This is a genomic window from Providencia sp. PROV174, assembly GCF_028480685.1.
Taxonomy (GTDB): Bacteria; Pseudomonadota; Gammaproteobacteria; order Enterobacterales; family Enterobacteriaceae; genus Providencia; species Providencia rettgeri.
The window spans coordinates 1-57,671 of sequence record NZ_JAMPOT010000011.1 but is presented as its reverse complement, the minus strand read 5'-3'; the positions used below and the strand labels follow the sequence as shown (position 1 = coordinate 57,671).

57 protein-coding genes and 4 tRNA genes (1 of these 61 running past the window's edge) are annotated in these 57,671 nt (G+C 40.4%); 40 read left to right on the top strand and 21 right to left on the bottom strand.

The annotated features are described in order from the left end of the window. The 9 genes from hemW to rsmE form a co-directional block, all read right to left on the bottom strand. A protein-coding gene (gene hemW, locus PSE60_RS11200; protein ID WP_210836980.1) for a radical SAM family heme chaperone HemW crosses the window boundary here: on the bottom strand, window positions 1-482 show its 5' end (the start). Its footprint begins 658 nt before the window's first position; only the first 482 of its 1,140 coding nucleotides appear in the window; it begins with the start codon at window positions 480-482; the stop codon falls past the left edge of the window. Then, on the bottom strand, window positions 475-1,068 hold the full coding sequence (gene rdgB, locus PSE60_RS11195) for an RdgB/HAM1 family non-canonical purine NTP pyrophosphatase (protein WP_109911961.1): 594 nt from the start codon (window positions 1,066-1,068) through the stop codon (window positions 475-477). Before rdgB ends, hemW begins: the two co-directional genes overlap by 8 nt. Window positions 1,069-1,084: 16 nt before the next feature. Further along, window positions 1,085-1,669: a YggT family protein gene (locus tag PSE60_RS11190; RefSeq protein WP_210836982.1), complete on the bottom strand. Its 585-nt coding sequence runs from the start codon at window positions 1,667-1,669 to the stop codon at window positions 1,085-1,087. 19 nt (window positions 1,670-1,688) lie between these two features. Continuing rightward, window positions 1,689-2,510 carry a pyrroline-5-carboxylate reductase gene (gene proC, locus PSE60_RS11185; protein ID WP_272665465.1) on the bottom strand — a complete coding sequence of 274 codons (822 nt, stop codon included), beginning with the start codon at window positions 2,508-2,510 and terminating at the stop codon, window positions 1,689-1,691. Window positions 2,511-2,524: 14 nt separating this feature from the next. Beyond that, a complete protein-coding gene (locus PSE60_RS11180) occupies window positions 2,525-3,217 on the bottom strand; it encodes a YggS family pyridoxal phosphate-dependent enzyme (protein ID WP_247605313.1) in 693 nt (230 codons plus the stop codon). A gap of 146 nt (window positions 3,218-3,363) precedes the next feature. Next, window positions 3,364-3,783 (bottom strand): Holliday junction resolvase RuvX, encoded by a 420-nt coding sequence (ruvX, locus tag PSE60_RS11175; RefSeq protein ID WP_004914142.1) that lies wholly within the window; start codon window positions 3,781-3,783, stop codon window positions 3,364-3,366. Then, window positions 3,783-4,346 (bottom strand): YqgE/AlgH family protein, encoded by a 564-nt coding sequence (locus PSE60_RS11170; protein ID WP_272665464.1) that lies wholly within the window; start codon window positions 4,344-4,346, stop codon window positions 3,783-3,785. The genes ruvX and PSE60_RS11170 overlap by 1 nt, the downstream gene beginning before the upstream one ends. Before the next feature lie 132 nt (window positions 4,347-4,478). Then, window positions 4,479-5,426, bottom strand: a complete 948-nt coding sequence (gene gshB, locus PSE60_RS11165) for a glutathione synthase (RefSeq protein ID WP_272665463.1) — start codon at window positions 5,424-5,426, stop codon at window positions 4,479-4,481. A 9-nt stretch (window positions 5,427-5,435) separates the two neighbouring features. After that, window positions 5,436-6,167 (bottom strand): 16S rRNA (uracil(1498)-N(3))-methyltransferase, encoded by a 732-nt coding sequence (rsmE, locus tag PSE60_RS11160; RefSeq protein ID WP_272665460.1) that lies wholly within the window; start codon window positions 6,165-6,167, stop codon window positions 5,436-5,438. A gap of 279 nt (window positions 6,168-6,446) precedes the next feature. Here rsmE and PSE60_RS11155 point away from each other — a divergent pair, with 279 nt between their 5' ends. Continuing rightward, the gene (locus tag PSE60_RS11155; protein WP_336298611.1) at window positions 6,447-7,256 is read left to right on the top strand and encodes an A24 family peptidase; all 810 of its coding nucleotides are present in this window, start codon (window positions 6,447-6,449) and stop codon (window positions 7,254-7,256) included. A gap of 57 nt (window positions 7,257-7,313) precedes the next feature. Here the strand turns inward: PSE60_RS11155 and PSE60_RS11150 are convergent, their stop codons facing one another. Both PSE60_RS11150 and PSE60_RS11145 read right to left on the bottom strand, forming a co-directional pair. Then, window positions 7,314-7,958 (bottom strand): DsbA family protein, encoded by a 645-nt coding sequence (locus tag PSE60_RS11150; protein WP_210840313.1) that lies wholly within the window; start codon window positions 7,956-7,958, stop codon window positions 7,314-7,316. A gap of 172 nt (window positions 7,959-8,130) precedes the next feature. Continuing rightward, the gene (locus PSE60_RS11145; protein ID WP_272665459.1) at window positions 8,131-9,003 is read right to left on the bottom strand and encodes an MBL fold metallo-hydrolase; all 873 of its coding nucleotides are present in this window, start codon (window positions 9,001-9,003) and stop codon (window positions 8,131-8,133) included. A gap of 132 nt (window positions 9,004-9,135) precedes the next feature. Here PSE60_RS11145 and PSE60_RS11140 point away from each other — a divergent pair, with 132 nt between their 5' ends. Next, window positions 9,136-10,056 (top strand): LysR family transcriptional regulator, encoded by a 921-nt coding sequence (locus PSE60_RS11140; protein WP_272665458.1) that lies wholly within the window; start codon window positions 9,136-9,138, stop codon window positions 10,054-10,056. Here the strand turns inward: PSE60_RS11140 and PSE60_RS11135 are convergent. After that, window positions 10,030-10,965, bottom strand: a complete 936-nt coding sequence (locus PSE60_RS11135) for a LysR family transcriptional regulator (RefSeq protein ID WP_272665456.1) — start codon at window positions 10,963-10,965, stop codon at window positions 10,030-10,032. The two genes, PSE60_RS11140 and PSE60_RS11135, sit on opposite strands and share 27 nt — an antisense overlap. 126 nt (window positions 10,966-11,091) lie before the next feature. Here PSE60_RS11135 and lysA point away from each other — a divergent pair, with 126 nt between their 5' ends. The 4 genes from lysA (at window position 11,092) to PSE60_RS11115 (ending at window position 15,078) form a co-directional block, all read left to right on the top strand. After that, window positions 11,092-12,351: a diaminopimelate decarboxylase gene (lysA, locus tag PSE60_RS11130; protein ID WP_272665454.1), complete on the top strand. Its 1,260-nt coding sequence runs from the start codon at window positions 11,092-11,094 to the stop codon at window positions 12,349-12,351. A 164-nt stretch (window positions 12,352-12,515) separates the two neighbouring features. Continuing rightward, window positions 12,516-13,154, top strand: coding sequence for a sel1 repeat family protein (locus PSE60_RS11125; RefSeq protein WP_272665453.1), 639 nt, complete (start codon window positions 12,516-12,518; stop codon window positions 13,152-13,154). A gap of 10 nt (window positions 13,155-13,164) precedes the next feature. Continuing rightward, on the top strand, window positions 13,165-14,397 hold the full coding sequence (locus PSE60_RS11120) for a hypothetical protein (RefSeq protein WP_272665451.1): 1,233 nt from the start codon (window positions 13,165-13,167) through the stop codon (window positions 14,395-14,397). Between the two features lie 6 nt (window positions 14,398-14,403). Next, window positions 14,404-15,078, top strand: a complete 675-nt coding sequence (locus PSE60_RS11115) for an SEL1-like repeat protein (RefSeq protein WP_272665449.1) — start codon at window positions 14,404-14,406, stop codon at window positions 15,076-15,078. A gap of 101 nt (window positions 15,079-15,179) precedes the next feature. On the opposite strand, the gene fadE is transcribed toward PSE60_RS11115, so the two are convergent. Continuing rightward, window positions 15,180-17,645, bottom strand: a complete 2,466-nt coding sequence (gene fadE / locus PSE60_RS11110) for an acyl-CoA dehydrogenase FadE (RefSeq protein WP_272665448.1) — start codon at window positions 17,643-17,645, stop codon at window positions 15,180-15,182. A gap of 390 nt (window positions 17,646-18,035) precedes the next feature. Between fadE and lpcA the strand changes: the two genes are divergently transcribed. Continuing rightward, window positions 18,036-18,614, top strand: coding sequence for a D-sedoheptulose 7-phosphate isomerase (gene lpcA / locus PSE60_RS11105; RefSeq protein WP_004914109.1), 579 nt, complete (start codon window positions 18,036-18,038; stop codon window positions 18,612-18,614). Window positions 18,615-18,642: 28 nt separating this feature from the next. Beyond that, window positions 18,643-19,410 (top strand): class II glutamine amidotransferase, encoded by a 768-nt coding sequence (locus tag PSE60_RS11100; protein ID WP_004914108.1) that lies wholly within the window; start codon window positions 18,643-18,645, stop codon window positions 19,408-19,410. Here the strand turns inward: PSE60_RS11100 and PSE60_RS11095 are convergent. Further along, window positions 19,381-20,118: a L,D-transpeptidase family protein gene (locus tag PSE60_RS11095; protein ID WP_272665447.1), complete on the bottom strand. Its 738-nt coding sequence runs from the start codon at window positions 20,116-20,118 to the stop codon at window positions 19,381-19,383. The two genes, PSE60_RS11100 and PSE60_RS11095, sit on opposite strands and share 30 nt — an antisense overlap. A gap of 416 nt (window positions 20,119-20,534) precedes the next feature. Here PSE60_RS11095 and PSE60_RS11090 point away from each other — a divergent pair, with 416 nt between their 5' ends. The 8 genes from PSE60_RS11090 (at window position 20,535) to nqrM (ending at window position 27,890) form a co-directional block, all read left to right on the top strand. Further along, window positions 20,535-21,878, top strand: coding sequence for a Na(+)-translocating NADH-quinone reductase subunit A (locus tag PSE60_RS11090; RefSeq protein ID WP_272665446.1), 1,344 nt, complete (start codon window positions 20,535-20,537; stop codon window positions 21,876-21,878). A 4-nt stretch (window positions 21,879-21,882) separates the two neighbouring features. After that, a complete protein-coding gene (locus PSE60_RS11085; RefSeq protein ID WP_004914105.1) occupies window positions 21,883-23,121 on the top strand; it encodes an NADH:ubiquinone reductase (Na(+)-transporting) subunit B in 1,239 nt (412 codons plus the stop codon). Beyond that, window positions 23,114-23,908 (top strand): Na(+)-translocating NADH-quinone reductase subunit C, encoded by a 795-nt coding sequence (locus tag PSE60_RS11080; RefSeq protein ID WP_004914104.1) that lies wholly within the window; start codon window positions 23,114-23,116, stop codon window positions 23,906-23,908. Before PSE60_RS11085 ends, PSE60_RS11080 begins: the two co-directional genes overlap by 8 nt. Further along, entirely contained in the window at window positions 23,901-24,530 is a 630-nt protein-coding gene (locus tag PSE60_RS11075) for an NADH:ubiquinone reductase (Na(+)-transporting) subunit D (RefSeq protein WP_004914102.1), read from the top strand. Before PSE60_RS11080 ends, PSE60_RS11075 begins: the two co-directional genes overlap by 8 nt. Window positions 24,531-24,534: 4 nt before the next feature. Next, entirely contained in the window at window positions 24,535-25,131 is a 597-nt protein-coding gene (gene nqrE, locus PSE60_RS11070) for an NADH:ubiquinone reductase (Na(+)-transporting) subunit E (RefSeq protein ID WP_004914100.1), read from the top strand. Between the two features lie 15 nt (window positions 25,132-25,146). Beyond that, window positions 25,147-26,373 (top strand): NADH:ubiquinone reductase (Na(+)-transporting) subunit F, encoded by a 1,227-nt coding sequence (gene nqrF, locus PSE60_RS11065; protein ID WP_004914098.1) that lies wholly within the window; start codon window positions 25,147-25,149, stop codon window positions 26,371-26,373. A gap of 240 nt (window positions 26,374-26,613) precedes the next feature. Next, the gene (locus PSE60_RS11060; RefSeq protein WP_042851653.1) at window positions 26,614-27,645 is read left to right on the top strand and encodes an FAD:protein FMN transferase; all 1,032 of its coding nucleotides are present in this window, start codon (window positions 26,614-26,616) and stop codon (window positions 27,643-27,645) included. A gap of 17 nt (window positions 27,646-27,662) precedes the next feature. Then, complete coding sequence (gene nqrM, locus PSE60_RS11055; protein ID WP_198641892.1) at window positions 27,663-27,890, top strand: (Na+)-NQR maturation NqrM; 228 nt, start codon at window positions 27,663-27,665, stop codon at window positions 27,888-27,890. A 139-nt stretch (window positions 27,891-28,029) separates the two neighbouring features. Here the strand turns inward: nqrM and PSE60_RS11050 are convergent, their stop codons facing one another. The 4 genes from PSE60_RS11050 to PSE60_RS11035 all read right to left on the bottom strand — a co-directional run bounded on the left by PSE60_RS11050 (window position 28,030) and on the right by PSE60_RS11035 (window position 30,550). Further along, entirely contained in the window at window positions 28,030-28,395 is a 366-nt protein-coding gene (locus PSE60_RS11050) for a hypothetical protein (protein ID WP_272665445.1), read from the bottom strand. A gap of 47 nt (window positions 28,396-28,442) precedes the next feature. Beyond that, entirely contained in the window at window positions 28,443-28,805 is a 363-nt protein-coding gene (locus PSE60_RS11045; protein ID WP_272665444.1) for a hypothetical protein, read from the bottom strand. 267 nt (window positions 28,806-29,072) lie between these two features. Then, entirely contained in the window at window positions 29,073-29,450 is a 378-nt protein-coding gene (locus PSE60_RS11040; protein WP_272665443.1) for a hypothetical protein, read from the bottom strand. Window positions 29,451-29,635: 185 nt separating this feature from the next. Continuing rightward, window positions 29,636-30,550, bottom strand: a complete 915-nt coding sequence (locus PSE60_RS11035; RefSeq protein ID WP_272665442.1) for a glycerophosphodiester phosphodiesterase family protein — start codon at window positions 30,548-30,550, stop codon at window positions 29,636-29,638. Window positions 30,551-30,834: 284 nt separating this feature from the next. On the opposite strand from PSE60_RS11035, the gene dinB reads away from it, so the two are divergent. Then, on the top strand, window positions 30,835-31,890 hold the full coding sequence (gene dinB / locus PSE60_RS11030; RefSeq protein WP_272665441.1) for a DNA polymerase IV: 1,056 nt from the start codon (window positions 30,835-30,837) through the stop codon (window positions 31,888-31,890). Between the two features lie 208 nt (window positions 31,891-32,098). Here dinB and pepD read toward each other — a convergent pair whose 3' ends face one another. Continuing rightward, window positions 32,099-33,559 (bottom strand): beta-Ala-His dipeptidase, encoded by a 1,461-nt coding sequence (pepD, locus tag PSE60_RS11025; RefSeq protein ID WP_272665440.1) that lies wholly within the window; start codon window positions 33,557-33,559, stop codon window positions 32,099-32,101. A 435-nt stretch (window positions 33,560-33,994) separates the two neighbouring features. Here pepD and gpt point away from each other — a divergent pair, with 435 nt between their 5' ends. The 18 genes from gpt (at window position 33,995) to luxS (ending at window position 51,446) form a co-directional block, all read left to right on the top strand. After that, the gene (gene gpt / locus PSE60_RS11020) at window positions 33,995-34,459 is read left to right on the top strand and encodes a xanthine phosphoribosyltransferase (RefSeq protein ID WP_036958965.1); all 465 of its coding nucleotides are present in this window, start codon (window positions 33,995-33,997) and stop codon (window positions 34,457-34,459) included. A gap of 184 nt (window positions 34,460-34,643) precedes the next feature. Beyond that, entirely contained in the window at window positions 34,644-35,894 is a 1,251-nt protein-coding gene (gene frsA / locus PSE60_RS11015; protein WP_210837498.1) for an esterase FrsA, read from the top strand. A 71-nt stretch (window positions 35,895-35,965) separates the two neighbouring features. After that, on the top strand, window positions 35,966-36,367 hold the full coding sequence (gene crl, locus PSE60_RS11010; RefSeq protein WP_272665439.1) for a sigma factor-binding protein Crl: 402 nt from the start codon (window positions 35,966-35,968) through the stop codon (window positions 36,365-36,367). 116 nt (window positions 36,368-36,483) lie between these two features. Beyond that, window positions 36,484-37,587 carry a glutamate 5-kinase gene (gene proB / locus PSE60_RS11005; protein ID WP_272665590.1) on the top strand — a complete coding sequence of 368 codons (1,104 nt, stop codon included), beginning with the start codon at window positions 36,484-36,486 and terminating at the stop codon, window positions 37,585-37,587. A 2-nt stretch (window positions 37,588-37,589) separates the two neighbouring features. After that, the gene (gene proA, locus PSE60_RS11000) at window positions 37,590-38,843 is read left to right on the top strand and encodes a glutamate-5-semialdehyde dehydrogenase (protein WP_272665438.1); all 1,254 of its coding nucleotides are present in this window, start codon (window positions 37,590-37,592) and stop codon (window positions 38,841-38,843) included. Between the two features lie 127 nt (window positions 38,844-38,970). Continuing rightward, complete coding sequence (aroL, locus tag PSE60_RS10995) at window positions 38,971-39,468, top strand: shikimate kinase AroL (RefSeq protein ID WP_196719821.1); 498 nt, start codon at window positions 38,971-38,973, stop codon at window positions 39,466-39,468. 140 nt (window positions 39,469-39,608) lie between these two features. After that, entirely contained in the window at window positions 39,609-41,756 is a 2,148-nt protein-coding gene (gene aas / locus PSE60_RS10990) for a bifunctional acyl-ACP--phospholipid O-acyltransferase/long-chain-fatty-acid--ACP ligase (protein WP_272665437.1), read from the top strand. Between the two features lies 1 nt (window position 41,757). Next, on the top strand, window positions 41,758-42,960 hold the full coding sequence (lplT, locus tag PSE60_RS10985; RefSeq protein ID WP_272665436.1) for a lysophospholipid transporter LplT: 1,203 nt from the start codon (window positions 41,758-41,760) through the stop codon (window positions 42,958-42,960). A gap of 14 nt (window positions 42,961-42,974) precedes the next feature. After that, window positions 42,975-43,478: a nicotinamide-nucleotide amidase gene (gene pncC, locus PSE60_RS10980; RefSeq protein ID WP_272665435.1), complete on the top strand. Its 504-nt coding sequence runs from the start codon at window positions 42,975-42,977 to the stop codon at window positions 43,476-43,478. Window positions 43,479-43,582: 104 nt separating this feature from the next. Further along, window positions 43,583-44,650: a recombinase RecA gene (gene recA / locus PSE60_RS10975; protein WP_004914068.1), complete on the top strand. Its 1,068-nt coding sequence runs from the start codon at window positions 43,583-43,585 to the stop codon at window positions 44,648-44,650. Between the two features lie 326 nt (window positions 44,651-44,976). Further along, complete coding sequence (gene alaS / locus PSE60_RS10970) at window positions 44,977-47,604, top strand: alanine--tRNA ligase (RefSeq protein ID WP_210837512.1); 2,628 nt, start codon at window positions 44,977-44,979, stop codon at window positions 47,602-47,604. Between the two features lie 228 nt (window positions 47,605-47,832). Continuing rightward, complete coding sequence (gene csrA / locus PSE60_RS10965) at window positions 47,833-48,018, top strand: carbon storage regulator CsrA (protein ID WP_004264815.1); 186 nt, start codon at window positions 47,833-47,835, stop codon at window positions 48,016-48,018. 436 nt (window positions 48,019-48,454) lie between these two features. Then, a tRNA-Ser gene (locus PSE60_RS10960) sits at window positions 48,455-48,547 on the top strand. An 11-nt stretch (window positions 48,548-48,558) separates the two neighbouring features. Next, window positions 48,559-48,635 (top strand) — tRNA-Arg (locus tag PSE60_RS10955). Window positions 48,636-48,773: 138 nt separating this feature from the next. Then, window positions 48,774-48,850, top strand: a tRNA-Arg gene (locus PSE60_RS10950). A gap of 94 nt (window positions 48,851-48,944) precedes the next feature. Next, window positions 48,945-49,021, top strand: a tRNA-Arg gene (locus PSE60_RS10945). A 196-nt stretch (window positions 49,022-49,217) separates the two neighbouring features. Then, window positions 49,218-50,777, top strand: coding sequence for a glutamate--cysteine ligase (gene gshA / locus PSE60_RS10940; RefSeq protein WP_210837514.1), 1,560 nt, complete (start codon window positions 49,218-49,220; stop codon window positions 50,775-50,777). 153 nt (window positions 50,778-50,930) lie between these two features. Continuing rightward, window positions 50,931-51,446 (top strand): S-ribosylhomocysteine lyase, encoded by a 516-nt coding sequence (gene luxS / locus PSE60_RS10935; RefSeq protein ID WP_004914042.1) that lies wholly within the window; start codon window positions 50,931-50,933, stop codon window positions 51,444-51,446. Window positions 51,447-51,532: 86 nt separating this feature from the next. Here the strand turns inward: luxS and PSE60_RS10930 are convergent, their stop codons facing one another. Both PSE60_RS10930 and PSE60_RS10925 read right to left on the bottom strand, forming a co-directional pair. Further along, the gene (locus PSE60_RS10930; RefSeq protein WP_109911980.1) at window positions 51,533-52,819 is read right to left on the bottom strand and encodes a CNNM domain-containing protein; all 1,287 of its coding nucleotides are present in this window, start codon (window positions 52,817-52,819) and stop codon (window positions 51,533-51,535) included. A 42-nt stretch (window positions 52,820-52,861) separates the two neighbouring features. Further along, a complete protein-coding gene (locus PSE60_RS10925) occupies window positions 52,862-53,653 on the bottom strand; it encodes a cytochrome C assembly family protein (RefSeq protein ID WP_004264820.1) in 792 nt (263 codons plus the stop codon). 386 nt (window positions 53,654-54,039) lie between these two features. Here PSE60_RS10925 and ffh point away from each other — a divergent pair, with 386 nt between their 5' ends. From ffh to rplS, 5 genes are all read left to right on the top strand, one after another. Beyond that, window positions 54,040-55,401 carry a signal recognition particle protein gene (gene ffh, locus PSE60_RS10920; RefSeq protein ID WP_210837520.1) on the top strand — a complete coding sequence of 454 codons (1,362 nt, stop codon included), beginning with the start codon at window positions 54,040-54,042 and terminating at the stop codon, window positions 55,399-55,401. 136 nt (window positions 55,402-55,537) lie between these two features. Further along, window positions 55,538-55,786: a 30S ribosomal protein S16 gene (gene rpsP, locus PSE60_RS10915; RefSeq protein WP_004914031.1), complete on the top strand. Its 249-nt coding sequence runs from the start codon at window positions 55,538-55,540 to the stop codon at window positions 55,784-55,786. Between the two features lie 18 nt (window positions 55,787-55,804). Next, window positions 55,805-56,350: a ribosome maturation factor RimM gene (rimM, locus tag PSE60_RS10910; protein ID WP_047757188.1), complete on the top strand. Its 546-nt coding sequence runs from the start codon at window positions 55,805-55,807 to the stop codon at window positions 56,348-56,350. Window positions 56,351-56,388: 38 nt separating this feature from the next. Next, window positions 56,389-57,153: a tRNA (guanosine(37)-N1)-methyltransferase TrmD gene (gene trmD / locus PSE60_RS10905; RefSeq protein WP_198641904.1), complete on the top strand. Its 765-nt coding sequence runs from the start codon at window positions 56,389-56,391 to the stop codon at window positions 57,151-57,153. A 41-nt stretch (window positions 57,154-57,194) separates the two neighbouring features. Then, window positions 57,195-57,548, top strand: a complete 354-nt coding sequence (gene rplS / locus PSE60_RS10900; protein WP_004914006.1) for a 50S ribosomal protein L19 — start codon at window positions 57,195-57,197, stop codon at window positions 57,546-57,548. The last annotated feature ends 123 nt before the right edge of the window (window positions 57,549-57,671 follow it).

Below are 57,671 nucleotides of genomic sequence, written 5' to 3'. Positions count from 1 at the left end.
TTAAAGCTTCTTAAATTAAGATTACTAGCCAACTGAGCAGCGCGCTTCGCTTCATCAGCACCATGAATACGCCCTAAAGTGATTAATTTATCGTTACCGAAGCTTTGTACGCCAATAGAAATACGATTAATTCCTGCGGCTTGGTAACCTGCAAAACGGCCAGCTTCAACAGTACCAGGGTTTGCTTCCATGGTAACTTCTGCATGTGGGTCTAAATCAATTCGCTGACGTACGCCATCCATTAAAGCTTGCATTGACTCAGCACTTAATAAACTGGGGGTTCCGCCCCCAATAAAAATAGTTTTCACCGAACGTCCTGCAACTAATTTTGCATCGGTGTCTAAATCGGCTAATAAGTGCGCCACATATTCTTGCTGAGGGATCTCACCTTTAAGCGTATGTGAATTGAAGTCACAATAAGGGCACTTTTGTACACACCAAGGGATATGGATATACAGGCTCAGCGGGGGTAATTTAAGCATTCTTTAGCGCATCCAACATCATTGTGAGTGCTTTTCCACGATGTGAAACGGCTTGCTTTTCCGCTTTAGTTAACTCTGCTGAGGTACAACCTAATTCAGGAACATAGAATATGGGGTCATAACCAAAGCCGCCTTGGCCTTTGCGTTCACGGGTGATGATACCGTGCCAACGGCCATGGAATACTAATGGCGTAGGGTCTTCGGCATGTCGCAAATAAACTAACACACAGTTAAACTGAGCCTGACGTTGGTCGTCAGGCACATTTTTCATTGCTTCTAATAGCTTAACTAGGTTTTGCTCGTCTGTTGCTTCTTCACCTGCGTAGCGGGCAGAGTAAATCCCCGGTGCGCCACCAAGGGCATCAACGGAAATTCCTGAATCATCAGCAATTGCGGGTAACCCGGTTTGTGCCGCTGCATGACGCGCTTTTAGGATCGCATTTTCAATAAAAGTTAAGCCCGTTTCTTCTGCGGACTCAACACCTAATGAGGTTTGTGCGACGATATCCATCCCAAAATCACGTAGTAGGCCAGCTAACTCATTCACTTTTCCGGGGTTACCGGTGGCTAAAACAACTTTTTGCATTATTTAAAACTCGTTTTTACATAATACCAATGGAATACATCATTGCAGTCAATGATGGGTCAATCATCAGTGAGATATCTACACGCAGGTAATTCAATGCGATTAAAATAAACATCACAATCATTGCAGAGAAATCTAACCCGCCCATAGCAGGAATGATACGACGGATTGGCGCCATTAAAGGTTCGGTTAATTGGTATAATAAATAATCGACAGGGTTACGGCCTTGGCTAACCCAACTTAGAATTGCACGGATTAAAATCATCCAAAAAATTAATTTACCGGTATAGGTTAATAATAAAATCAGTCCCATAGGTAAAATGCTTATCCCTAAAATAGGGAGTAAGTTAGTTGCCCACATACCAAAGATAATGGCTGCAATGGCTAAAACAAACGCAACAACCACTGAAGCGGTATCTATCGCGCCAAAAGAAGGAATGACTCGGCGCAATGGTGCAACGATAGGTTGTGTTGCTTTAACAACAAATTTTGAAAAGGGATTATAAAAATCTGCACGCACCCACTGCATCCATACGCGCAGCAGTAATACAAAAATATACAGTTGGATCAGGGTAGTAACGACGAATACTAAGGTCTGCATGGCGAATTCCGCGATTAATTTAAAAAAGTTTTTCCATTTCTTCTGCTCTGTTTATTGCGCTTTGCATTGCATCGGCAACAATTTGCGGAAGATTTCCATTATAAAATTGCTCTAAAGCCATCGCGGTGGTACCGCCTTTAGAGGTGACTTGTTCACGTAAAGCTGAAAAGTCCGTGTCACTTTGTGACTTAGCCAGTTCTACAGCCCCTTCAATTGCATTAAGAACGAGCTCTCGAGCTTGTTGCTTATCATAACCGAGTTGTTCTGTTTTTTGCTGCATTGATTCCATAAATAGAAAGAAATAGGCAGGGGAGCTACCGGTAATAGCAATAATCTTATTGATGTCTTGCTCTTGTTGGCACCAAATCGTGGAGCCAACACTTTGCATCAGTTCTTGAGCAAACTGTTTGTCCGGTTCAGAAACCTTCCCTTGAGCGAATAACCCGCTAACGCCTTTACCCACCAACGATGGTGTATTTGGCATGATGCGTACTAAATTCAGTTGGTGTGCAAAGTAATCATTATACCGCTCAGCGGGGATCCCCGCGGCGATAGTCAGTACTAATTTTTGGTTAAAGTTTGTGGCATTTTGCAGCGGTTCACACACTTCTTTCATCATTTGTGGTTTAACCGCTAGGATAATGACTTCAGCGGCTTTGACTGCAGCCAAGTTATCATTACTGCTGATAATGCCATAATGTTCGGCCAGTTTGTCTCGACGTACAGGTGTAGGAGAGCACACCGTGATCATCGATGCAGGGTAACCATGGTTAACCAGCCCAGCAATGATGGCGTGAGCCATATTTCCGGCGCCGATGAAGGCAATTTTACGATGTTGCATTCTGTTCTCCTATCTTATTGGTGATATTGGCGAGCGCCAAAAATAGCGGTTCCTATGCGAACAAGTGTTGAGCCGCAATGGATTGCTGCACGCATATCGTCAGTCATCCCCATTGAAAGCGTGTCAATAGTGGGATAAGTGGTTTTCAATTGCTTAAATGCCTCATTCATTTGATGAAACACAGCACATTGGCGTTCATAATCCGTTTCAGGTGCAGGGATCGTCATCAGGCCGCGTAACACAAGGTTTGGCATCGTAGCGATTTGTGCCGCAAGGTCTGCAACTTCTGCTAGCGTTATACCTGATTTACTGTTTTCATCGCTGATATTGATTTGAATTAGCACATTGAGGGGCGCTTTTCCATTTGGACGTTGGTCATTTAAGCGCTGAGCGATTTTTGCTCTGTCTAAGGTATGGAACCAATCAAAGTGCTCAGCGACAAGGCGACTTTTATTTGATTGTAATGGGCCGATAAAATGCCAAACTAAGTCATTTCTATCAGAGAAATATTGAATTTTCTCAACGCCCTCTTGCACATAGTTCTCACCAAACTGGCGTTGACCTGCCTCTATAGCTTCTAAAATAGCCTCACAAGGTTTGGTTTTACTGACAGCCAACAGGGTAATGTCTTGTGGTGAGCGCTGACATTCTACTGCGGCATGATGAATACGCGCTGTAACATCAGAGATATTATTTTGAATGGTCATTATTTTATTCAATATGGTTTATTCAATACTATTTTATTCATGTCATACATGAATAGCGACTGTAGACCATAGTGTAAAGCAAATTACGTTAGAACGGCACCTTTGCATGAGGTTAAGACGAAAAATAACCTCAAATTCACGCAAATTTAAATATGTTGCTCAAACCAGCTTTCAAGGATCACAACAGCAGATGCAGAATCTACTTTTCCTTTACTCAAAGCTCGATAACCACCTTGTTCAAAAAGGCCTGCCTTTGCTTCAACAGTGGAAAGACGTTCATCATGTAATTCGACTTTAACACCAAAACGGCCATGAATTCGATTTGCAAAATTACGGGCTTGGCTTGTGACCAGTTGCTCGGTACCATCCATATTAAGGGGAAGGCCAACAATAACCAACTGAGGTTGCCATTCTTTAAGTAACTTTTCGATTTGTTGCCAATCAGGGCGGCCGTCACTAGCTTTTAGTGAGGTTAATGGTCGTGCGGTACCTGTAATTTCTTGTCCAACGGCCACACCGATACTTTTGGTCCCAAAATCAAAGGCTAACAAAGTTCTTCCAGACATTAAGCATGCCCCGCTTGCATTGAAATAGTATGAATATCAATACCAATTAATTTCGCTGCAGCAGTCCAGCGCTCATGAATTGGTGTGTCAAAAATAAGCTCAGGAGACGCTTCAACGGTTAACCAGCTATTTTCCATGATTTCACGTTCAAGTTGACCAGGTTCCCAGCTTGCATAACCTAGCGCAACTAAGGAGTTTGCGGGGGATAGCTCACCTCCTAAAGTCTCTAAGATATCTTTTGACGTCGTTACCATCACTTCATCATTTAAGTGCAGACTCGATAAAAAGCCTTTTATCGGTGTATGTAAGATAAACCCATGCTCTTCAGCCACGGGACCACCCGCAATGACAGGTTTCTTTAAATTACGATTATCAATTTTATCTGAAATCGTAATTTCGAGTTTTTTAAGCATCGTATCGACAGAAAAATCATCAATAGGCTTGTTAATCACAATCCCCATCGCCCCTTTTTCATTGTGCTCACACACATAAACGACCGACTGCTCAAAATAAGGGTCTGTTAAGGATGGCATGGCGATAAGAAAATGGTTTTGCAGATTCAAACTTAGACTCCAGCAAATTTAAAACAATTGAGAGAACACAATAAAAGGCAAACTTATAGGTGGTAAATAAAACGGATGGCTTTTATTGTGTGAAAATAATAAAAGCCATCAGTGAAGATAAACCACTATAAATTATTTATTGAGACGGCGTTCAATGGCATCCATTAACATACCTGTAATGGAGATATCAAATGCGGCTTCAATTTCCCGCGCACATGTTGGGCTGGTCACGTTAATTTCGGTTAAACGGTCACCAATGATATCAAGGCCAACAAAAATTAAGCCTTTTTCTTTTAATGTTGGCGCTACGGCACGTGCAATGGCCCAGTCACTTTCACTTAATGGACGAGCTTCCCCACGGCCACCCGCTGCAAGGTTACCTCGGGTTTCACCTTGAGCTGGAATTCGTGCTAAGCAATAAGGAACAGGTTCACCATCCACTACCAAGACACGTTTATCACCATCTTTAATTGCGGGTAGGAAGTTTTGTGCCATGCAGTAACGGGAACTATGCTCCGTTAACGTTTCGATGATTACGCCCACATTTGGGTCATCTTGTTTAAGACGGAAAATCGAAGCACCACCCATACCATCTAGTGGTTTGAATATAACATCCCCATGTTTTTGGTGAAATTCTCTCAACTTTTGTGGGCTGCGTGTGACCAATGTGTCCGGTGTTAACTCAGCAAACCAAGCTGTAAAGAGTTTTTCATTGCAGTCACGTAGGCTTTGCGGTTTATTCACAACTAAGGTGCCAGCTTGTTCTGCTCTTTCTAGAATATAAGTCGCATAGATAAATTCAGTATCAAATGGGGGGTCTTTCCGCATTAAAATGGCATCAAGTGAACTTAGGGGGATGTCTTGTTCCCCATGAAATTCATACCATTTTTCTGGGTTTTCTTCGACTGTCACGATTTTTGTTTGTGCGCGAGCTTCACCTTGGTGTAAATACAGGTCATTCATTTCCATATAATGGATTTCATAACCTCGACGCTGAGCTTCCAGCATCATTGCAAAACTGGTGTCTTTCTTGATTTTGATGGATGAAATAGGATCCATCACTATACCGAGCTTGATCATTTTTTCTCCTTACCCCAGATCACCTAAGCGCACTTGTAGTGCTGTGATAGCGGTTAGCGCAGTCGTTTCTGTTCGTAATACTCGAGGCCCTAACAGTATATCGGTAAATTGATAATTTGCTGTCATGGCAATTTCGTCTGCTGACAAGCCACCTTCAGGGCCAATCAACAATCGTACTTTCTTCAGTTCAGTGGGTAACGTATTAATACTTTCTGTTGCCCTTGGGTGCAAATTGACTTTAAAAGCACCATCATTTTCCGCACACCAGGCTTCAAGGGTTTGGACTGGGCGAATTTCTGGAATTCGGTTGCGGCCACATTGTTCACAGGCGGCAATCGCAATTTTTTGCCATTGCAGTAATTTTTTCTCGAGCCGTTCGCCATCTAAGCGAACACCGCAACGTTCTGATAACAAAGGTGTTATTGTATTAACTCCGAGTTCGACAGATTTTTGGATGGTAAATTCCATTTTTTCCCCACGAGACATGACCTGCCCGAGGTGTAAATCGAGAGGGGATTCTCTATCGTCAATCTGGCTATTTTCAATGTGTACGAATACATTTTTTTTAGTAGCTTCAGTAATTTCAGCACTAAAGGTTTGATTGCTGCCATCAAAAAGTTCGAGTTTTTGGCCCGCAGTCATGCGTAGTACCCGACCTACATGGTTTGCAGCATCATCACCAAGAGAAATTGTTGTGTTTATTTGAAGAGGCTCTGGGTGATAAATGCGTGGAACGCGCATAGCTTTTCCTTAGTACCGACTGGGTTAATAAATAATATAACTTTGATGAATATGGGGGTTGAATTGTTAAACTCAAGCGCTGCTACCTAGTTTATAACGAAATAGTGACCTTTTATAGTATGTCTGTGCCATAAGTGACATCTTAAACAGTGATGAAAGTAAACGAGAAGATCATGATATTCGAATAAACCGACTCTACTCAACGGAATTAAAGTGTTGGGGATAGCAGAAATTCACAGTATATTTATTTTTATCTCCATAAAGGAATAAGGAGTTAATATGAGGGAGTTACTCTGTACTTTAATATCATCGGTTATATCTATTATTTCGCCGTCTGAGCAATTTACATTATCATGTCAAAATGATAAATCTATCAATATTATTGATTTTGTTTGTATTTTATTTTCTTTATTTATGCTGTTAATATCCTTTTTTACGACTAAAAAACTACTTATTTATTTACCGGTTGTCCATTTTGATAAATCCAAAATTATTATTAAAAATACCGTTTTACTTCTAATATATAGTGCGCTAATTTTTGTAATTTATTATTCATCTAATAATTTACGTATTATTTTGTTTTTAACATTATATATTAATCTAATAACACCATTATTTATCATTGATAATAAAATAGGTTATCTCCCTGATATTCTTACGTACCCATTATTATGGTTAGGGGTGCTATATCAAATTCACTTACCAAGTGGGAATGTAGTCTCAGCTATTTATGCAGTACTGATCAGTTACTTAGTGATGTTAATGGTGGTTACATTGGTTGAGAAACAAACTTATCAACCACAAATGGGGAGAGGGGATTTTAAACTCGTTGCAGCTTGTTCGGCCTGGCTTGGAGTTTGGGAGTTACCTTACTTTTTGGGCACTGCCGCAGGGCTGGGGCTATTACAATATTGGGTAACGTATGGGCTATTGCCTAAAATATCCCCAAAGAAGCAACTGGCAAATCTAGCCCACACAGAGGCATTATCTGGGGTGCAAATAGCTAAAACAGCGAAGACGATTCCATTTGGCCCCGCATTAATTATTAGTGCTAGCACATGGTTGTATTTATCAATAATTGAATATTAAATTAAATGACAACCTTATGCGTATATTTGAAAAGCGGCTTATTAAAAAGGGTGATTATTAAGGCGCTGCGGTTACCAAAGAATCTAAAAACTGCTGCCATTTACTTGGCTCACCGAGGTAATTCTGTAATGGAACACGTAACCATTTACCCTGTTGTTGTATTAACAGAGTTGGAAAACCAGATGCCCCTGACTGCGCTAATAGTGCCTTACTGCTTGTGATATGATTGGCGGTTTCATGTTGTTCGCACTCGCTGTAGTCAGACACATACTGTGTTACATCAAGGTCGATATCTTTAGCGAGGTCAAGAAGCACTGCAGTATCTTTAATGTGGCGTCCTGAAATATAGTGCGCTTTTTGGATGGCTTTAAGCATCTCAAAGCCTTTGCTTTGCTTGGTTGCAGCCAATATAGCGGTTTGTGGTGGTGTTGAGTCCATAACCAAATTAGGTTCGTGTAGCATCTTTATATAGTCATCACCAAATACTTGCCCTGTCATGGATGCAATACGCTTATCAGATTGCAGAATATATTGGCGAAAATTATCATCTAAATGTAGGCGAGCATTGCCAGCTAACATACCACCACCATGCATTTCAATGTTGATACTTGGGTGTTGGTTGGCAATTTCGATTAAAGGCGCAGCGGCGTAGCACCAGCCGCAATAAGGGTCATAAATATAGTGTAGGGTGATGTTGCTCATAATCGTTCTCTCTATTTGATCTTTTTAAGTAATTTGAGTTAAGTTGTATCATTATCATCAAAAAATTAATACCACTATCATTAGGTTAAATCAGCCAAATTGCTTTTAGTCATTCAGTGAGTTGCTACGGAACATACCGCGCAAAATGGCTGTAATAGTGAGTATTACTTGGTTATTGAGGCCACTGCATTTCGCCTTTAACAACTTTTGCACTAAGCTCTAAACTTGATTTGTCATCTAATTGTGGATATTTTACCGCAACTTTTTGGATGAGTTCATCTGAGTTTTTACTTGTTTTTGCTGCATTTTCAAAATCTTGTAAGTATTTTTGAGTAAAAGAAACCGTACTTTTATCTAATTTAGATGCTCCCGTAAAGTGACCGGGAACAACCATTGTTGGGTTCAGTGCTTTGATGTCTTTTAATGTTTGCTGCCAATTTTTACGTGACTCTTCTGTTTGTGTATCTGCTACCCAAACATGAATATTGTCAGAAACAATAACGCCCCCCACAACGGCTTTTAATGATGGAACCCAGACATAAGTTCTATCTGGCGAAGCGCCATCAAGGCCTTTAATTTCAAGCCGTTCACCATCAACTGTGAAGCTATTTCCTTTAATAACCTCAGGGACAATAATATGGGTAGGCGCTTCATCTTTTAATACACCGCCCCAGTAAGCCAGTTTGCCATCTTTAGTTGCTTTAATGGCTTCAACTGTGTTTGCTGTCGCGACCACTTTAGCTTCAGGGAAGGCGTTTGTTAGGGTATCGAGCCCAAAATAGTAATCAGGATCTGAGTGGCTAATATAAATCGTGGTTAATTTCTTGTTGAGCTTTTTAATTTTATCAACCAATTGTTGTGCATCATTTTTTTGAAATTGTGCGTCAATTAACACCACTTCACTTGAGCCGCTAATAATTTCAGAGGAAACCGGAAATACACTGTTATTTCCAGGATTATAAACATCTAATGTTAGTGTTTCAGCTTGAGCCAAATTCATCGTTGTAGCGAATAACACGGTTGCAGCTAATAAGGTAAATTTCATTTTGTATCCTAAAATAAAGTTATACAGGAAAGCTTGTTTTTTGCATGTCGTGTATATTAAATTGCAATGATGAGATGAAAAACCCCATAATTAGGTGTTGTTTGTTGCATAATTCAGTCAAATGAGAGTGGTATGGATAGATTAAAGGCAGCAGAAGTATTTATTACTATCGTTGGACAAGGCAGTCTGAGTGGGGCAGCAGAAAAATTAGAGATGTCGAGAGCGATGGTGACTCGCTATTTGTCGGAAATGGAACAATGGGCGGGAGTGCGTTTATTAAATCGTACCACGCGGAAATTAAGTTTAACTTCAGCGGGGGAAGGGGTATATCAACAATCTTTGCAACTTAATGCTATTTCCCAAATGGTCCCTGTGCAGCAAGAGCTTGATGCAAAAGCATTATCTGGTTTAGTGCGCATTAGTTGCTCACAATCTATTGCCCAAAGTGCGCTTTCTGTGGCTATTGCTGAGTTTATGAAACTCTATCCGAATATGGCTATAGATATGCAAATATCGAATAAATCAGTTAATTTAATAGAGGAACGAATTGACTTGGCTATCCGTATTACTAATCAACTGGAGCCGAGTTTAATCGCAAAACCATTATCAACTTGCCATTCTGTCATTTGTGCTTCACCTGATTTTTTAAAAGGGAAAAAACATCCCGAAAAACCAGAAGATTTAGTTTTACTCGATTGCTTAACCTACAATTTTTTTGGTCGTAGCTTATGGGTATTTGAAAAAGCAGGTATGCAGCATAGTGTATTGGTTGATGGGCGATTAAGTGCGAATGAATCTGTATTTCTCGCTGAGGCAACATTGCAGGGTGCAGGTATCTCTATGCAACCATATTATTCTGTTGCTGATCATTTGGCCTCTGGGGCGTTAGTTCAACTATTACCTGAATATACGCCAATGCCTCTAGGCATTTACGCTGTGTATACGAGTCGGCAAAAAATGCCAACTGCATTGAGGGTGGTGATTGATTATCTCGCTAATTGGTTTGCAACTTCACCTCACTGGCAGTTATTGATGCAACAGCGCGGAAATTAGCTGGGTTTTTATTTGATTAAAGTTATCCTTTAAATGTTGAGTAAAAATATTGGTCAATTGTGATGAAGGGCGGTGAATAGGTTTTATCAAGCTAACGGTAAAAGGAATGGAAAAGCTGAGTGGGCGCAGAGCTAACTTCCCAGCAGATTGTTGATGAAAATCTAATGCAGTTAAAGGGTTAACAATAGAAATACCAATCCCTTTTAGTGCCATAGCGCAAATAGATGATGCTGAATGCGTTTCCATTACCATTTTGCGCTCGACATGGTGCTCCGCAAAAGTTGAGTCAATTAACTGACGATAGCTGTCAGTTAATGATAGGCTAATAAAACGTTGGCCTTGAAAATCGTTGGGGGTTAGGACTTTTTTTTGAGCTAAAGGGTGACTTGCGGGTAAGACACACACTTCATTTAAACTTCCCAGTGTTTGTTGTTCAGTTCCAGGTGGCATTTGCAAATGTTCTGTTAAACCGAAATCGTAACGCTGAGCGGACAACCATTCTTCTAAAACAGGAGACTCTTGCGGGATCACTGTGATGCTGACATCAGGGTAATTTTCCATAAACGATTGGCAAACATGGGGCAATAAAGATTGCGCGAAAGCAGGTAAACAGGTTATCGAGATTTGGGCATGTTCGAAGCGTCGAATAGTTTCCGCTGAGTTTTTAATGCGCTCCAAACCATAATAAGAGCGTTCGACTTCTTCAAGAAACCGTAACCCTTGTACTGTTGGCTGTAGACGTCCTTTGACCCTATCGAATAATTTAAACTGTAAAAGGTATTCTAAGCGAGCAAGTTCACGGCTGATAGTTGGTTGTGAGGTGTTTAGCAGCGCAGCGGCTTCCGTCAGGTTGGGGGCAGTCATTACAGCACGGAATATTTCAATGTGCCGCCATGAAATAGCTTGCATAGGAAGTCCTTAAATAAAGTCTATATCAAATATGAATAGACTTTAGCAAAATAGATATTTTTTTTCCCGTATTATTCTTTGAATAATAGCTTTTAATATAATAAAAACTTGCAAACGAGAAAGACAATGACTTCATTCGCAACGACAACAAGCCAATATTTAACACCTGAATATCTACGTGTATTACCTGAGCAGTACGGTAGCCCTGTTTGGGTTTATGATAGCGCGGTGATTATTGAACGTATCAAGCAATTACAAGTTTTTGATACCGTCCGCTTTGCACAAAAAGCATGTTCGAATATTCATATCCTGCGCTTAATGAAACAACAGGGCGTTAAAGTCGATTCAGTTTCCTTAGGGGAGATTGAACGTGCGCTGGTGGCAGGGTTCCAGCCTGGGCGTGAGAACTCAGAAATCGTCTTTACAGCGGATGTGCTCGATAGAGCCACATTAGCGAAAGTGACTGAGCTAGATATCCCTGTGAATGCAGGCTCGGTTGATATGCTTGAGCAAATTGGCGAGCAAAAAGCTGGCCATCCTGTTTGGTTACGCATCAACCCTGGTTTTGGTCACGGCCATAGCCAAAAAACCAATACTGGTGGTGAAAATAGTAAGCACGGTATTTGGCATGAAGATTTACCTGCAGCGTTAGAGAAAATTCACCATTACAATTTATCGCTAGTTGGTATTCATATGCATATTGGCTCAGGGGTTGATTATCAACATCTTGCAGATGTGTGTGATTCTATGGTGGCGTTAGTCACAACTGCAGGGGTTGACCTTCATGCCATTTCAGCAGGTGGTGGGTTATCAACCCCTTATCGTGAAGGTGATGAATTAATCGATGTGCAGCATTATTACAGCTTATGGGATAACGCTCGCCAACGTATCGAGCAACACTTAGGGCACAAAATTGAACTTGAAATAGAACCCGGCCGCTATTTAGTTGCTGAGTCTGGGGTACTATTAGCAGAAGTGCGAGCCGTTAAAGACATGGGTAGTCGCCACTATGTGCTTGTAGACAGTGGTTTTAATGACCTAATGCGTCCAGCGATGTATGGCAGTTATCACCATATTTCGGTATTACCGATGGATGGACGTAACGTTGATGGGGCCCAACTAAAAGACACAATTGTTGCTGGCCCACTGTGTGAATCAGGAGATGTATTTACCCAGTTAGAGGGTGGTTTAGTGGTAACCCGTGCTTTACCCGAGGTGAAAGTTGGCGATTTTCTGGTTTTTCATGACACTGGCGCTTACGGTGCATCCATGTCATCAAACTACAATAGCCGTCCATTATTACCCGAAGTGATGTTTGTAAATGGTAAGCCGCAATTGATTCGCCGCCGCCAAACGATTGAAGAGCTATTGGCTCTGGAATTGTAATGTTTTAAATATTATTAAAATAACGGTAAAAAGCCAGCTGTGATTTAGCTGGCTTTTTTGGTTTATTTTAGGAGTAAGTTTGCTGTTTAGATTATTTACAATTTCTGTTTTTGTGTGAGAATGAAATTATAATTTAATTTTATAAATTCTATTCATTTGAATATATGCAAAAAAAACTATTTCTACTAGCTGTTTTATTATCAGGGTGTCATTCTGATGAGAATCAAAAATATAGCTTGATGCCATCATATAGAATGTTGAACTTTAACTATAGCTCTGAATTTATAAACTATGATCCACTTATTAATAAGAAAACACCTACGCCAAGAAATCAATTTTATTTTAATCAACTAATGAATAGTGCTAGCAGTGGGGACTCGAACAGTAATTTGTTATTATTTAAATTATTCTATAAGGATTCTAATTGTAATGGTGTTTATTTAAATAATTTGAAACCTGACTTAACGTGTTTAAAAGCCTTGGAATACTTAATTGAATCAATAAAACAAAATAAAAATAACAGTTTGGCTTTGTATGAATTAAGTCAACTTTATTATCAAGGGGTTGTATTTGAACGAAATAAGGAGAAGGCTGTTTCTATATTGGATACAGTCATTCATAAAGGAGGGAAGGATGCGTTATTGGTTTGTGATTATTTAGTTCACATTACGTTGTTTGATGAAAACAGAAAAATTAAAGATATTAATAAAGCTCGTTATTATGCTGACCTTGGTGCAAGGCATGGTAGTGAAAAATGTAAAAAATATCGTAATGATATTGATGAGTATATTAATAAAAATTAAAGGGAAATAGATGAATATATCTAATGAAAATTATGTTCCGCAACATTACTTACAAGTAATAAATGAAGGGGATACAAAATATTTTGACTTAAATAGTAGTGGTTTTACTGATTATGGAGGGCCTAGCTTTACGATATTTGTTGCCCCACCAAACAGTCAGTTTATTGATGTCGTTGGTGATAATACCAATATTAATGAGTCCACATTTGGACATGTATTTATTGGGATTAAAGGTATAAATCCACAAAGTAATCAATATGAAAGTGTCACAGTAGGCTATAGTGCGGGTAATAGTTATCTTACAAATTCAGATAATATTTCATTCGATGACCATAATCGCTATCCAGAAGCATCATCTTTGACAATTGCAGGGCAAGGTCATTTTTTTCATAATGACCTAAATAATTTATTTAATAAATATAATTCCATGAAGAGTAATTCATCAGATAATAAAGACTATAATCTTCTATCAAATAATTGTATTGACTTTATAAATGACTTTCTCCAAGAATCAGGTATTGAAAGTATAAAGCTACCAAATAGTCCAAAGGAAATTTTAAAGAAAATAAAGTTGGTAGCATCAGATTATGAGACTCCATTGATTATTGACTTGAACCATGATGGAGTAAAAACACTTTCTGACAGTGTTGGGGTTGTTTTTAAATTTAAGGGCAATGAAAAAGTAACAGGTTGGGTTGATCCTAATGATGCTTTATTAGTTATGGATAAAAATAATGATGGAGTTATTAATGACTCTAGCGAATTGTTTGGGGATGATTATTGCAAAGATGACGGGTCACTTTCATTAAATGGGTTTGATGGGTTATTAGATATTGACAGTAATAACGATAGTGTTGTTAATCATGATGACCTTAAATGGCATGCTCTTAAATTATGGCAAGATAAAAATAGTGATGGTAAAACACAGGTTGGTGAATTATTAACTTTAGATGAGATTGGGATTTTATCAATAAAGTTAAATTATTCTAAATCTGCATATGTTGATAAAAATGCGAATCAACATAAATTAATATCTGAAGTGATATGGTCTGATGGTCGTAAGTCAGATGTCGTTGATGTATGGTTCAAACAAAAAAATAAAAGTTCAACAAATAACCGACTGGCAGAAATAATATCATCATTTAATGATGATACACCTATTGAGTTAATTAATAGATCAGATTGCTCAATAGTAGGTATTAATTTCCTTATAGCAGCTAGAGGTATCGATATTTTATTATAGGTTAATATGAATAAAATATTAGTTGTTTTAATTATTATTCTAACTGGTTGTGGAAAACAGTTAGGTAATCACGCTAGTGTAAATGGAAATATTGTTAAAATCCCTTCTTACAGAATGTTAAATTTTTCAATGTATAACATTCGAGATACAGGTGATGAAAAGCTCTTTCGTTCAATGAAGCCAATTCGAACGCCCCAAGATTTTATTGAATTACAAAAAAAAGCGAGTAAAGGTGATGTTAAAAGCCATTATTTTTTATTTTTGCTCTACTTCGATGATTCTGCTTGTTCAGTAAGGTCGTTAAAGAGTAGCAAGCGAGTTGCTGATGAAAATTGCACAATAGCATTAATGCATTTGAAGAAAACAGTGGAAATTGAGCCTGGTTTTCAGTTTGGTTTATATAAACTAGCCTATTTTAATCAATATGGTATTGGCATGCCGGTTAATTTAGATGAATCAATAAATTATTGGGAAAAATTAATAAAAATAGAAGGGTGTTATCGGCAGTTAGCGTTAGAGACTGCCTCTGAAATCTATTTTTACGAATTTGGAAAAATAGACAAAGCAAAAGAGTATCTAACAATTTGCGCAAATGGAGGAGGGGAGATTTGCCAATTTAAGCTAGGTGACTGGGATAATAAAATTAAATTACGACCTTATATATTAGAGGCCAAACAATGAGCAAACTCCTCGGGTATTTAGAAAATTGATGTGTAATTTGCACTAATAAAAAACTCAAGGGGCGAATAACTCCTTGAGTTTTTTTATTACTTAATAATTAGTCAAGCCGCTTTCTTTTTCTTACTGGTTTCTTCATCTGACGGTTCATTTGGTGACTTTTTTGTCGGAAGTACACCCAAATCATCAAACTCAAACTCATCGACGTTAATCGTCCGTAACCGACTTGCTTCTGCTTTGCGCAAGATATCAGCTTCTTCTTGTGTAATTACATTTTCAGGAAGTAGTTGGTCTGCAAGTTTATCTAAGCGAGTAAAGCTGAGTTTACGCTCTTTCAGGCGGCAGATGCGCTCAAAGATTGGTTCAGCAGCAATGATATCGAGCAGAGCTTGGTTTACAAGGCCATGAGGGTTGTTTTCCGTAGGTGTTAAATACTGCCCACGGCCCAGTCTGTCACGTGTTTCTGATGGTTCCATCAGAATTTGAGCCAGTTTATGGTCTAGTCGGTCTGATGGTGTTGACATCGCACGGCCAGTAGGGAACAGCGTGATGCGCATTACCCCTGCAACCAACTTGTTAGGGAAGTTTTTCAGGAGATCATCCATCGCTTTTTCTGATTGATATAAACAATCTTGAACAGCCCATTTCACTAATGGTAAGTCTGCTTTTTGACGACCTTCATCTTCATAACGTTTTAAGGTTGCAGATGCGAGATACAAGTTGCTTAAAATATCTCCTAAGCGAGCAGAGATACGTTCACGACGTTTCAAGCTACCCCCTAACACACCCATGGCAACATCGGATAGTAATGCTAAGTTGGCACTTTGGCGGTTTAGCATTTGATAGTAACGGCGCGTTTCATCTTTGGTTGGCGTATGACTTCCGCGACCATTGGTTAAACCAAGCCAGAAGCTACGGAATTGGTTACTAACCACATGACCAATATGCCCAAATACGGCTTTATCGAATTTATGTAAGTTATTATCCTGTGCTGCGGCCATTTCTTCTAATACGAATGGATGGCAACGGATAGCCCCTTGACCGAATATGATCATACTGCGGGTTAGGATATTTGCCCCTTCAACCGTAATGGCGATAGGTGCGCCTTGGTAGGCTCTGGCAACAAAGTTTGAATCCCCAAGACAGATTCCTTTACCACCTGTAATATCCATGGCATCAATAATGGCGCGCTGGCCACGGTGTGTACAGTGGTATTTAACAATAGCGGATAGAACGGCAGGTTTCTCACCTAACATAATTCCAGAGGTGATGAGAGTTGCTGCTGCATCCATCAGATAGGTATTACCTGCGATGCGAGCTAGTGGTTCTTCAATACCTTCCATTTTACCAATCGGTAATTTGAATTGACGACGAATATAAGAGTAAGCTCCTGTCGCGATAGCGATACTCTTCAAACTACCTGTTGAGTTCGATGGTAATGTAATACCACGACCGACAGAAAGACACTCAACTAACATTCTCCAGCCTTGGCCTGCCATTTTTGGCCCACCGATAATGTAATCGATTGGAACAAAAATATTTTTTCCGCGTGTAGGGCCATTCATAAATGGAATATTGAGTGGGAAGTGGCGATGACCAATTTCAACGCCAGGGGTATTAGTTGGAATGAGTGCACAGGTGATACCAAGGTTTTTCTCGCCACCTAATAGTTTATCAGGGTCTGAAAGTTTGAATGCGAGGCCTAATACCGTGGCAATTGGTGCTAAGGTAATATAGCGTTTGTTCCATGTTAAGCGCATTCCTAATACTTGCTCGCCTTGCCATTCACCCATACAAACGACACCTGAGTCTGGGATAGCGCCGGCATCGGAACCTGCCTCTGGGCTGGTTAATGCAAAGCACGGAATTTCCTCACCTGTAGCTAAGCCTGGTAAATAGCGTTGTTTTTGTTCATCAGTACCGTAATGTTGCAGTAATTCACCCGGACCTAATGAATTTGGTACCCCTACGGTGATAGCTAGAATACCGGAGACACCAGCGAGTTTTTGTAGAACCTGAGACTGTGCATATGCAGAGAACTCTAGACCACCGTATTCTTTTTTGATGATCATCGCGAAGAAGCGGTGATCACGCAGGTATTGCCACACTTCAGGCGTTAGGTCTGCCAGTTCATGGCTCACTTCGAAGTCGTTGACCATGCCACAAACGGTTTCAACAGGCCCATCAATAAAAGCTTGTTCTTCTGCGGTTAGCTGTGGTTTTGGGTAATTATGCAGTTTATTCCAATCTGGCGCTCCGCGGAAAAGGTCACCTTCCCACCACGTTGTTCCTGCGTCAATGGCTTCCTTTTCTGTGCTTGACATAGGAGGCATGACTTTTTGGAACATTTTCATCGCGCGGATAGAGAAAAGCGATTGGCGTACGGGAGTGAAGACAAAAGGAAATAATACCAAGGCAACTGGCAGTAACATCCAGTAGCTCCAAATATTGATGACTCCCATAACCGCGGTATAAGCCAATAATAATACTGAGCTAAAAACCAAAGATGTTTTGTGATAACAAAGTACGCCGATTAAGGCGAGAAATAACACGATGCTGAGAAGGATCATAGCGAAGCTCCTGTCTACTTGTAAGAGGTCTGACCTGTTTGTTGCTTTAATCTATACCTATTAATAAAGAATTAGCAATATATTTACATCCTAATTACAACTTAGCTCACAAAAACGTCATATAAAGGAAAGTATCGTAGTAATTTATATTATCGGCTCTATGAAAAGTCAGGTTATTGGCTATGAGTCACGATGAATTTTGTCGATAGGGTCAAGACAGCACAATCAAAAGTAGAAACAAAATTATCCCTGTGCAACAATCTGACTATTAAAGATTAATTACTGATATCTATCTGAGTTTTGCCATGGAGCGACATTTTTCTTTTAGGATGATCTGGATATGAATTAATCATGCTTTCTATAACGTATTCTTAATTAAGAGGAAATCTCATGTATCAAGACCTAATCCGCGGTGAGCTGACAGAAGCGGCCGAGACGTTATCGAATTTCCTTAGCGATGATGCCAATATTGCTGCTATCCAACAGGCTGCCGTTTTACTGGCTGACTCTTTTAAAGCGGGTGGCAAAGTATTATCTTGTGGTAATGGGGGCTCTCACTGTGATGCAATGCATTTCGCTGAAGAATTAACAGGGCGTTATCGCGAAAACCGTCCGGGCTATCCTGCGATTGCAATTTCAGATGTGAGCCATTTATCTTGCGTGAGTAATGACTTCGGTTATGAGTATGTTTTTTCACGTTTTATTGAAGCCGTTGGCATGAAAGGTGATGTTTTACTTGGAATTTCTACCTCTGGAAATTCTGGGAACATTATTAAAGCGATTGCAGCTGCACGTGAAAAAGGCATGAAAGTCATCACATTAACAGGTAAAGATGGCGGGAAAATGGCGGGAACTGCGGATATTGAAATTCGTGTCCCACACTTTGGTTATGCCGACCGTATCCAAGAAATTCATATTAAAGTTATTCATATCTTAATTCAGTTAATCGAAAAAGAGATGGTGAAATAACGTTATTACTGTTTCAGGAGTTTTTTAAATGTGCGAGTTACTTGGCATGAGTGCCAATGTTCCAACTGATATTTCGTTTAGCCTCAGTGGGTTGATTTCCCGAGGAGGTCAAACGGGCCCACATAAAGATGGCTGGGGAATTACCTTTTATGAGGGGCTCGGGTGTCGCACATTTAAAGATCCTCAACCTAGTTTTTTATCACCTGTCGCTCGCTTTGTGCAGGAATACCCGATTAAATCAGAAAGTATTGTTGCTCATATTCGCCAAGCAAACCGAGGGGATGTGTCGTTAGTGAACACTCACCCCTTTACACGCGAGCTATGGGGGCGTAATTGGACTTATGCGCACAATGGGCAGTTAAAAGGATATCGTACACTGAAAACTGGGCGCTATTGCCCGATAGGCGAAACCGATAGCGAATGGGCATTTTGCTGGATACTTCATCAACTCAGTGAAAAGTATCCACGTAGGCCATCAAATTGGAAAAGTGTGTTCCGTTTTATTGCGACACTAGCTGACCAATTGCGTCATAAAGGTGTATTTAATATGTTGCTGTCCGATGGGCAATATATGATGGCCTTTAGCTCGACGAATTTACATTGGCTAACGCGTAAGGCACCGTTTGGTAAAGCAAAATTACTTGACCAAGATATTGAAATCGATTTCGAGCAGTGCACGACACCTACTGATGTGGTCTCTGTGATTGCAACGCAACCACTCACGGGTAACGAAAACTGGCAGCGAATTGACCCAGGCAATTTTGTCTTATTCTATCTTGGTGAGCGCATATTGTGATTTAGACCCTAACAATTTTGTTGGAGTCTCAGCTTGGTCAATAACCGCATATTTACCTAAAGAGACTGACACCTCAGCAGGCCTTCCTGTGCGGTTGAAATACTCGTAAGCCGGTTGTAATTGTTTCCAGAAAGTATAGTGGCTGGAATTGCGATAGCGCAGCATATTTTCATTTGTCATTTTAAATGGATAAATGCTGACATTAATGACGGACTGTCCACCGAGTAAGGCCGTTTCTACTGTTTGGTAAATCTCGCCCATATATTTGTCTGTCATGGCATAACATCCCACAGAAACGCAACTGCCATGGATCATAAGATAGCTGCCACTATAACCTTGTGCTTTATCAAACTCATTAGGAAAACCAATATTGATAGATCGGTAATACCGACTATTAGGATTGAGCTGTTCGGCAGTAATTTGATAAAATCCTTCTGGACTTTTTAGGTCACCTTCGATTTTTTTGGGGCCTAGCCCGCCAGAAAACTTACAAATTGGGTAAGTTTTCGACAGTTTATATTTTCCTGATGGCGTTTTTTGGTAGAGTTCTAATAAACCTTCTTGCTTAAATATTTGAATAAAAATAGATGAGTTTGAGCTATCCGATACGTTATTATTAAGTAGAAATGAATAGTTACTCGCCTGAATAACAGGAGAATATATGAGTACAAATAAGAAAATTGCACTAAAAAATTTACTTAATTTCATATCTAAGCCATATCAAGAGAATATTATTGAATAAAAAGAGTACATATTTTATGCATTCTAGACGAGTAAATCGAAAATTAATATAGTTTGTTAATAGTTTTTAAATGAACCTTTGTTGTTTAAATAATGAACAAGGATCGATAAATATGAGCTTAAGTATCGATAATACCGAGTTGTTAACAAAAAAATTTAAATATTAATGCAATTTGCTTGAACTATGTCACTTCTATAGCCGGACATAGAGAGTGGGAACTGATAAAATTATGGTTGGCAGAAGATAAAATTTAGTAACAATTATGTGAGAATACCTGCTTAAGTGATGCCTATTGCTTGAGCTATTTTTTATTTAATGAGTCGCTATCATTCATTGCTGAATCGTTAGCTTAGGGTTTAACTGATAAACTTGTGCAGATCTTATGATTAAAATTAAAAAAGGCCTCAACCTTCCTATTGCAGGTGAGCCAGCCCAAGTGATAGAAGACGGCCCGAAAATTCAACACGTAGCTGTGCTAGGTGAGGAATATGTCGGAATGCGTCCTTCGATGCTGGTTAAAGAAGGTGAGCGTGTAGTTAAAGGACAGGTTCTTTTTGAAGATAAAAAGAACCCAGGGGTTTTATTTACAAGCCCAGCCTGCGGTAAAATTGTTGCTATTCATCGTGGTGAGCGTCGTGTGCTTCAATCTGTTGTCATCGAAATTGATGGCGATGAACAAGAAACTTTTGCAGCTTATACTCGTGATGAGCTATCTACATTAACGCAACAACAAGTCGAAGAAAACTTGATAAAATCGGGTTTGTGGACTTCTTTAAGAACGCGTCCATTTAGCCGTTCTCCACAACCGGGTTCTTCACCTATCGCTATTTTTGTCACTGCAATGGACACCAATCCACTTGCAGCGGATCCTGTTTTAGTTATTCAAGAGCAAGAACAAGCATTTAACGATGGGCTTTTGGTTCTAAGCCGCTTAACAGAAGGTAAAATCCATGTTTGTCATGGAGAGGGAGACTTACCGAAGAATACGGCTCATAACCAAATTTCTTATACCCAATTTACAGGGCCGCATCCTGCAGGTTTAGTGGGAACTCATATTCATTTCTTAGAACCTGTTAGTATCAAGAAAAAAGTTTGGAGCCTTAATTACCAAGACGTTATCGCTATTGGTAAGCTATTTGTTACGGGTCACCTATATACAGACCGCGTGATTTCATTAGCAGGGCCACAAGTTGAAAAGCCTCGTCTTCTGCGTACTCGCCTAGGTGCTGATTTATATGAATTAACACAAGGTCAGCTTAAAGCGGGTGAAAACCGTATTATTTCAGGTTCAGTCCTTTGGGGCGTGACATGTGATGATACTCATCACTATCTTGGTCGTTTTCACAATCAAGTCTCAGTGTTAGCCGAAGGTCGCAATAAAGAATTATTTGGCTGGATTATGCCTGGTGTTAATAAGTTTACGATTACGCGTACCACAATCGGGCACTTCTTGAAAAATAAACGCTTTAATTTCACAACGACAATGAATGGTGGCGAGCGTTCGATGGTACCAATTGGTAATTACGAGCGAGTCATGCCCCTCGATATCATGGTCACTCATTTGTTGCGCGATCTCCTCGCTGGAGACACTGATACATCACAAGAATTGGGCTGTTTAGAGTTGGACGAAGAAGATTTAGGTTTATGTACCTATGTTTGCCCAGCGAAATATGAATATGGTCCAGTGCTACGTGATGTTCTGACCAAGATTGAGCTAGAAGGGTGATTCCATGGGTCTGAAAAATTTATTTGAAAAGTATGAGCACCATTTTGAGCCCGGTGGAAAGCTAGAAAAATACTATGCGTTATTTGAAGCAGTTTCGACTGTTTTTTATACGCCGGGTACGGTAACAAAAGGGCGTTCTCATGTCAGGGATACCATCGACCTGAAACGTATGATGATATTGGTGTGGCTAGCGGTTTTCCCAGCGATGTTCTGGGGAATGTATAACGTTGGTAACCAAGCCATCCCAGCTTTGCACCAATTATATAGCGGGGCTGAGTTACAGCAAGTTCTCGCGAGTGATTGGCATTATAGCTTAGCGCAGTTTTTAGGTGCATCACTTTCGATGGATGCAGGGTGGGGAAGTAAAATGCTGCTAGGAGCAGTATATTTCCTTCCTATTTATGCTGTCGTTTTCTTAGTCGGTGGTTTCTGGGAAGTCTTATTCGCCATGATCCGCGGCCATGAAATTAACGAAGGCTTCTTTATTACCTCGATTCTATTTGCCTTGATTGTGCCACCAACCATTCCTTTATGGCAGGCTGCATTAGGTATCACTTTCGGGGTTGTTGTTGCGAAAGAAATTTTTGGCGGTACTGGGCGTAACTTCTTAAACCCAGCATTAGCTGGCCGTGCTTTCTTATTCTTTGCTTATCCTGCTCAAATATCAGGTGACTTAGTTTGGACTGCTGCTGATGGCTTCTCTGGTGCGACACCATTATCACAATGGGCAACAGGTGGTGAGCATGCCCTAATGAACACGGTGACTCATGAGCCTATTACTTGGATGCAAGCCTTTTTAGGTAATATGCCAGGTTCAATTGGTGAAGTGTCAACACTGATGTTGTTTATTGGTGGTGCTCTTATCATGTTCTTCCGTATCGCATCATGGCGTATTGTTGCTGGCGTGATGGTTGGCATGATTGCAATGTCCTACCTATTCAATGCTATTGGCTCTGATACGAACCCGTTATTTGCCATGCCATGGTGGTGGCACATGGTACTTGGTGGCTTCGCATTCGGTATGATTTTTATGGCGACAGACCCGGTATCAGCGTCTTTCACAGACAAAGGTAAATGGGCGTACGGCATTCTGATCGGTGTAATGTGTGTTCTTATCAGGGTTGTTAACCCAGCTTATCCAGAAGGGATGATGCTGGCGATCCTATTCGCCAACCTGTTTGCTCCTCTGTTTGACTATCTGGTCGTTCAAGCAAATATTAAGCGGAGAAAAGCTCGTGGCTAATGAAAAACCAATGAATAACGATAGCGTCGGCAGAACATTTCTAGTTGTTTTTATTCTTTGTCTAGTTTGCTCTATTGTCGTCGCAGGGGCTGCAGTTGGTCTAAAACCACAGCAGCAAGAACAGATTCAGTTAGATACTCAACGTAATATTTTAAGTGTTGCTGGCTTGCTGCAACCTAAAATGACCGCTGAGGAAGTTCAAGATGTATATAAGGATCGTATCGAACCTAAACTTTTGAATTTTAAAACTAATGAATTATCTGATAGCACTAGCCGTTATGACTTAAATAGCGAGCTACGTAGCGAAGAAACGAGTATTGCACTCTCTCCTGCGGAAGATATTGCAAAAATTCGCCGTCGTGCCAATAGCGCTGAAATCTATTTGGTTAAAGATGAAGCAGGAAAAGTATCACAAATTATTTTACCTGTTTACGGCTCTGGTTTGTGGTCTGTCATGTATGCCTTTATTGCGGTAGATGTAGATGGTGTCACCTCTCGTGGTATCACTTATTATGCACATGGTGAAACACCAGGGCTGGGCGGTGAGGTTGATAACCCTCAGTGGAAAGCCCAATGGCCAGGTAAAAAACTGTTCAATGAGCAGGGGGTTCCGGCAATTAAAATCGTGCGCGGTGGTGCGACAGATAACCCATTCGGTATCGACGGCCTTTCAGGTGCGACTCTAACATCAAACGGAATCCAGCATATGTTTGATTTCTGGTTAGGGGATAACGGTTTTGGTCCGTTCCTGAAAAAAGTACGTGAAGGAGCGCTGAATAATGGCTGATTCAAAAGAAGTAAAACGCGTCCTACTTGGGCCGTTATTGGATAACAACCCAATTGCTTTACAGGTATTAGGGGTTTGTTCTGCACTGGCAGTGACAACGAAGTTAGAAACAGCACTCGTTATGACGATTGCTGTAACCTTAGTGACGGCATTTTCTAACTTCTTTATTTCACTCATCAGGAATTATATTCCGAGCAGCGTACGTATTATCGTTCAAATGGCAATCATTGCTTCCTTAGTTATTGTGGTTGACCAAATTTTACGTGCATATGCCTATGAAATATCAAAACAACTTTCTGTATTTGTTGGCTTGATTATTACTAACTGTATCGTAATGGGGCGTGCTGAAGCTTATGCAATGAAAGCACCTCCAATTGAAAGCTTCATGGACGGTATTGGTAATGGTCTAGGTTATGGTGTGATCCTTGTCTTAGTCGGCTTTTTACGTGAGTTATTTGGTTCCGGCAAATTGTTTGGTATCACAGTTTTTGAATCACTACAAACCGGTGGTTGGTACATGCCAAATGGCCTGTTCCTCCTCGCGCCAAGTGCATTCTTTATCATCGGTATGCTGATTTGGGGGTTACGTACCCTGAAACCAGCTCAGGTAGAGAAGGACTAATCACATGGAACACTATATTAGCCTGTTTGTTAAAGCCATTTTTATTGAAAATATGGCATTAGCATTTTTCTTGGGAATGTGTACTTTCCTTGCGGTATCGAAGAATGTAAAAACTGCTTTTGGACTGGGTATCGCTGTAACGGTAGTTCTTGGGATTTCTGTCCCAGCCAATAACTTGGTATACAACTTGGTATTACGTGATGGCGCGATTGCTGAAGGTATCGACTTATCCTTCTTGAACTTTATCACGTTTATCGGTGTTATTGCCGCGTTAGTTCAGATCCTTGAAATGATTTTAGATCGCTACTTCCCATCACTGTATAACGCGTTAGGTATCTTTTTGCCATTGATTACCGTTAACTGTGCTATTTTTGGTGGTGTTTCTTTCATGGCGCAACGTGACTATAACTTTAGCGAATCGGTCGTATATGGGTTCGGTTCGGGGATCGGTTGGATGCTCGCAATCGTATTGATGGCAGCTATTCGAGAGAAGATGAAGTACTCAGATATTCCATCGGGTCTAAAAGGGTTAGGTATCACCTTTGTGACAACCGGTTTAATGGCATTGGGCTTTATGTCCTTCTCCGGTGTGCAGCTATAAAGGCGAGAAGAATTCATGGAAATTATTATTTTAGGTGTCGTGATGTTTACCCTGATTGTCTTGGTGCTGACAGGCTTAATCCTGTTTGCAAAATCCAAGCTAGTCAACACAGGGAACATCAAAGTTGAAGTTAATGGCGATCCAGACAAAAGTTTTGAAGCTCCTGCGGGTGACAAGCTATTAGGCATGTTATCAAACCAAGGTATTTTTGTTTCATCAGCGTGTGGTGGTGGTGGCTCTTGTGGTCAGTGCCGTGTAAAAATCAAAGAAGGCGGTGGTGATATTCTGCCTACTGAGCTTTCTCACATTAACAAGCGTGAAGCAAAAGAAGGCTGCCGATTAGCGTGTCAGGTCAACGTTAAGCAAGATTTAAAAATTGAGCTTCCAGAAGAAATATTTGGCGTGAAAAAATGGGAGTGTGAAGTTATTTCTAATGATAACAAAGCCACTTTCATTAAAGAGCTGAAATTGAAAATTCCTGAAGGAGAAGTCGTTCCTTTCCGTGCGGGTGGCTTTATTCAGATTGAATGCCCGGCACATGTTGTCAAATATGAAGATTTTGATGTACCAGAAGAGTACCGTGAAGATTGGGATAAATTTAACCTATTCCGTTATGTGTCTGAGGTTAAAGAGCCAACTGTTCGCGCCTATTCCATGGCAAACTACCCGGAAGAGCATGGTATTATCATGCTAAACGTGCGTATTGCTACACCACCACCTCGTAATCCGGATGTTCCACCAGGAATTATGTCCTCTTATATTTGGTCATTAAAGCCAGGGGATAAAGTGACTATTTCTGGGCCGTTTGGTGAGTTTTTCGCTAAAGAAACGGAAGCTGAAATGGTGTTTATCGGTGGTGGTGCGGGTATGGCACCAATGCGTTCTCATATATTCGACCAACTGCGCCGCTTAGATTCTAAACGTAAGATTAGTTTCTGGTATGGTGCACGTTCTGTCCGTGAGATGTTCTACACCGAAGATTTTGACCAACTCGCTGCAGAACATGAAAACTTTACATGGAATGTAGCACTTTCTGACCCTATGCCTGAAGATAATTGGAATGGTTATACTGGCTTCATCCATAATGTCTTATATGAAAACTACTTGAAAGACCATCCAGCACCGGAAGATTGTGAGTTCTACATGTGTGGTCCTCCAATGATGAATGCTGCCGTGATCAAAATGTTGAAAGACCTCGGTGTTGAAGATGAAAATATCTTATTGGATGACTTCGGTGGTTAAGCAACTTAGCTGATTTTATTAGACTAATCAAAGTCAGTAGACAGTAACACTTTAAAGAGGGAAAATATTTTCCCTCTTTGTGATTTTAGTAAATCTATTAAGCGCTAATTAGTTAACGGTTAATAGGTAGGTTTATGATTATTTTGACTGGAACATTCTCTGCATGGGTGACGATGTAAAGTGTGTTAATAGTCTGGGCGGCCTTAACAAAATGCGCTCATGATTGACGCGGAGAAAATTATGCTAAGTAAAAGAATTTATACCTCGGTACTGCTATTTGTTGCAGCACTGTTTCTTACTGCCTGTGGTGGACCTGAACAACAGAATCTTCAGGGGCAAACAATGGGTACGTATTATTCGGTTAAATATGTCACAGATTCTTCGGAGCCAAAGCCTGAAGCAATTCAAGCCGAAATAGATAAACGTTTGGAAGAAGTTAACGACCAAATGTCAACATATCGCCCAGATTCAGAATTAAGCCGTTTTAATCAGTTTAAAGAAGTCAATACACCGTTCCCTGTTTCTGCTGCAACGGCAACTGTGGTTAAAAAAGCCATTGAAATTAATAAGCTGACTGATGGTTCATTAGATGTAACGGTTGGGCCTTTAGTTAATTTATGGGGGTTTGGTCCTGAAGGAAGAGTCACTAAAGCACCTTCGGATGAAGAATTGGCTAAGCGCAGAGCATGGGTTGGCATCGAAAAACTTGCTGTTCAAGATAATAACTTAATTAAAACGATCCCTGAGCTGTACGTCGATCTTTCTTCAATTGCGAAAGGCTATGGTGTTGACGTTGTTGCAGAATATTTAGAATCATTAGGCATCAATAATTATATGGTTGATATTGGTGGCGAAGTGCGTACGAAAGGAACAAATGGTAAAGAAGTGCCATGGCGTATCGCAATAGAAAAACCCGCATCGGATGGTGTCAGCCAAACAGCACAAGAGATTATTGAACCAGGTGACCGTTCTATCGCTACATCAGGGGACTACCGTAATTACTTCGAGCAAGATGGCGTTCGTTTTTCTCATACGATAGACCCAAAAACAGGAAAACCAATCACACATAATTTAGTCTCTATTACAGTAATTGCAGAAAATTGCATGAGTGCTGATGGCTTATCTACAGGACTAAATGTTTTAGGGCCTGAAGTTGGCTTTGCTTTAGCTGAAAAAATGAATATTCCTGTTTTTATGATTGTTAAGACAGATAAAGGTTTTGAAGAGCGCTATACTAAGGCATTCGAACCATTTTTAACCAAAAAACAGTAGTTGTAGGAGGATAAAAAATGCTGAATATTTTTATTGCAGCCTTTGCACTGTTTTTGCTGGCCTTTTTAGGTATGTCACTTGGATATATTATTAAGCGTAAGAGTATTCAAGGTAGCTGCGGCGGGTTAAGCAGTATTGGTGTTGAAAAGGTGTGTGATTGCCCTGAGCCTTGTGATGCACGTAAAAAACGCATGGCGCGTGAAGAAGCCCGCCAAAAAATACTGGATAAAAACCGTATTATTTGAATAGTAATATTTAATGGTTATATAACTAGTAATGAGCTGGAGATGTCTAAATATAACTATTAGACATCTCCAAATATTATTTTATCTTGTATGAGCAAGAATATAATAAATCTTTACTAAGAATATGTTATAAACAACTTTATGACATCTGTGTTAAAGCCATTGAACAAGAACTCGATGAAGGAAAGGCAACATATAGGCGTTTGGAGTCGCCATTAACACCTATGATTGCTTTCCCATTATCTGAGGTAGCGAAGTTATAAGGAAGAAATGAATCATTACCCCAAGTTTCACCACTTTCTGTTATAAAAGTGACTTGCCAAGATATTTGTTTTTCATAGAAAAAGACAAAACTATAGGCATCTTTTAAAACTTGTTTATCTTTTATATTATTAAAAACTTTATAGGTGTTCGTGAAATTAGATGTATTAATGACTAACTTAAATTCTTTGATATTTTCATTCCAATAATTTTCAACAGTTACTAAGCCTAATGGAGCTAGCATACTAATCTCTTAATATAAATTTACTCTGTTTTTATCTATTATATGGCCTAAATTAGCTGCATTCTCTTGGTGCATGAATCGGAGACTGGGTAATTAACATGCATGCTTTTTGTATTGCCATCAAATCTAATCGTAACCTTTCCATTATCACTGCTGTTAATTTGGCAAGGTAAAAAGTCACCACTACTCCACAGTTCATTATTTTTCGTTGTAACTTTAGCTTTCCAAGCACTTTTACCTGTTGTTGAGTAAGGGAATGAATTGGCAGTAGAGCTAGATGTGGAGTCTCCTAGATTATAAAATATAAACACACTATCATAGGGGGTATCACTATTATGATAATGTATTTCAATTTTTTTTAATGTTTCATTCCAATAATTTTCGACAATCATTGTTCCAAGGTTTGACATGTAACCTCCTTTAATATCAAATACGTGTAATGGTTTTAAATGTGTAATTGATGGTTGTTTTTAATAGCAAAATACAAAACCAAACTATAATTAAATTATTTTGTTCTTATGTTAAGGTGTTACTTTAATAATATTTTAGGTTAGTTAATTATTATGGGGTTTATACTAATCTCTTATCTGGAAATTAAGATGTGTTCCAATTTATTATCCAAAATTTAAAATATCATATGGTTGAATTCTGTTATTATAGCCTATGTTTTTTGTTGCTTAGTTTTTCTTACTTAATTCCATTTTTTTAGAGCACGAGCTAGAAGATGGATAATAAACTGTCATATTTTCAAAATTTCCATCAAAACTAATTGTAACAGTATTATTATCATCAGGATTAATTTGGCATAGTAAAAAATCACCGCTGCTCCAAACAGTACCTGATTCAGTGCTAATTCTAGCTTTCCATGAGCTTTCACCTCTGGTTGATAAAGGAAATACACCCGAATCTACGGTAGTAGACGACTGTCTACTTTCCAAATCAAAAAATACAAAGGCATTATTATTTGGAAGGTCACTATTATGGTAAAATATTTCAACTTTCTCTAATCTTTCATTCCAATAATTTTCTACAGTTATAGTTAAGTTGTTTGACATATAAAATCCTTTATTTTAGTTTATTTTTAAATGTTTTTTGTGGCGGATTAAATATATCAATTTTTCTATAGAGGTAAATTAAGAACAATTATTATTAATTGATGAAAAGGAATGAATGTTTTTAGGATGTGATTTAATTCCTAAGCTATTATTAAAGTAATAATAGCTTAGGTGATGTTATTTGATTATTTTTTAAATGCTTTTGGGGAATCAACCATTACAGCATCTACGCCAATTTCTTTTGCAAGTTGGTAGTCACTGTCAGTATTAACGCCAAAGACAATGATATAAGCATTGCCATTTTTTCTAAAACAGTCGATGGCTTCTTTATCCCATGAAAGGGTTGCAGGTGAACGTGCTTCTCCTAATGTATATTTTTCGACTACTTCAACTTTACGATGTAATTCAAAGCCATACCAACGAGTTGTTGTTTTGTCATTTGCTATTGAACATTGATGGTTCATCACAACATTTGCCAACAGGGTGCGAGTCTCATCACGACTTTCAAATAGTGGGATCTTTGGAGAAAGGGATTTGAGTGCTTTTAAAAATTCATCATTAGTGGAATAAAAACGTACTTGATTAAATGCATTGGTTTTATCTAAGAGGGCTAAAATCGCCTTTGCTTGAATATCAGGGCTGGCGTCAGGGGATTTTAAATCTATGTAGAAAGTTGTGTCTGGGTATTTTTGTAGAATACTTTCTAGTGTAGCGATAGTTGTTTTTTGTAATGGGAATTGCTGATTATGTTTTTGACTAAACTTATAAGCAGCATTGACATGATTGAGTTGTTCTACAGTATAAGCAGATACGTTACCTTTTTTGTCCGTCAATGAATCTAGATCACTCGGACGATATAGGACTAATTGATTATCTTTACTAAGTTGAACAGTAAGCCAAATAGCATCAGCATTATTTTGCTTGGCTAAATCAATGGCATAAATTGTGTTTTCTGGTGCATCCGCTGTTCCTGCACGGTGAGCTACAATTTTAGGTGATAGTGCTAAATTAGGTGATAGTGCGAAAACTGTTTGGCTAGCAAGCAGCATTATGAGAGGAGCCATAAATTTAACATATTTTGATGTTGATATAATTGCCATAGAGATGATCCATAAATAGTTTTTCAAGGTATTGTTGTTGGTAAAACAACTCTTTTTATTACTTTTTTGTTTAAAAGTAAGTATTAACGCTTATTTTTAAGACAAACTTTAAATCGAATCTTGAGTTGGATAGCTTGGCAGATGATTATTGCAATAATATGAATTGCCTAATTATCATGAGGTTAGATTTTCTATTCATCAATTTTATGGAGATGTGACAATAATTGCATGGCTAATAAAAATACTGTATATTTAATCAGGTGTTTGATTGGCAGAGCTAACCTGTGCGTAAAATTATTCATATTGATATGGACTGCTTTTATGCAGCGATCGAAATGCGTGACGACCCAAGCCTTCGTAATGTCCCCATTGCGGTGGGGGGAAGCGCAGATCGCCGAGGAGTTATTAGTACTGCAAATTATGAAGCCCGTCGCTACGGTGTTCACAGTGCGATGTCTACTGCGATTGCACTTAGGCTTTGCCCTCACTTGAAAGTGGTTCCTGGGCATATGGCACTTTACAAAGAAACCTCCCTGTATATTCGAAAAATATTTGCACGCTATACTGACCTCATAGAACCACTTTCTCTTGATGAAGCTTATTTGGATGTCACTGATTGTACGCAATTACATGGCTCTGCAACGCTAATTGCTGAGGCCATTCGCCAGCAAATCTTTGATGAACTGCAATTAACCGCTTCAGCGGGGATAGCGCCAATAAAATTTTTGGCGAAAATAGCTTCAGACATGAATAAACCTAATGGCCAATTCGTGATCACGCCGCAAAATATTGATCAATTTATTCTTAGCTTGCCTCTTAAAAAAATTCCTGGCGTGGGTAAGGTTACCGCTCAGAAATTAGCGGATATGGGGTTACTCACTTGTGCTGATGTCCAAAAATATGATGTTGTTACATTGGTTAAAAGCATGGGTAAATTTGGGCAGGTACTTTGGGATCGATGCCATGGTATCGATGAGCGTGCTATTAACCCTGATAGGCTCAGAAAGTCGGTAGGGGTTGAACGCACCCTTGCAGAAGATATATATCAATGGAGCGATTGTTTGCAACTGCTTGATAGACTCTATGACGAGCTACAATTGCGTTTAGCGAAGGTAAAACCCGATCTGCGTATTGCTCGTCAAGGTGTAAAATTTAAATTTGCAGACTTTCAGCAAACAACACAAGAACACGTATACCCAATTCTTAATAAACAAGATTTAGTTCAGATAGCGAAACAAGTTTGGGATCATCGCCGCTTAGGGCGTGGTGTTCGGTTAGTTGGTTTGCATGTGATGCTGCAAAGCCCGCAGCTTGAAAGGCAATTATTGCTTGAATTATAAAAAACACTCATCGCATGATGGGTGTTTGAGGTTGTTAACAAAGCGGGATAAAAGCGTGGTTTTTCCCGCTTTGTGTTATCAGACGAAAATCAATAATTTGATTTTCCTCATTTATTTTCAAAACCTATTAGACTTGCCGCCAAACATAATATGTTTGTCAGCAGTGTGACCCCCCATCGTATGATGGGGGGTCACAACAATGAATTGTTTATTCTTTGACTGGAATTACTTTTAAAACCGCAGTTAGTAATTTCCAATACTCTCCAACGCTTGCAATGTGTACACGTTCATCAGGGGAGTGTGCACCGCGAATAGTTGGCCCAATTGAAACCATATCCATGTCTGGGTAAGGTTTTTTGAATAGACCACACTCAAGGCCTGCGTGGATCACCATGACATTCGGGATTTTACCGAACAGCTTGTTGTAGGTATCGCTGACTAAATGCATCACAGGTGAGTCTGCATCTGGTTGCCAACCTGGGTAGCTACCTTCTGCACGGTATTGGGCGTGTGCTAATTTACTGATAGATGTCAGCATGTTAACAACGTAGTTTTTACCGCTATCGATAAGTGAACGAACAAGGAAGATAATTTCTGCTTTATCTTCTGTCAGGCGAACAACACCTTCGTTAAGTGACGTTTCAACCACACCAATGGCAACATCACTCATGCGGATCACACCGTTTGGTGCTGCATTTAAGAAGAAAACAAAACGTTTTTGGCAATCGTCAGAAAGAGCTTTCAGCTCACTCTGGGTTTCGTCTAGTAGCAGAACAAGGTTGGGTTCGACGACAGCTAATTCATTTTTCAGAATATCTTCATAACGTGCTCTTAGCGCAGTTAACTCAGCAACTTTGTCTGCTGGAACAGCAATAATGGCATAGGCTTCACGTGGAATCGCATTACGAACAGTACCGCCTCTGAAATCTAATAGTTTTAGGTTTAAATCTTCTGCGTGCCCAGCTAGAAAACGTGCTAACAGTTTATTGGCATTACCTAAGCCTAAATGTACATCACCACCTGAGTGCCCACCTTTTAGGCCTTTTAAGGTCATTGTGAAGGTTTTATAGCCTTGTGGTAATACTTCACGCGTCAGGTCAAACGTAGTGGTAAAGTCAACTCCACCAGCACAGCCCATGTAAATTTCACCTTCTTCTTCTGAGTCGGTGTTAATCAGAATATCGGCTTGTAACCAGCCTGCTTTCAAGCCAAACGCACCTTCCATGCCAGCTTCTTCGGTCATGGTCAGAAGAACTTCCATTGGCCCATGCTCAACACTATCATCAGCAAGAACAGCCAACGCAGAAGCTAAACCAATGCCGTTATCAGCACCTAAAGTGGTTCCTTCAGCGGTGACCCATTCACCATTAACATATGGACGAATTGGATCTGTTTTAAAGTCATGTACCGTGTCGTTATTTTTCTGTGGCACCATGTCTAAGTGAGCTTGTAAAACAACGCCTTTGCGATTTTCATAACCAGGCGTTGCAGGTTTACGGATCAGAATATTGCCCACGTCATCGCGCTCAACGTGAAAGCCTTTTTGTTTTGACCAATCAACAATATGTGCGGCTAAGGCTTCTTCGTGGTATGAAGGGTGCGGGATAGAACAGATTTTCGCGAAGATGTCCCATAGTGGTTGGGGGGATAATATAGCAAGTTCAGACACGTTTTTCTCCTTTTCCCGTCATATTTTGAGTTGTAGCGTTGTTGGCTTCACTCGTAAACCCTAGTCACATACTTATGTATGCTCCTCGGGATTTTCTCATTTGCCGTCTAGCCACAACCCAAATTATTTAGGGAAAATATTTAATTTCCTTGGGGTATGGCATCACTAGTTTTATTGACCGAGCAACTCAAATTACCTCAGAGATTTTTAGTTGAGTTATGTTAGTTACTAGCTTGATATGCAAAATTAAATGATGCATTGCTGATAAACTCAGGATAACACTTTCTTTTGAGCAATGGACAGTGTAAATGATAATAATTAATGTCGAATGGTGCTTTTTACTGGTTTTTAACCGGCCAAATCACTATAATCTCGCGCAACCTTTTTTCCGCAAGACACATTTCAGATTTACTCAGCAGTCGGGACCCGAATTTTATGAGCGAAAAATATGTCGTAACGTGGGATATGTTGCAAATACATGCCCGTAAACTCGCACAACGTTTATTACCAGTAGAACAATGGACCGGTATTATCGCGGTTAGCCGTGGTGGCCTTGTTCCTGGTGCACTTCTAGCACGCGAACTTGGTATTCGTAACGTTGACACTGTTTGTATTTCTAGCTATGACCATAACAACCAGCGCGAATTAACCGTGATTAAACGTGCTGAAGGTGATGGTGAAGGCTATATTGTCATTGATGATTTGGTGGATACAGGCGGCACAGCTCAAGCTATCCGTAACATGTACCCTAAAGCCCACTTTGTTACTATTTTTGCAAAACCTGCAGGGCGTCCATTAGTGGATGACTACGTAGTTGATATCCCACAAGACACATGGATCGAACAGCCATGGGATATGGGTGTCGTTTTTGTTAAACCATTGTGTGAACAAGATAAATAAATCTGTGTTTTACGCGAGTTTTAGGTAAAAACATTGTAATTATAAAGTGTTATAGAATTTATTGATTGCAAAAACACATTAATACCTAAAATTTTTAAACTAAACACGATATAATTTGGGGAGTGCATTTTTGCATTCCCTTTATTTTTGGCCAAATTCAACTCTGATAGACAAGGAAATAGGGATGACTCAGCAAAACCTTTCAGAAAAACTTTTCAAACCTAAAGTCAGACAAGTTGAAACGTCAACATTAGTCTCTTATTCATCTCAAACAATTTCTCAAATTAAAGAACATAGCGTGTTAAGTGGATCTCACCATGCGGGGTGGTACCGTATGATTAACCGCTTAATGTGGATTTGGCGAGGAATAGACGCCTTAGAAATTGAAGAGGTGCTAAGTCGTATTGCTATCTCAGATGCTGAGCGTAGTAATGATAATTTATTGGATACGGTCATTGGCAATCGTCGTGGAAATTGGTGTTTTGAATGGTCTCAGCAAGCCATGCATTGGCAGCAAAAAGCATTAGAACTTGAAAAAGGTACAGACGCAGGGGACGCTTGGTTGCGTTCAGCTAACTTATACAGTATTGCTGCTTATCCTTTTATTAAAGGTGACGAGTTGGCTGATCAAGCTATTTTGCTGGCTTGTAAAGCGTATGATAGCGCAGCAAAGTTTTCTCAATATCGTTTAAAGAAAATTCCATTTAAAGTTGATGGTGGAAAAGAAGTCTGTGGCTTTTTGCATATTCCTTCACACGGTCAAGGGCCTTACCCGACAGTGATGATTTGCGGTATGTTAGATAGCTTACAAATTGATTTTTGCCGCTATTTCCGTGACTACCTCGAACCTCTCGGCATTGCGATGCTAACACTGGATATGCCGTCTATTGGTTATTCGGTAAAACAAAAGCTTACACAGGAAACAAGCACCCTACATGAGCAAATTGTTCGCCAGCTTGGGGATATCGCTTGGATTGACCACACACGTTTTGGCATCGTGGGTATGCGTTTTGGCGCAAATATAGCGTTAAGATTAGCTTATATGTGTCCAGACAAGATTAAAGCAGTCGCTGTCATAGGGCCAATTGTGCACAGTTTATTGCATGAAGAGAAATATCAGCAGGATATTCCTCGGATGGTTTTGGATGTGTTCGCCAGTCGTTTGGGTATTTATCAAGTTGATGGTTCTGCTTTACGCCATGAATTAAGTTGTTATTCACTTAAAAATCAAGGGCTTTTAGGGCGACGCAGTAAAGTCCCAATGTTATCGGTTAGCCTTAAAGATGATATTTATAGCCCTAAAGCCGAATCTGATTTAATTCGACGCTCTTCGATGGATGCCGATACGATAATGCTACCAAGCCAGCCTGTTTTTGCTAATTTTGAAAAGGCGTTAAGTGAAACCACTAATTGGTTAAAAGCAAAAATACTTTAATTTTATTTAATAACTTGCTTATTTTTACCCATTTGTTAAAAAGGGATCTTCCCAAGAAGGAGATCCTTAACATGGCTTTACCGACTGATTACTCAAATGGAAAGTATTTAAAGAAGTTTGCTTCGATAGGACCTTATTTACGTGAAAAACAATGTTTAAATGGCTGTTATATATTTGATAGCCTCGTTGTTTGCGTGAATGCAAATATTGCCCCAGAAAAACGTGAATTTTGGGGATGGTGGCTAAAATTGGTAGCAACTGATAAGGGCTTTGAATTTACTTATCATTTTGGCCTATACAACAGCCATGGTAGTTGGCAAGTCAAAACACTAAAAGACGCGGCAACCATTGAAGCGACCGAGCAAAATTTAGTGTCATTTCACCAAGCCCTTGCAAAACAATTATCTGAACTTGAGTTAAGCCTCTTTCCCTCCCCGCTAATGGCAGAATTAAAACTGGAATTAAGCGCATAAATTTGTTTTAAACCAACTTTTGTTGAATTTTGCGTTATGCTTGTTGGCATAACGCGCTTCTCCTGATAAAAATAATACCTACTTTTTGGTTTATTAATCCTAATGGCAGAAAAATGATGAAAAATAGCCAGACGCTGGTAGTTAAATTAGGGACCAGTGTATTAACAGGGGGCTCGCGCCGTTTAAATCAAGCTCATATTGTTGAGCTGGTTAGGCAATGCGCGCAGCAATATGAAAAAGGGCATCGCATTATTATTGTGACTTCTGGGGCAATTGCCGCGGGTCGCGAACATTTAAATTACCCCGAACTGCCGGCTACCATAGCATCTAAACAGTTGCTTGCGGCGGTCGGTCAAAGTCGTTTAATTCAGTTATGGGAACGGTTATTCTCCATTTATGGCATTCATATTGGGCAAATGTTACTGACACGAGCCGATTTAGAAGACAGAGAACGCTTCTTAAATGCACGAGATACCTTACAAGCTCTGTTAGATAACGGAATCATTCCAGTTATTAATGAAAATGATGCCGTTGCTACCGCGGAAATAAAAGTCGGTGATAATGATAATTTATCTGCTTTGGCTGCGATTCTTGGCGATGCCGACAAACTGCTATTACTCACGGATATCGAAGGCTTATATGATGCCGACCCACGCAGTAATCCAAATGCAAAATTGATCCCCGAAGTGTATGGTATCAATGATGAACTTCGTGAAATGGCGGGGGGAAGCGTCAGTGGGTTAGGAACTGGCGGAATGGCAACTAAACTACAAGCAGCAGATGTCGCGGGCCGCGCAGGGATTGATGTTATCATTGCTGCAGGCAATAAACCGGATGTTATTAATGCGGTTATAGAAGATCTCCCTGTTGGTACCCGTTTTTATGGGCAAGAAAATCCAATGGAAAATCGTAAACGTTGGATTTTCGGTGCTCCAGCCGCTGGGGATGTTTACATTGATGATGGTGCACAACTGGCGATTATGGAAAAAGGCAGTTCATTGTTACCAAAAGGAATTAAAAAGATTGAAGGCGACTTCTCTCGAGGTGCAGTGATCCGTATTCGTAATATGGCAGGAAAAGACCTAGCTCATGGGGTCAGCCATTATAACAGTGATGCACTTCGAATGATTGCTGGGCACCATTCACAAGAAATCAGCAAAATACTTGGCTATGAACACGGTTCTGTGGCTGTTCATCGTGATGATATGATAGTGAGTTAATTATGTTAGAGACAATGGGTAAGGCAGCAAGAGTTGCTTCATGGCAATTAGCTCAGTTAAATACCAAACAAAAAAATGCCGCACTATTACAAATTGCAGATCTACTAGAACAAGATAATGCAGTTATACTTGCAGCGAATCAAAAAGACATGGCGCAGGCAAAAGCAAGCGGTATGAGTGAGGCGTTACAAGACCGCTTATTATTGACGCCAGAGCGTTTAAAAAGTATTGCTGATGATGTCAGAAAAGTATGTCAATTAGCTGATCCTGTTGGGCAAATCATTGATGGAAGCCAATTGGATAGCGGTTTAAATTTACAACGTCGCCGTGTTCCATTAGGGGTTGTTGGCGTTATCTATGAAGCACGCCCTAATGTCACCGTTGATGTGGCTTCGCTATGTTTAAAAACAGGTAATGCGGTCATTTTACGTGGTGGGAAAGAGACGCATCATACTAACCTTGCGGTGGTGGAAGTTATTCAAAAAGCATTGGAAATTAGTGGCTTGCCAGCAGGTTCAGTACAAGCTATTAATAATCCGGACCGTGAATTAGTTGCGCAATTACTCAAATTAGATCGTTACGTCGATATGCTAATCCCTCGCGGCGGTGCGGGGTTACATAAATTATGTCGTGAGCAATCCACGATCCCGGTAATTACTGGGGGAATTGGCGTTTGCCATACGTTTGTTGATAAATCGGTGGATTTTAATAAAGCCATTAACGTAATTATTAATGCGAAAGTTCAGCGCCCAAGTGCCTGTAATTCACTTGAAACATTATTAGTTCATAAAGAAATTGCGAGTGAATTCCTACCGTTTTTAAGTGAAAAAATGGCGCAGCAACAAGTCACACTGCATGCGAGTGAAAAAGCACTTCCATTACTAAAACAAGGCCCAGCGAAAGTTGTTGATGTTAAACCTGAAAACCTTGTCGATGAGTGGCTATCACTGGATCTTAACGTAGAAATTGTTGATGACATTGACGCAGCTATTGACCATATTCGCCAGTATGGTACTGCGCATTCTGATGCTATCTTGACAGAATCTATTCATCAAGCTGACTATTTTGTTCAATGTGTAGATTCAGCAGCGGTATATGTTAATGCAAGCACTCGCTTTACTGATGGTGGGCAGTTTGGTTTAGGTGCAGAGGTCGCAGTGAGTACGCAGAAATTACATTCACGTGGCCCTATGGGGTTAGATGCACTAACAACGTATAAATGGATCGGATATGGCGACTTTTTGAGTCGTCCGTAATGAGTAAAAATGATGAGATAGCCACACTTGTGTGGCTTTCTTTTTTTATTTGTCAAATTAGGCAATTTATCATAAGCAAATTTGTAATCAGTATTGCTTAGTATTCATGATGATGGGATGAAATTTAATGTTTTACATTATCGGTCCAAGAGGTTCGGGTAAAACCACAATTGGTAAAAAATTTGCAGAATCTAAAGGCTATCAATTTGTTGATACAGATAAATTGGTTTTAGAAAAAGCGGGAAAAAGCATCGCTGAAATTGTTGAACAGCACGGTTGGGATTACTTTCGTCAGCTAGAAACTGACGTCCTTAAGTCGATTAAGCAAAATAATATAATTGTTTCTACTGGCGGAGGCTTGGTTCTCGCAGAAGAAAATCAGCAAATTATGCGTAATAACGGCACTGTTATTTATTTAAATACCCATCCTGAAGTTTTAGCAAAACGCCTTGCAGCAGAGCCACAAGCGGATCAACGACCAAGTTTGACCGGGAAATCTTTAATTGAAGAAATTGAAGAAGTGATGCAACAAAGGGAACCTATCTACCGTGCGACAGCTCACCATATTATTGATGCTGCACAGCCTGTCGACGATATCATCGCACAACTTAATGATTTAACTTAAACCCATGAGTGATAAGCCAGCGGTGTTTTCGGAATATACTAATTAGAGTAAAGGGAGTAGCTCAGTAAGATAGAAGTTACTAAAGGTATAGTCATATCACACTAATATATAAAAATATAATCATAGTATAGGGACTCATTATGTTGGCAAAGATAGTCAAAACAGTACTTAAATTTTTGTTTCGCGTGCAAGTTATCGGCGATGCGAAAGAGTTTAATCAAGATAAATGCTTGATTACACCTAATCATGTTTCTTTCCTTGATGGTGTATTAATCGCGCTTTTCTTACCTGTTAAACCTGTATTTGCTGTTTATTCAACATTTGCCACACCGAAAATGGTGAAGCGCCTTAAGCCCTATGCGGATATTGTCCCTCTTGATCCTGCCAACCCTCTAGGTATTCGTCATCTAGTTAAAGAGGTAGAAAAAGGGCGCCCGATAGTTATTTTTCCAGAAGGCCGAATTTCGGTTCATGGCTCTTTAATGAAAATATACGAAGGAGCGGCTTTTGTGGCCGCAAAGTCCGGAGCAAAAGTTGTTCCTATTCGTATAGAAGGGGCTCAATATAGCCATTTTGGGCGTTTGAAAGGCATTTTTCCATTAAAATGGTTTCCGAAGATCACATTGCATATCTTGCCAGCACAAGCTATACCAATGCCAGAAGCACCTAAGGCTGTAGAGCGTCGAGCTCTGGCTGGTGAACACCTGTACCAAATCATGAAATCTGCTCGAATGTCTTGTTTACCACAAGTCACATTAGTTGAAGAATTTATTCAAAGTGTTCAGTTTTTTGGCCGTCGTACGCCTTGTATTGAGGACATCGCATTTAAAGAAGACTCGTATCAATCCCTATTGAAAAAAACTTTAGGGGTTGGTCGTATTATTGAACGCTATACACATGAAAATGAAAGAGTTGGCCTATTATTGCCAAATGCGACAGTCACCGCAGCTGCAATTTTTGGCGCTTTAATGAGAGGCCGAGTGCCTGCTATGCTCAATTACACCGCAGGTAGTCACGGTATTAGCAACGCGTTAAAAGCCTCTGCGGCGAAAGTCGTCTTTACTTCGCGCCAATTTTTGGAAAAAGGCAACTTAACTCATATTCCAGAACAAGTACCAGAAGCAAGCTGGATTTACCTTGAAGATTTAAAAGATACGGTAACATGGCAAGATAAATTATGGATTATTAAACACTTATTCAACCCTAAAAAAGCCATTCTTCCTCGTAAACCGTCTGATGAAGCCGTTGTTTTATTCACATCTGGTTCTGAAGGTACACCAAAAGGTGTTGTTCACAGCCATGCTAGCTTGATGGCAAACGTAGAACAAATAAAAACGATCGCTGATTTCACCCCACGTGACCGTTTTATGTCGTCACTGCCGTTATTTCACGCATTTGGTTTGACGGTTGGTTTATTTATCCCTCTATTTTCAGGAAGCCGAGTTTTCCTTTATCCAAGCCCATTGCATTACCGAGTCATTCCTGAATTAGTCTATGACAAAAACTGCACCGTATTATTCGGAACATCAACCTTTTTAGGCAACTACGCACGGTTTGCTCATCAGTATGATTTCGCACGTTTACGTTATGTGGTTGCCGGTGCAGAAAAATTATCGGATAAAACGAAAAAAATCTGGTTTGATAAATTTGGCATCCGAATTCTTGAAGGTTATGGGGTCACTGAATGTGCACCAATTGTATCAATCAATGTCCCTATGGCCGCGAAAGAAGGCTCTGTTGGGCAAATTTTACCTGAAATGGAAGCGCGAATTATTCCAATTTCTGGAATTGAACAGGGTGGTAAATTACAGCTTAAAGGCCCAAATATTATGAAAGGGTATTTGCGCGTTGAAGCCCCAGGCGTCCTTGAAACACCACAAGCTGAAAATGCACAAGGTGAAATAGAGGAAGGTTGGTACGACACTGGTGATATCGTTGAATTAGACCATAAAAATTTCTGTACAATAAAAGGCCGTGTTAAACGTTTTGCTAAACTTGCAGGCGAAATGGTTTCCCTCGAAAGTATCGAGCAAATGGTGGCATCTCTTTCCCCCAATGCAAATCACGGTGTGGTTACAAAGCCAGATAGCAGTAAAGGTGAAGCGCTTGTTTTGTTCACAACAGATAAAGAATTAGACCGTAGCGCATTATCCCGTGCAGCCAAAAGCAAAGGGTTAACCGAGTTAGCGGTTCCACGCGATATTCGTTTTGTTAAAGAGTTGCCAGTGCTAGGTAGTGGTAAAACGGATTTTGTCACATTAAAGCAAATGGCATTAAAGGATGAATAATATGCAAGAAAGCACTTCCAATTCACCGCTAATGAGCCGAGGTATGAAAGCAGTACTGGCTTCACAGTTCCTCTCTGCATTTGCGGATAATGCATTATTATTTGCCATATTAGCCCAGCTCAAAGCCGAATTTTACCCCGAGTGGAGTCACCCTATCTTGCAAATGGTGTTTGTTTTCACTTATATCATTTTAGCGCCATTTGTTGGGCAAATCGCCGATAGGTTTTCAAAGGGCCGAGTGATGTTGTTTTCTAACATCTTTAAGTTTATTGGAGCATTAGGGATTTGTTTTGGCCTAAACCCATTCCTTTGCTATGGGTTAGTAGGTATCGGTGCCGCATCCTATTCACCGGCTAAATACGGTATTCTCGGTGAACTCACTGGTGGCGATAACCTTGTTAAGGCCAATGGTGTGATGGAGGCTTCAACAATTGCAGCCATTTTAGTGGGGTCAGTTGTCGGAGGAATGCTTTCCGATATTAACTTAATCTTAGCGTTAGGTACATGTGCTGTACTGTATGCGTTAGCCGTTATCGCGAATTTTTTCATCCCACACTTAGCTGCGGCGAGGCCAGGAAAAGGTTGGGATCTTAAGCTGTTGATGACGTCTTTTTTCAGTGCTTGCCGTGTGCTATGGGCGAATCAAGAAAGTCGTTTTTCACTAGTCGGAACTAGCTTGTTCTGGGGAGCCGGGGTAACGTTGCGTTTTCTGCTCGTTGCGTGGGTGCCTGTGGCGTTGGGGTTACAAGACAACACCACACCAACCATTCTAAATGCAATGGTTGCGGTGGGGATAGTCGCAGGTGCGGGGCTTGCTGCCAAATTTATTACCTTAAAAACGGTTTATCGATGCATCCCTGCGGGAGTTATTATAGGTGTGATGGTAGTGTTACTTTCTTTGCAAACTAACATTATTCCATCCTATTTTATTTTAATCATTCTTGGGGTTTTTGGCGGTTTATTTGTCGTTCCATTGAATGCATTATTGCAAGAAAAAGGGAAGGAAACCGTTGGAGCAGGGAATGCGATCGCCGTACAAAATTTAGGTGAAAATAGTGCAATGCTGATTATGTTAGGCTTGTACTCACTCGCTATTAAAGCAGGTTTGTCAGTTGTGAATGCGGGTATTGGTTTTGGTGCTGTATTTGCAATTGCGATTGCAGGTTTATGGGTTTGGGATCGTGCTCGTAAAAAAATGGCATAAAGGTAGATAACATCATGATAGATGAGAAGCGGCTTGAAACACTGAGTATTCAGGTTGGACTGAAACTGAAAGAACAGGGTAAAACAGTCACAACCGCAGAGTCTTGTACTGGGGGCTGGGTTGCGAAGGTTTTAACCGATATCTCGGGTAGCTCAGATTACTTCCAGCGCGGTTTTGTGACATACAGTAATGAAGCAAAGCATCAAATGATCGGTGTTAAGAGTGAGTCTTTACAACAGTATGGCGCTGTAAGCCAACAAGTTGTTACTGAAATGGCGGAAGGCGCTTTGCAAGAAGCCTGTGCAGATTTCGCTGTTTCAGTTAGTGGAATTGCAGGCCCTGGGGGCGGTAGTATAGAAAAACCTGTTGGTACGGTATGGTTTGGTTTTGCGCAAAAACAGGCAGACCAAACGGTATTTGTTACAACACAACATAGAGTGTTTCAAGGAAACCGAAACGAAGTTCGTTTTCAATCAACAGTTTATATACTTGAAACACTTTTAAAACAGTTAAATTAAAAATTTCCTTGATACTGTATGATTATACAGTATAATTAATTTCAACAAACCGAATTCAATCGTTTTATTTGCAGTGGTCAAAGCATTGCACTTAGGGAGTAAACATGGCTATTGATGAAAACAAACAAAAAGCACTTGCAGCAGCATTAGGCCAAATTGAAAAGCAATTTGGTAAAGGCTCCATTATGCGTCTTGGTGAAGACCGCTCTATGGATGTTGAAACTATCTCAACAGGCTCCTTATCCCTTGATGTTGCATTGGGTGCTGGTGGCTTGCCACTAGGTCGTATTGTTGAAATCTACGGCCCTGAATCCTCAGGTAAAACAACACTAACCCTGCAAGTTATTGCAGCAGCACAACGTAGCGGTAAAACGTGTGCTTTTATCGATGCTGAACACGCTTTAGACCCTATCTATGCTAAAAAATTAGGCGTCGATATCGATAACTTACTGTGCTCTCAACCCGATACTGGTGAACAAGCGCTAGAAATTTGTGATGCATTAACTCGCTCAGGTGCAGTTGATGTGATCATCGTTGACTCCGTTGCTGCGTTAACACCAAAAGCGGAAATTGAAGGTGAAATCGGTGATTCACATATGGGCTTAGCTGCTCGTATGATGAGCCAAGCAATGCGTAAGTTAGCGGGTAACTTAAAAACATCTAATACCCTACTGATCTTTATCAACCAAATTCGTATGAAGATTGGTGTTATGTTTGGTAACCCAGAAACAACAACGGGTGGTAATGCATTAAAATTCTATGCATCTGTTCGTTTAGACATCCGTCGTATTGGTGCAGTGAAAAATGGCGAGGAAATCGTCGGTAGTGAAACTCGCGTTAAAGTGGTAAAAAACAAAGTTGCAGCGCCATTTAAACAAGCTGAATTCCAAATTTTGTATGGTGAAGGTATTAATACCTTCGGCGAGCTAATTGACTTGGGTGTAAAACACAAATTAATTGAAAAAGCAGGGGCTTGGTATAGCTATAACGGCGATAAAATTGGCCAAGGTAAAGCTAACTCAACAAATTATTTAAAAGAGCACCCTGAAGTCGCCCAAGAAATTGATACCAAACTGCGTGAAATGTTATTAAACCACACAGGTGAATTTAGCAGTGCGGCAACAGACTTTATCAATGATTCTGATGAAGAAGAAACACCAGAAGAATTTTAATATCAATCTAGTTAATTGATTGGTAAGTAAATTATAGGCGCTCCGCTAATGTGGTTGCGCCTGTTTTATTTTAAACCTATTACATTAATAGTTTATTGAACAGTTTTTCTGTGGAAAAATACACCAGTGCAAGGTATAAACATACTTTCAGAAAATATCTAGACGCTTTACAATGAAAGCTGCGAATGGATGTATCTATATTTTACTTCTGCACAAAGAGACTTTATCTTATCAGTCACTTTTTAATCGGAGAGTTGATTAGAGGTGATGTTACATTCCATCTCAACAATTCGTAATTCTGTTTCCAGCTTGATATCGGGATAAATATGAGTAAAAGCACCGCTGAGATCCGTCAAGCGTTTCTCGACTTTTTTCATACAAAAGGTCATCAAGTGGTCTCTAGTAGTTCACTAGTGCCAAATAATGACCCTACACTATTGTTCACAAACGCAGGGATGAACCAGTTCAAAGATGTATTTCTTGGTCTGGATAAAAGAGCATATTCCCGAGCGACAACCGCGCAGCGCTGTGTGCGTGCAGGTGGTAAACATAACGACTTAGAAAATGTGGGCTATACCGCTCGCCACCATACATTTTTTGAAATGTTAGGCAATTTTAGCTTTGGCGATTACTTTAAGCATGACGCTATCCGTTTTGCTTGGGAATTATTGACTAGTGAAGAATGGTTTAACTTACCAAAAGAAAGGCTGTGGGTGACCGTTTACGCAACTGACGATGAAGCCTATGACATTTGGAACAAAGAAATTGGTGTTCCAGTTGAGCGTATTATTCGTATCGGTGATAACAAGGGCGCGCCATATGCGTCAGATAACTTCTGGCAGATGGGTGATACCGGTCCTTGTGGTCCATGTACCGAGATTTTCTATGATCACGGTGACCACATATGGGGTGGACCTCCAGGAAGCCCAGAAGAAGACGGTGATCGCTATATTGAAATTTGGAACTTGGTCTTCATGCAATTTAACCGTCAGTCTGACGGGACAATGGAGCCTCTGCCAAAACCTTCAGTCGATACAGGAATGGGCTTAGAGCGTATTTCTGCAGTATTGCAGCACGTTAATTCAAACTATGAAATTGATATTTTTCGCGATCTCATCGCTGCAGCCGCTAAAGCAACAGGTGCGACGGATTTAGAAAATAAATCATTACGTGTTATTGCTGACCATATTCGTTCTTGTGCATTCCTTGTTAGTGATGGTGTTATTCCATCAAATGAAGGTCGTGGTTATGTTCTGCGCCGCATTATCCGTCGTGCTGTTCGTCATGGTTATATGCTTGGTGCCAAAGATACCTTCTTCTATAAATTAGTCGCGCCACTGATTAACGTCATGGGGTCTGCGGCTGATGAACTTGGACGCCAGCAAGCAATGGTCGAAAAAGTTCTCAAGACCGAAGAAGAGCAATTTGCTCGCACTTTAGAACGTGGTCTTCAGTTATTAGATGAAGAACTTGCCTCACTGAAAGGGGATACTCTGGACGGTGAAGCCGCATTCCGCTTATATGACACCTATGGCTTCCCAATCGATTTAACGGCAGATGTTTGCCGTGAACGCAATATTAAAGTCGACGAAGAAGGTTTTGAGCGAGCGATGGAGGACCAGCGTCGTCGTGCGCGCGAATCCAGTGGTTTTGGTGCAGATTATAACTCTTTAATTAAAGTTGATAAGCGCAGTGAATTCTCCGGTTATCAATATGATGAGCAACAAGCGACTATTACTGCATTATATAAAGATGGCCAGCCTGTAGACAGCTTGAATGCAGGTGAAGAAGGCTTAGTTATACTAGACAAAACAGCATTTTACGCAGAGTCTGGTGGGCAAGTCGGTGATACTGGTTATTTAAATAATGATAGTGTGAGCTTCAAAGTTACTGACACACAAAAATATGGTCAAGCGATTGGGCATATTGGTAAGGTTGAAGCGGGAACACTCGTTGTTAACCATAGAATTACCGCTTTTGTGGATAGTGCTAGACGTGATGCTATACGTTTGAATCACTCAGCAACGCACTTACTGCATGCGGCATTACGCCAAGTATTAGGTGACCATGTTTCTCAAAAGGGGTCATTGGTTAATGATAAATACTTGCGTTTTGACTTCTCCCATTTTGAGGCGATGACACAAGACCAACTACGCCAAGTAGAAGATATTGTGAATGCGCAAATCCGTAAAAATTCAGAAATTGAAACTGAACTGATGGATTTAGAAGGTGCAAAAGCAAAAGGCGCTATGGCATTATTTGGTGAAAAATATGAAGAGCGTGTACGTGTTCTGAGTATGGGTGATTTTTCTATCGAATTATGTGGTGGTACTCATGCGCGTCGTACCGGAGATATTGGTTTGTTCCGTATTCTTAGCGAATCGGGTACCGCTGCAGGTGTTCGTCGTATTGAAGCGACGACGGGTACTACAGCAATTGAAAGTATTCACAATCAATCAGAGCAACTTTCGGCAATTGCACACTTGGTTAAAGGTGATATGAATAGCCTTGTCGAGAAAGTGAAAGCGGCATTAGATAAATCTCGCCAGCTCGAAAAAGAAATTGTGCAACTAAAAGATCAACAAGCATCTCAAGAAAGTGCTTCACTAAGTAGCAAAGCGAAAGACGTGAAAGGCATCAAATTATTAGTGACTCAATTAGGAGATACTGATCCTAAGTTGTTGAGAACTATGGTTGATGACCTTAAAAATCAGTTGAAATCAGCGATTATCGTGCTTTCAACAACAAGTGGTGATAAAGTCAGTATGATTGTTGGGGTGACTAATGATTTAACTGCTAAAGTTAAAGCAGGTGACTTGATTTCCCATATTGCAAGTCAGGTTGGTGGTAAAGGTGGTGGCCGCCCAGACATGGCTCAAGCAGGAGGTACTGACGTTAACGCATTGCCTGCTGCGATGGCGAGTGTCGAAGAATGGGTTGAAGCACGCCTGTAAGCACTTACAAAGTTGCCTCATTAAAAGATGAGGCAACTTTAATCTGTTGCGGCATTGTTAATGTATCGTTTGTAGTGCTATATTTTGCTTGTAAATAATTAGAATGCTTGTATTGATGGCATCAATGCTTTAGGTGAATGTCATTGCTTTACGTTTTCACGGTGTGTGATGGACAATAGCGGGGGATACCTAGAGACCCGACTCTTTTAATATTTCAAGGAGCAAAGAATGCTTATTCTGACTCGTCGAGTTGGTGAAACACTCATGATAGGCGATGAGGTAACAGTTACTGTATTGGGTGTCAAAGGCAACCAAGTTCGTATTGGTGTTAATGCCCCAAAAGAAGTTTCTGTTCACCGTGAAGAAATTTATCAACGGATCCAGGCTGAAAAGACTCAACCAGATAATCAATAATAATGAATAAGCGTCCAATGATTGACCACACAGCAAGAATGGGCGCTTGTCTTACTCGCATTATTTCTAAAAATATCCTTTCGTTTTTATACTTTTCTAGCATCAAACTCACTTTATTACTTAGTCTTCGGTTCTCTTGTACTGAAATTTAGTTTCCTTTTGTTCGAAATATAGGCTAATCAATCCTGTGAGCTCATTTTCATTCATTTGTAGAATAATTTTTTTCCAGTATTTTTGTTTATAAAGTTAGTGTCATAAGGGCTGAAATATATCTTTTTCGGTGTTAAACTAATCATCTTGCTTGTGAAATGTGCAAACAGACACCGGAATGCAAAAAGTTTGGAAAAATTGTTTGACTTCTAAGTCTAGGAAAGTAATATGTGCGCCACACAGCAACGAGATGTTTGAAAAAACAAATCGTGTGTAACTAAAATATGGTGAGGTGGCCGAGAGGCTGAAGGCGCTCCCCTGCTAAGGGAGTATGCGGTCAAAAGCTGCATCGAGGGTTCGAATCCCTCCCTCACCGCCATTTTAGATTATGCATCCGTAGCTCAGCTGGATAGAGTACTCGGCTACGAACCGAGCGGTCGGAGGTTCGAATCCTCCCGGATGCACCATTTTTAACCCTATGAGAACATCTGATGGGGTTTTGTTTTGGTTTTAGCAGCCAAACAAAGCAGTAACTAAGAAGTTGATTTACAGAAGTAGAAGTTGATAAAGAAGTTTGAGAGAGCAGCACATCTTGCATTAAGTATGCATCCGTAGCTCAGCTGGATAGAGTACTCGGCTACGAACCGAGCGGTCGGAGGTTCGAATCCTCCCGGATGCACCATCTCTTAGCTAATAACTTAGCATATCAATAATACCTTTTAATTTAACTCAGAAAAGTTATTGAGAATACATCGATTCAAAATCGAATGAATTTTGCATCCGTAGCTCAGCTGGATAGAGTACTCGGCTACGAACCGAGCGGTCGGAGGTTCGAATCCTCCCGGATGCACCATCATTAAGAAACTCCTCATTTGAGGAGTTTTTTTTTGCCTAAAATTACCATTCATAAAATTAACTAAATCGCATTTTCCATGCATCTTTGATTTATTCCCTCATAAACCACACATCTAGACAGCGACAATTTATGTGATTTAAGCTAAAGTAATTGCCTTAATAAAATAAATTAACATCACAGGCGGGAGGTCGACTTGATCCCGGACGTATCGAAAGCGCTCTCATGGTTAGAGGCGCACCCAGAAACACTAAATGGTATTCAACGTGGTATAGAGCGTGAAACATTGCGTGTAACCCCTACAGGCGCAATTGCAGAGACCTTGCATCCAGAAGGGCTGGGAAAAGCTTTAACACATAAATGGATCACGACAGATTTTGCGGAGTCCCTACTCGAATTTATTACTCCTGTAGATAAAAGCATTAGCCATAATTTGGCTTTTTTGCGGGATTTACACCGCTATACAGCTCGACACCTTCAAGATGAAAGAATGTGGCCGTTGAGTATGCCGTGCTTTATTGAAAGTGAAGATAAAATCACTCTTGCGCAATATGGCTCTTCTAATGTAGGGCAGTTTAAAACGCTGTACCGTGAAGGCCTTAAAAATCGTTATGGCGCTTTGATGCAAACGATAGCAGGGGTGCATTATAACTTCTCTTTGCCGATTGAATTTTGGCAAGCATGGGCAGGCATTGAAGATGAAGAAAGCGGTAAAGAAAAAATTTCTGAAGGCTATTTACGTCTGATTAGAAATTACTACCGCTTTGGTTGGGTTATTCCTTATCTATTCGGTGCATCTCCGGCTATTTGCGGCTCTTTTTTGAAAGATAGGGATACAACGCTATCATTTGATAAAACGGACTGTGGTACGTATTACTTGCCTTATGCGACATCTCTACGCATGAGTGACTTAGGTTATACAAATAAATCACAAAGTGATTTAAATATCACGTTCAATAAACTGGATGAATATGTAGAAAACCTGAAAAAAGCTATCCATAAGCCTTCAGCTGAATTTGAAAAACTGGGTGTCAAAAAAGATGGCAAATATATTCAGCTAAATACGAATGTGCTACAAATTGAAAATGAGCTCTACGCCCCAATACGGCCGAAACGCGTTCCTAAAGGCAATGAATCACCTTCCGATGCATTATTGCGCGGTGGTATTGAGTACATTGAAGTCCGTTCACTTGATATCAATCCATTTAGTGCAATAGGCGTTAATGAAACACAAGCTCGTTTTGTTGATCTATTCTTAATATGGTGCGTACTCGCTGATGCACCTGAAATGAACGCACAAGAATTAGACTGTTGTCGTCAAAACTGGAATCGTGTCATCCTTGAAGGCCGTAAACCCGGTCAAGTTATTGGTTTCGGCTGTGGTAGTGAAGTTAAGCCATTAGTTGAAGTTGGGCAGCAATTATTTAATGACTTGATCCGCGTGGCTGAAGTGTTAGACACTTGTTGTGATGCTAAATATCAAGAAGTTTGTCACCAATTTGTCGCTATGTTTAAAGATCCAACTCTCACATATTCAGCGCTTGTTATGGATGAAATGTTAGAAAAAGGCATTGGTGGCTACGGGTTAGAATTAGCTGAAAAATATTTTGAACAGTTAGTGAATGAACCGTATGAAGTGATAACTGAAGAGCAATTTGAGCAAGCACGATTGGCTTCAATAGAGAAGCAAGCGAAGATGGAACAAAGTGAGAGCGAAAGCTTTGAGGACTATCTACGCATTCATGCAGGACGCTAAAAGAAATGGCCACTCTAGGTGGCCAAATAAAAAATCTCTTAGAGAATTAGGGATGATAACAAATTGCGCGTCTTTCAATAATTCAGACTCTGCATTTTCAAAATAGTTTCATTTATTTTAGAAAATATTTTTTATTTTTGAGGAGGTCACAAAATGCCATTATTAGATAGCTTTACTGTCGATCATACTCGCATGTCAGCGCCTGCTGTACGTGTGGCAAAGACCATGAAAACACCAAGTGGTGATACCATCACGGTTTTTGATTTGCGTTTTACTGTACCAAATGAAGAAGCCATGACAGAAAAAGGGACGCATACTTTAGAGCACCTCTTTGCAGGCTTTATGCGTGACCACCTCAACGGTAACGGTGTTGAAATTATTGATATTTCACCAATGGGGTGCCGCACTGGTTTTTATATGAGCCTTATTGGTCAGCCTGATGAACTGCGTGTTGCTAATGCATGGAAGGCAGCAATGGAAGATGTTTTGCAGGTGAAAGATCAAAACAAAATTCCTGAATTGAATGTCTATCAGTGCGGTACATATAAAATGCACTCACTGGAAGAAGCCCAGCAAATTGCACGTAATGTTCTTGCATCTGAAATTGGTATCAATAAGAACGATGAGTTAGCATTACCTGCAGAGAAACTTGAACAGCTACATGTTTAGTTTTTATCAAATATTCTCTATAAAAAGAGCCAATTAAGGCTCTTTTTATTTTTATAGAAGAATTTAATGGCAAGTTTATAAACAAATCAAAGATCGGGAACTTGAGAACTAAAAGTAAGAGGTGTGATCCTGACCTGCTTAACGATGTTTTCATTCATCGCTAATACTTCGATAAGGTAATGTCCTACCACGATTTGCTCTTCAAGTTGTGGAATATCACCGATGACTTCCAAAACCATGCCATTAACCGTCCTAGGACCATCTACAGGGAGATTCCAATCAAAAGCCTTATTCAGCTCACGAATATTAGCAGAACCATCTACAAGAACGCTCCCATCGCTCTGTGGTAAAACTTCTTCAGCTAAGGATGGCGACATAGAGGTGGTGAAATCACCAACTATCTCTTCTAAGATATCTTCTACAGTGATAAGGCCTTGAATCTCACCATATTCATCAACAATAATCCCGAGTTTTTCTTTATTGTGCTGGAAGTTAACTAACTGAACATTTAACGGTGTACTGTTAGGAATAAAATAAATGTTATCTGCAGCTTTAATGAGGTTTTGCTTATTAAATTCACGTTTTTCCATCATGAGACGGTACGCTTCGCGGACGCGTAGAATGCCAATAGAGTCATCAAGTGAATCGCGATAAAGCACAATACGGCCATGAGGGGAGTGCGTAAGCTGCCGAATAATTGATTTCCAGTCATCATTGACATCAATGCCAACAATCTCATTCCTTGGCAGCATAATATCGCCAACCGTGACTTTGTCTAAGTCTAAAATTGAAATCAGCATGTCTTGATTTCGGCGGCTAATTTTATGCTTTGATTCGTTAACAATGGTGCGTAGCTCTTCCTTATTAACCGCATCAGTCCGTGCGGTTAGTGACTTCACCCCAATGCAACGTAACAGTAGTGCTGAAATAGTATTAAATGCCCAAACAATAGGCATCATAACGACTTGCAATGGTTTTAAGAGATAGCTACTTGGAAATGCAATTTTTTCAGGGTACAGCGCTGCCAGTGTCTTTGGCATAACTTCGGCAAAAATGAGGATCACAAAAGTCAGGATCCCAGTTGCCATTGCTACACCCGCGTTACCGTATAGCCGCATACCGATAATAGTGGCTAATGCGGAAGCAACTATGTTGATTAAGTTGTTACCGATAAGGACTAGGCTTAACAGCTTATCAGGATGTTTAAGGAGTTTCTCAACACGTATCGCTGAGCGATTACCTTGTTTTGCTAAATGTTTTAACCGGTAACGGTTTAGCGTCATCATCCCAGTTTCTGATGCAGAGAAATAGGCTGACATAAAAATTAAAACAATCAATATGATGATTAGCGTACTCGTGGACACATCATCCAAAACAAGTTTCCTTATGTGGTGAAAGTAGTGACTTTATTTGCGTCAAAATACCATAAACTCCTGTATTAGACGGTTGCCAAAAAAAGCCATAGTTAAGATGATTGAGCCGCCAACATGGAAAAATAGGACGCGCTTACCTCGCCATCCTCCATGGAAATGCCCCCAAAGTAGAGTGATATAAACAAACCAAGCGATAACGGATAACACTGATTTATGGATATTTTCTTTATCAAAAATATTATCCATATAAATAAAGCCAGTGCATAAGGTTAGAGTTAGCAAAATGACACCAACTTGAGTGATATGGAACATTTTACGTTCAATCACCATCATCGGTGGCATATCGGGGCTAAATTTTAAGGTCTTATTTTTTAGCTGATGGTCAATTAAAGCCACTTGTAATGCATACAAAGCAGCAATAAGGAGTGTTGCATAGCTCAACAAAGCGAGGCCAATGTGAACAAACAGGGGGACGCGAGCTTCGAGGTGGGTAATAAACTCACCAGGCATTAGCGTTGACAGCATCAAGTTAATGATGGCAAAACTATAGACTATGGGTGTTAAGTACCAAGCCTTTCCCCAGTAAGCGACAACAGTCATAATCACACACATGAGTAAGCTCACTGTTGAGCCTAAATTCAACAGCGTGAGGTTTTGTCCTTCGGCTTCACTGAAAATCAAAAATTTCAATGTAATAGCGTGAGTTACTAACGCAACAACGGCAAGAAAAAGCGCGAGATGGCGGTAAAACGGCTGTTTACGCACTTGGCCGGGGACGATCAGTAACAGACTGACCATGTATGTACAAACTGCTATGACTGCAAATACGGGCATAGTATAGTGTCGTTAATCATTTTTAGTGGAAAGTTATTTCATAGTATAACTTGTACGAGTGCAGGCTCCAACTATTGGACGGGTCAATCGCAATATATTCATTGCTGATAGCACTTCACGCGCCTACGGGTTTGGTTCGTATTATTAAATTCAAGCCATAATAACCTGTATCATCCGTTTCAAACAGGGGGCAGCGAAAAAACTGCGGGCATGTTACAATGGGGCATTATTTTGCCGCAATTATTTTTAGTGTTGGTTTTCCTTCATCGTTGTGAAGGCATTGATGCTTATAATTCAAGTTGTTAGATAACACGCACTTGAAATTATCTGTATTAGCAACCAGATCAGGCTGACATCGGCCCATCAACAGAATTGAGCTAAGACATATGTTTGATAATTTAACTGACAGACTATCGCGCACGTTGCGCAATATCAGTGGGCGTGGGCGTCTAACTGATGAAAATATTAAAGAAACACTACGCGAAGTTCGTATGGCCTTGCTGGAAGCTGATGTTGCTTTACCAGTTGTCCGTGAATTCATTCAAAAAGTTAAAGAAAATGCAGTTGGGCAAGATGTCAATAAAAGTCTAACACCAGGCCAAGAGTTCATCAAAATAGTTCAAAATGAACTGACTCGGGCGATGGGGGACGAAAACCACCAACTTAATTTATCCGCACAACCTCCTGCGGTCGTTTTAATGGCGGGTTTGCAAGGTGCGGGTAAAACAACCAGCGTTGCAAAATTAGGTAAGCTTTTAAAAGAAAAACAAAAGAAAAAAGTATTAGTTGTCTCTGCTGACGTTTATCGCCCCGCAGCGATTAAACAATTAGAGACGTTAGCTGAAAGTGTTGGTATTGATTTTTTCCCTTCGGAAGTACAAGAAAAACCCGCTGCGATTGTTCAAAAAGCATTAAAACATGCACAATTGCAATTCTACGATGTGCTGTTAGTGGATACAGCGGGTCGCTTGCACGTCGATGAAGCGATGATGGAAGAAATCCAAGAAGTTCACCGCATTATTAAGCCAGTTGAAACCTTATTCGTCGTTGATGCGATGACAGGGCAAGATGCGGCAAACACAGCGAAAGCGTTTAATGAAGCCTTGCCACTGACCGGGATTGTGTTGACCAAGGTCGATGGTGATGCGCGAGGTGGTGCGGCACTTTCAATTCGTGCTATTACGGGGAAACCCATTAAGTTCTTAGGTGTTGGTGAAAAAACTGATGCCTTAGAACCATTCCATCCAGAGCGCGTTGCGTCGCGTATTCTTGGAATGGGTGATGTGATTTCTCTGATTGAAGAGATTGAGCATAAAGTTGACCGTGATGAAGCTGAAAAGCTTGCTAAAAAACTTAAAACAGGGGATGGCTTTGATTTAAATGACTTTTTAAGTCAATTAAAGCAAATGCGTAATATGGGCGGTATGGCGAGCATGATGAGTAAAATGCCCGGAATGTCTCAGTTACCAGATGCCGTTAAGTCCCAAATGGATGATAAAATCACCGTTCGTATGGAAGCGATGATTAATTCCATGACACGTAAAGAACGTGAAAAACCTGAAATTATTAAAGGTTCGCGAAAACGTCGTATTGCGGCAGGTTCGGGAACTACCGTGCAAGAAGTTAACCGCCTCTTAAAACAATTTGATGACATGCAACGCATGATGAAGAAAATGAAAAAAGGTGGTCTAGCCAAGATGATGCGCGGCATGAAGGGTATGATGCCTCCGGGTTTTCCGGGGCGTTAAGCAATAAAGCCTCAAAGAAAACGCACTTTTGATTGATTTTTGCGTCAAAGTGAGTAAACTTTTCGGGCTTTTTATATGACAGCCGGACTCTATCCCTCGATGGAGTCTGGTTGTTTTGTTAACTAATGAGGATGTTATGGTAACAATTCGTTTATCTCGTGGCGGCGCTAAAAAACGTCCGTTCTACCAAATCGTTGTAACCGATAGCCGCAATGCGCGTGACGGTCGTTTCATTGAGCGTATCGGTTTCTTCAACCCGATCGCTGCTGGTCAAGCAGAAGAACTGCGTTTAGACCTGGACCGTATTGAGCATTGGGTTGGCTTAGGCGCAACTATTTCTGACCGTGTTGCACAACTGGTCAAACAAGCTAAGAAAGCAGCTTAATCTGTCGCGGTGGTAACAATGAGCAAGCAAACTAAACTACAGCCACCTGAAAACCCAATCGTGTTGGGGAAATTAGGTGCAGCGTACGGTATTCGTGGTTGGCTCAAAGTTTTTTCGTCCACCGAACATGCTGAAAGTATTTTTGAGTATCAGCCTTGGTTTATCCAACGCTCAGGTCAATGGCAACACATTGAAATTGAAGATTGGAAACATCATAACAAGGATATCATCGTCAAGCTGAACGGGGTCGATGACCGCGATGCAGCTGCGCTTTTGACTAACTTTGAGATTGCGGTTGATTCAACCCAACTTCCTGAGTTAGAAAACGAATACTACTGGAAAGACCTGATGGGCTGCCATGTAGTGACGTTACAAGGCTATGACCTTGGTACCATCACTGACATGATGGAGACCGGTTCAAATGATGTACTGGTCATTAAGGCGAATTTAAAAGATGCATTTGGCATCAAGGAGCGGTTGGTTCCGTTTCTTGATGGGCAGGTTATCAAGAAAGTCGATCTCGATGCCAAACTTATTGAAGTGGATTGGGATCCTGGTTTTTAAATCTCCGGTTGAACGGTATTGATAAGTGGGACGAAATGATGTGGATTGGTGTAATTAGCCTGTTTCCCGAAATGTTCCGCGCAATAACCGAGTACGGGGTAACTGGTCGGGCAGTGAAAAATGGCCTGCTAACATTTGAGTGCTGGAATCCGCGGGATTTTACTCACGATAGGCACAAAACTGTTGATGATCGCCCCTATGGTGGTGGTCCAGGCATGCTGATGATGGTGCAACCGCTTAAGGATGCAATCAACGCAGCAAGAACTGAGGCAGGTGTTGGTGCAAAGGTTATTTATCTTTCACCGCAAGGGCGCAAACTCAGTCAAGACGGTGTTTGCGAGCTGGCAACCAATGAGAAATTGATTCTTGTTTGTGGCCGCTATGAAGGTATTGATGAGCGTATCATTCAAACCGAAGTTGACGAAGAATGGTCAATCGGTGATTACGTTCTCAGTGGTGGGGAACTCCCCGCGATGGTGTTGATTGACTCAGTTTCACGGTTTATTCCGGGGGTACTTGGTCATCAAGCCTCTGCTCAAGAAGACTCTTTTGCAGATGGTTTGTTAGATTGTCCACACTATACCCGCCCTGAAGTGTTAGACGGTATGCAGGTTCCGGAAGTTTTACTTTCAGGAAACCACGCTAAAATAGATAGCTGGCGCATGAAACAATCACTTGGCCGTACCTGGCTTAGAAGACCTGAGCTTCTGGAAAGCCTAGCTCTGACTGACGAGCAGAGGATGTTGTTGACTGAATTCCAAGTTGAATATCAGTCCAAGCAACAAATGAATCCAGACAATTAATTGTCTAAACATATCAGTTTACCTAGGGTAAGAGAGTTATTATGAGCAACATTATTAAACAACTTGAACAAGAGCAAATGAAGCAGGACGTACCTTCATTCCGTCAGGGTGACACTGTGGAAGTTAAGGTATGGGTCGTAGAAGGCTCTAAAAAACGTCTGCAGGCATTCGAGGGCGTGGTTATCGCTATTCGTAACCGCGGTCTGCACTCTGCATTCACTGTTCGTAAAATTTCTAACGGCGAAGGTGTTGAGCGTGTATTCCAAACTCACTCACCAGTCGTAGATAGCATTGCTGTTAAACGTCGTGGTGCTGTTCGCAGAGCTAAGCTGTACTACCTGCGTGAGCGTTCTGGTAAGGCAGCTCGTATCAAAGAGCGTCTGAACGCCAAGTAATACGCTTTCGCTACATCCGAAAGTTATGTTATGAGAGAGGCCCGCATTTGCGGGCCTTTTTATATTCGTCACTATATTCGTCATATTTCAAGTTGTAGCTGTGTTGGCAGCACTCATTCGCCC

Bases quoted from the DNA above. Each gene is read 5' to 3' on its own strand.
- PSE60_RS11050 (WP_272665445.1), bottom strand. From the start codon at position 28,395: ATGCTAGCTCCATTAGGCTTAGTAACTGTTGAAAATTATTGGAATGAA.
- csrA (WP_004264815.1), top strand. From the start codon at position 47,833: ATGCTTATTCTGACTCGTCGAGTTGGTGAAACACTCATGATAGGCGAT.
- PSE60_RS11040 (WP_272665443.1), bottom strand. From the start codon at position 29,450: ATGTCAAACAACTTAACTATAACTGTAGAAAATTATTGGAATGAAAGA.
- lpcA (WP_004914109.1), top strand. From the start codon at position 18,036: ATGTATCAAGACCTAATCCGCGGTGAGCTGACAGAAGCGGCCGAGACG.
- ruvX (WP_004914142.1), bottom strand. From the start codon at position 3,783: ATGTCTGGAAGAACTTTGTTAGCCTTTGATTTTGGGACCAAAAGTATC.
- proC (WP_272665465.1), bottom strand. From the start codon at position 2,510: ATGCAACATCGTAAAATTGCCTTCATCGGCGCCGGAAATATGGCTCAC.
- PSE60_RS11100 (WP_004914108.1), top strand. From the start codon at position 18,643: ATGTGCGAGTTACTTGGCATGAGTGCCAATGTTCCAACTGATATTTCG.
- gshB (WP_272665463.1), bottom strand. From the start codon at position 5,426: ATGATCAAGCTCGGTATAGTGATGGATCCTATTTCATCCATCAAAATC.
- gpt (WP_036958965.1), top strand. From the start codon at position 33,995: ATGAGCGAAAAATATGTCGTAACGTGGGATATGTTGCAAATACATGCC.
- alaS (WP_210837512.1), top strand. From the start codon at position 44,977: ATGAGTAAAAGCACCGCTGAGATCCGTCAAGCGTTTCTCGACTTTTTT.
- trmD (WP_198641904.1), top strand. From the start codon at position 56,389: ATGTGGATTGGTGTAATTAGCCTGTTTCCCGAAATGTTCCGCGCAATA.
- pncC (WP_272665435.1), top strand. From the start codon at position 42,975: ATGATAGATGAGAAGCGGCTTGAAACACTGAGTATTCAGGTTGGACTG.
- PSE60_RS11180 (WP_247605313.1), bottom strand. From the start codon at position 3,217: ATGACCATTCAAAATAATATCTCTGATGTTACAGCGCGTATTCATCAT.
- frsA (WP_210837498.1), top strand. From the start codon at position 34,644: ATGACTCAGCAAAACCTTTCAGAAAAACTTTTCAAACCTAAAGTCAGA.
- PSE60_RS11125 (WP_272665453.1), top strand. From the start codon at position 12,516: ATGCAAAAAAAACTATTTCTACTAGCTGTTTTATTATCAGGGTGTCAT.
- fadE (WP_272665448.1), bottom strand. From the start codon at position 17,645: ATGATCCTTCTCAGCATCGTGTTATTTCTCGCCTTAATCGGCGTACTT.
- PSE60_RS11045 (WP_272665444.1), bottom strand. From the start codon at position 28,805: ATGTCAAACCTTGGAACAATGATTGTCGAAAATTATTGGAATGAAACA.
- PSE60_RS11150 (WP_210840313.1), bottom strand. From the start codon at position 7,958: ATGAGCAACATCACCCTACACTATATTTATGACCCTTATTGCGGCTGG.
- PSE60_RS11120 (WP_272665451.1), top strand. From the start codon at position 13,165: ATGAATATATCTAATGAAAATTATGTTCCGCAACATTACTTACAAGTA.
- PSE60_RS11135 (WP_272665456.1), bottom strand. From the start codon at position 10,965: ATGCAAGCTATTTCATGGCGGCACATTGAAATATTCCGTGCTGTAATG.
- crl (WP_272665439.1), top strand. From the start codon at position 35,966: ATGGCTTTACCGACTGATTACTCAAATGGAAAGTATTTAAAGAAGTTT.
- proA (WP_272665438.1), top strand. From the start codon at position 37,590: ATGTTAGAGACAATGGGTAAGGCAGCAAGAGTTGCTTCATGGCAATTA.
- aroL (WP_196719821.1), top strand. From the start codon at position 38,971: ATGTTTTACATTATCGGTCCAAGAGGTTCGGGTAAAACCACAATTGGT.
- lplT (WP_272665436.1), top strand. From the start codon at position 41,758: ATGCAAGAAAGCACTTCCAATTCACCGCTAATGAGCCGAGGTATGAAA.
- PSE60_RS11145 (WP_272665459.1), bottom strand. From the start codon at position 9,003: ATGAAATTTACCTTATTAGCTGCAACCGTGTTATTCGCTACAACGATG.
- rpsP (WP_004914031.1), top strand. From the start codon at position 55,538: ATGGTAACAATTCGTTTATCTCGTGGCGGCGCTAAAAAACGTCCGTTC.
- rimM (WP_047757188.1), top strand. From the start codon at position 55,805: ATGAGCAAGCAAACTAAACTACAGCCACCTGAAAACCCAATCGTGTTG.
- PSE60_RS11085 (WP_004914105.1), top strand. From the start codon at position 21,883: ATGGGTCTGAAAAATTTATTTGAAAAGTATGAGCACCATTTTGAGCCC.
- PSE60_RS11095 (WP_272665447.1), bottom strand. From the start codon at position 20,118: ATGAAATTAAGTAAATTTTTTAGTGCAATTTTCTTATTTGTACTCATA.
- PSE60_RS11060 (WP_042851653.1), top strand. From the start codon at position 26,614: ATGCTAAGTAAAAGAATTTATACCTCGGTACTGCTATTTGTTGCAGCA.
- PSE60_RS11190 (WP_210836982.1), bottom strand. From the start codon at position 1,669: ATGCAGACCTTAGTATTCGTCGTTACTACCCTGATCCAACTGTATATT.
- rsmE (WP_272665460.1), bottom strand. From the start codon at position 6,167: ATGCGCGTTCCACGCATTTATCACCCAGAGCCTCTTCAAATAAACACA.
- PSE60_RS11155 (WP_336298611.1), top strand. From the start codon at position 6,447: ATGAGGGAGTTACTCTGTACTTTAATATCATCGGTTATATCTATTATT.
- proB (WP_272665590.1), top strand. From the start codon at position 36,484: ATGAAAAATAGCCAGACGCTGGTAGTTAAATTAGGGACCAGTGTATTA.
- PSE60_RS10925 (WP_004264820.1), bottom strand. From the start codon at position 53,653: ATGCCCGTATTTGCAGTCATAGCAGTTTGTACATACATGGTCAGTCTG.
- aas (WP_272665437.1), top strand. From the start codon at position 39,609: ATGTTGGCAAAGATAGTCAAAACAGTACTTAAATTTTTGTTTCGCGTG.
- PSE60_RS11115 (WP_272665449.1), top strand. From the start codon at position 14,404: ATGAATAAAATATTAGTTGTTTTAATTATTATTCTAACTGGTTGTGGA.
- nqrM (WP_198641892.1), top strand. From the start codon at position 27,663: ATGCTGAATATTTTTATTGCAGCCTTTGCACTGTTTTTGCTGGCCTTT.
- ffh (WP_210837520.1), top strand. From the start codon at position 54,040: ATGTTTGATAATTTAACTGACAGACTATCGCGCACGTTGCGCAATATC.
- PSE60_RS11075 (WP_004914102.1), top strand. From the start codon at position 23,901: ATGGCTGATTCAAAAGAAGTAAAACGCGTCCTACTTGGGCCGTTATTG.
- luxS (WP_004914042.1), top strand. From the start codon at position 50,931: ATGCCATTATTAGATAGCTTTACTGTCGATCATACTCGCATGTCAGCG.
- rplS (WP_004914006.1), top strand. From the start codon at position 57,195: ATGAGCAACATTATTAAACAACTTGAACAAGAGCAAATGAAGCAGGAC.
- nqrE (WP_004914100.1), top strand. From the start codon at position 24,535: ATGGAACACTATATTAGCCTGTTTGTTAAAGCCATTTTTATTGAAAAT.
- PSE60_RS11140 (WP_272665458.1), top strand. From the start codon at position 9,136: ATGGATAGATTAAAGGCAGCAGAAGTATTTATTACTATCGTTGGACAA.
- PSE60_RS11090 (WP_272665446.1), top strand. From the start codon at position 20,535: ATGATTAAAATTAAAAAAGGCCTCAACCTTCCTATTGCAGGTGAGCCA.
- PSE60_RS11035 (WP_272665442.1), bottom strand. From the start codon at position 30,550: ATGGCAATTATATCAACATCAAAATATGTTAAATTTATGGCTCCTCTC.
- lysA (WP_272665454.1), top strand. From the start codon at position 11,092: ATGACTTCATTCGCAACGACAACAAGCCAATATTTAACACCTGAATAT.
- rdgB (WP_109911961.1), bottom strand. From the start codon at position 1,068: ATGCAAAAAGTTGTTTTAGCCACCGGTAACCCCGGAAAAGTGAATGAG.
- recA (WP_004914068.1), top strand. From the start codon at position 43,583: ATGGCTATTGATGAAAACAAACAAAAAGCACTTGCAGCAGCATTAGGC.
- nqrF (WP_004914098.1), top strand. From the start codon at position 25,147: ATGGAAATTATTATTTTAGGTGTCGTGATGTTTACCCTGATTGTCTTG.